The organism is Microvirga flavescens, from assembly GCF_003290125.1.
In the GTDB taxonomy this organism is placed as follows: Bacteria; Pseudomonadota; Alphaproteobacteria; order Rhizobiales; family Beijerinckiaceae; genus Microvirga; species Microvirga flavescens.
Genome location: NZ_QMKH01000007.1, coordinates 56,410 through 112,545 on the forward strand (window position 1 = coordinate 56,410; position 56,136 = coordinate 112,545).

The window sequence follows — 56,136 nt, forward strand, 5'->3', positions numbered from 1 at the left end:
GAGCGCGGGACCGGAGAACGCGAAGCGCAGGGTCACATCCCCGCCCTCGCCTTTCGCGATCACTTCCGCATCGAGGTGCGTTAGCTCGCAAACCGTCCCCTCCGCATGCTCGCCGAAGCGGATGCGGTCACCGACATTGAGCTTCTTGGCGGGCCGCGCGAAGGCACGCCAGAGATCCGCCCCTTCACGCTTGTGAAGCATGATCTCGACGCGCGCCGCCGTCTCCTCACGCACGCGCAGGCCGTAGAGGCGCGAGGGGATGACCTTGGTATCGTTGAGCACAAGCACGTCACCGGGCTGCAGCAAATCCGGCAGCTCGCGCACGATGCGATCCTCGAAGGGGGCCGCATCGGGCCGCACCACGAGCATCCGAGCGGCATCGCGCGGCTCCACGGGACGAAGCGCGATCCGGTCTTCGGGAAGCTCGAAATCGAAGAGATCGACGTGCATGCTCTTGACTACTTGGCGTGGGACAATTGCGCCGCGCCCACATCGGCCTCTTGGGCAAAGGCCTCTTGGGCAAACGCCGTTATCGCAGCGCGCAGTTGCGCCGAGAATTCGGGATGGGCAACGATATCGTCAGCGACAAAGGTTCTGCTTGGAATGGAAAGGGTTATGCACGCCGAGGGCACGATCCGGGCCGACATCGTCGTGAGTATCTCCCGGAGCGAGGCTTGCGCGTGCACTGAACGCGCCGAAAGATTGATGAGCGCGACAGGTTTTTCGGGGAACTCGACGCTCCCCACAAGCCAATCCAGAGCATTCTTGAAAGCGCCGGGCACACCATGTGCATATTCTGGACATGCAATCAGAAGACCGTCGCATTGTCCGACACGCGCCCGCAAGTCCATTACGGCAGCAGGATTGGCCTCGCCCTCCAGGTCGGGGCTGAAATGCGGTAAATCGCCTACTCCGCCGTAAATCGAGATCGTGATGCCGGGCGGCGCAAGACGACGCGCCGCCTCAAGCACAGCGGAGTTGAGGGAGGCAGCCCGAAGGCTGCCTGAGACCGCAAGAATGCGCATGCAGATCAGATATCCGCCTGCACCTTCATCGAGACGATCCGGTCCGGATCGCGCACGGGCTCGCCGCGCTTGATCTTGTCGACGTTATCCATGCCTTCCACGACCTTGCCCCACACGGTGTATTGCTTGTCGAGGAAGCGGGCGTCGTCGAAGCAGATGAAGAACTGCGAATTCGCCGAATGCGGATAGTTGGTGCGAGCCATCGAGCAAACGCCGCGCACATGCGGCTCTGCATTGAACTCGGCCTGCAGGTCGGGAAGGTCCGAACCGCCGGTGCCGGTCCCCTCCGGGCAGCCGGTCTGCGCCATGAAGCCGTCGATCACGCGGTGGAAGACGATGCCGTCATAAAAGCCCTTGCGGGCGAGGGTCTTGATCCGCTCCACATGCTTGGGCGCAAGATCGGGGCGCAGTTCGATGACCACGCGGCCCTTGGTCGTTTCCAGGATGAGGGTGTTTTCCGGATCGGCCATGAGGTCCTCCTGTTTGATGAATCCGTTTGAAGAATGGAATGCTTCGCCGCTCACATAGGACGAGTGTCGGCAAAACGAAAGGTGAAGGGGCGGCCCGCGATGGCGCTCCCGAGCTTTTCCGTGACGGGAAGCGGCGTGCACCGCGCAAAAGCCTCGAGCACCGACCGCTGGAAAGCGTCCCGCTGGTCGGCATCGCCACCGGATTTGTAGAAGGTAATGCGCGGCTTGCCCAAAAGCTCGCCGTTGCGCTTGAAGCTCAACAGGACGGTGATTTCCTGCCCTGAAAACCCGCTGTTGCGCGGCGGGCGCCAGCATGACTGAATGACCCTGAACACATCGTTCAGGGTGTCGATCCGCCCGTCCTTCAGGCCCTCGCCGGGGCGGATCACGCCGTTGATGCTCTCGGGAAGTTTGGGCGAAAGGTCATAAGGCGTCTTCCCCTCCTCCTCGTCCCCGAAAGGCGAGACGCCTTGCGCCAATCCCGGTGCAAGCGGCGCCACCACCATAACTGTGAGAAGCGCCGCGAGCCGGAGAAGCGATCGGGAGGGGAAACGCATCACTTCGCGTCGGTGGCGAGCTGCATCTTCACGATCTTGTCGGGAGACGAGACCATGCCATTGTTGGCCTGGTCGCCCTTCTTGATCTTGTCCACCACGTCCATGCCGGCAACGACTTCGCCGAAGAGCGTGTACTGGCCGGTGAGCGGACCGCAGCCCTCGTAGCAGATGAAGAACTGGCTGTTGGCCGAATCCGGGCTCGCCGAGCGCGCCATGCCGACGGAGCCGCGCTTGTACTGCGTCTTGGTGAATTCAGCCGGGATGTTCGGCAGGTCGGACTTGCCCGTGCCGGTGCCCGTCGGATCGCCGGTCTGCGCCATGAAGCCGCCGATCACCCGGTGGAACACCACGCCGTTGTAGAAGCCGCGCTTCGTCAGGGCCTTGATTTGCTCCACATGCTTGGGCGCGAGATCGGGGCGAAGCAGGATCGTGACGCGACCGTCCTTGGTGTCGAGATAGATCGTGTTCTGCGGGTCAGTGGCCTGTTGGGCCACTGCTGGCACAAGGCTCGCGAACATCAGGGCTCCGGCAACGAGCAGGCGCTTCATCGGGCAGTCTCCTTGGTTTGAATGCGGCCTTCAGGACCGCTTGAATTTGTCTCTCAGCCGCTCGGCGACAAGAGGCGGCACGAAGGCCGAAACGTCGCCGTGCATTGCAGCGATCTGGCGCACGAGCGTGGCGGTGATGGGGCGAACAAGGGGCGAGGCAGGAAAAAAGACCGTCTGGATATCCGGCGCCATCGCCGCGTTCATGGCGGCCATCTGCATCTCGTAGTCGAGGTCGGTCCCGTCCCGCAGGCCGCGCACGATGACCTTCGCGTCATGGCGGCGGGCTGCGTCCACCGCGAGACCGTCGAACGTCACGATATCGAGGGAAACGCCGAGACTGTCGGCCAGGGGGCCGCAGACGGCGCGCAGAAGCTCCGCCCTCTCCTCTGGCGAAAAGACCGGCTTCTTCCCGGCATGGATGCCGATGGCGATCACGAGCCTGTCGGCAATGCCGCACGCCTGACGCACCACATCGAGGTGGCCGTTGGTGACGGGGTCGAAGCTGCCGGTATAGAGCGCGGTGCGTGTCATGGGAGCTATGGCGTAGCTTGAGAACGCTCCCGGAGCAAGCCGTGCGTCCGCGCACAGCCGCCCAGGACTTTTCGGGAGAGGATGCCTTCGACCTCATAAAGGAGGGTCACATGACAGTCCGTCTCCTCGTTGTTTTCGTGATGGCTTCCCTGGTTCTGGCTCCCGCCGCCTGGGCCTGAAAACCGCCTTACCGTCTCTCAATAGCCGGCGGCCCGGAAACCCCATCAATGGTGATTTAGGGGTAGTTCCGGAAATTCTGGATCAATCGACGCCCCCGCCCCGCGAAGCTATGCTTTAAGACCGGAAAAGCGTTCATCCTCAAGCATTTTCAATGACATGAGGAAGGCGCTTCAGTCCTTGAGTCACGAGTAAGCCATGGCGTTCAAGTTCGGCGATCGAAACGGAAATCTCAGCGGCAGCCAGAAAGGCGGCTCCCAGAAAATCGTCGTCGGGGGAGACTTCGCGAGCACGCTCTTCGGCGATGCCACCGAGGCGATGTTCGGCAAGGCCTGGGGCGGCAACGACACGCTGACAGGGGAAAGCCGCTCCAACCTGGCTTATGGCGATTCCCTCAATATCTTCGGCCATGCCGTCGGCGGGAACGACAAGATCTTCGGCTACGGCCGCTTCAATTCGCTCTTCGGCGACGCTTCGACCCTCTCCGGCTACGCGCGCGGCGGCAACGACCGCCTGACCGGCCATGGGACGGCCAGCGGGCTTTACGGCGACGCAAAGACGATGTCCGGCTGGTCGGTCGGCGGCAACGACATCCTGACGGGCAAGGCGCTCGTGAACCGCCTCTATGGCGACGCGGAAACCATGTCGGGCCGGGCGCGCGGCGGCAACGACACGTTGATCAGCAGCTCCGGCACGGACCATATGTGGGGGGACGCCGTCGAGATGCTGAAAGGCGCGAAGGGTGGCCGCGACACCTTCGTTTTCAAGCGCGGCGGCGGCAACGACTACATCTACGACTTTCACAAGCGGGAAGATCACATCGACCTCCGCGCCTTCGGGTTCAAGAGCTTCAAGAAGCTCCAGATCGAAAAGATCGACACGGACGGCGATGGCGCTCTCGACAGCAGCATCGTCTATTTCGATGCCGCTCATACGAGTTCGGTGACGGTCTATAACAACCTGCACCTGTCGAAGAGCGATTTCTACCTCTGAACCCGTTTAGCAAGTCGCCTCCCATCTTCGTTCGGGGCAAGGCTGAAGCATGCACCGGAACGACGGAGCCGCTCGACGCACCCCCATAGCCTCACCCTGAGGAGCGAAGCGTCTCGAAGGGCGAGGCGTCTCCAGCGCGCACTGGAACCTCCTTCGAGACACAGCCTTCGGCTGCTCCTCAGGATGAGGGCGGTGTTGAAGGGGACGAGCTTTCCCATCAAGCGCGCGCCCACGGAGTGACGAGAGAGCTAAATACAGAACGATCCCCAAGAGAGATCCTTCAAGCGCGCGAAGCCGATTTCGCGTCCGCCAAAATCATCTCCGCCCCCTTCTCGGCAATCATCATCGTGGGCGAATTCGTATTGCCCGATGTGATGCTCGGCATGGCGGAGGCGTCCACCACGCGCAGTCCTTCGACCCCTCTGACCCGGAGCCTCGCATCGAGAACCGCTGTCGGATCGTCGTCGCTCCCCATCTTGGCCGTGCCGACCGGGTGGAAGATGGTGGTGCCGATATCACCTGCCGCCGCGACGAGTTCGCCGTCTGTCGTCAGGTGAGCGCCGGGGCGGAATTCCTCGGGATGAAAGCGGGCGAGCGGCGCAGCGTTGGCGATCTTTCTCGCCAGACGAATGGAATCGACGGCCACCCGCCTGTCCTCCTCCGTCGAGAGGTAGTTGGGGTGGATCATGGGTGCGCTGCGCGGGTCGCCCGAGCGGGCGTGGATCGAGCCCCGGCTCGTCGGCCTCAAGTTACAGACGCTCGCCGTAAAGGCCGGGAACGGGTGCGGCATGTCGCCGAATTTGTCGAGAGACAGGGGCTGAATGTGGAACTGCACGTTTGCCGTCGCCTGTTCCGGCGAGGAGCGCGTGAAGAGGCCGAGCTGCGACGGGGCCATCGTGAGCGGGCCTTTGCGGAACAGCGCGTATTCCAGCGCCATGAGCCCACGCATCCAGAGCTTGCGGTAATCGTCATTGAGGGTGCGCACGCCCGACACCTTGAAGATGGGGCGAAGCTGGAGATGATCCTGCAAGTTCTCGCCGACGCCGGGTAGCGCATGCACGAGAGGAATGCCGAGATCGCGCAGGCGCTCCGGCTGACCGATGCCCGAGAGTTCGAGCAACTGCGGCGAGCACACCGCGCCTGCCGAGAGAACGACTTCTCCATCGGCCCGAGCGAAGAACTGCTCGCTTCCTTTCGTGTAGAGAACGCCGACGGCCCTGCGGCCTTCCATCACTACGCGCTCGACCCGCACGCCCGTTTCGAGGTGCAGATTGGGGCGGTTGAGAACAGGCTTCAGGAACCCGCGCGCCGCGCTCCAGCGTCTCCCGTTCTTCTGGTTCACCTGAAAATAGGACGAGCCTTCATTATCGCCGGTGTTGAAGTCATCGACCTTCGGAATACCGACGCGTTCCGCCGCATCCTGAACCGCATCAAGCAGATCCCAGCGCATGCGCGGAAAGTCGACCCGCCACTCGCCGCCCGAACGGTGCGAGGCATTCATCGGGCGCGCGTGATCCTCCATCTTGAGGAAGTAAGGCAGCACGCCGTCCCAGCCCCAGCCGGGAAGTCCCGCCTGCCGCCAGCGGTCGTAGTCGGCAGCCTGCCCGCGCATATAGATCATCGCGTTGATGGCGGATGACCCGCCGATCACCTTGCCACGCGGATAGGCGAGCGAGCGCCCGTTGAGGCCCGCTTGCTCCTCGGTCCTGAACATCCAGTCCGCGCGCGGGTTGCCGATGGCGAAGAGATAGCCGACGGGAATGTGAAACCAGATCCAGTTGTCACGCCCGCCCGCCTCCAGAACGAGAACGCGCTTTGACGGATCGGCGGAGAGCCTGTTCGCCAGCACGCAGCCAGCGGAGCCCGCACCGACGATGATGTAGTCGAAGCGGCCTGTTTCGTTCTGCGTCACATCTGTCTCCTCCCGGGCCGCACCATAGAGCGCCGTGAAGCTCCTCTGCCACAGGAGAAAAGTCGAAGCGGGCTGCTGTCATTGAAGGAGTGGACAAACTCCGGAGGGATGGAATGATATAGCCCGCGTCCACGAGGGAAGCCCCATGAGACCCTTCAGCCTGCCGTTCCTGGCCTGCGCCATCGGCCTCGTCATCGGCACGCTCGTGCCGGCATCGCAGGCTGCCGCGCAGTTCACCGTCGATCGGGAGAGATCGCAAAGCAGCGTCCGGGAGCTTTTCATCGACGGATTCGGATTTCCCATGCAGATCGCGGGCCTCGCGCGCGGACAGGTCCTGCAGTACCAGACGCCGAGCGGCGGCTTCAGCGTTCAGTACGGCACCCCGAAAGCGGGCGCGTGGGCGACTGTCTACATCTACAACGAACTGCGAGAGCCCGGTGCGCCTCCCGTCTCCGTCGAGGACGAGAAACGTGTTTCCCTCGCGGCCCTGCAGGCCATCGTCAAACTCCGCAAGCTGAAACGGGTCGACGTCGCCGAGCAACTCGACGACAGCGGCTTTTCCGGCGCACGGCTCGTCATCGACGACGGGCGGATGGAATTCGATTCATTCCTCTTCCTGACGCGGGAGAAGGGACGCATCGTCAAGATCAGGCTCACCCTCGCGCCGGGACGCGACCGAGACGTGGCCTCACGCTTCGTGAAAGCCTACAGCCGCACGTTGGGGATCTAGCAGGCCTCAAGCCCGGCGACCTCCAAAGGGTCGCGTATTCAGCGCCCTCGTGCCCATCGTCCCTTGCTCGCGACGGAAGCATCGTTGGGCAATAGACTCCAGAACGAGAACACGATTACAGTTCCAGTTCGAAGGAAGTTCTCATGCAAAGTCTGGCTCATAAAACCATTCTCTGGGTGCTGTGCCTCATCACTTTGGGCATTATCGCACCTGCTTCACATTCCTTTGCACAAAGCTCAGTGGACAGCGCACTCTCGGCGAGTCGCGCGCGCGACCTCGTTATCGAGGGCTATAGTTTTCCTCGTGAGATCGTTGGAATGGCCCGAAGCATCGTCCAGCGCTACGGGGGCGATGCAGGCTTCAGCGTGCGATATTCGTCTCCCGACAAGAGCACCTGGGCCGACGTCTACGTCTACGACGAAAGCCGAGACCGTTCCCAAAGATCGGAAACGAAGAATGCTGCAAAAGAAGTTTCCGCTGCGCTCGGCGAGATCGACAGGATGGTAAGCGCCGGCATTTATAAGCAGGCACAAGTGCTCAAGCGCTGGAACGAGTCGGGCTACGATGCCGCCAGCCTGCGTATCGAAATGAAGGACCAAACCGTACCGTCCTTCCTTTTCGTGACGGTGAACCGCGACAAGTTCGTCAAGATCAGACTATCTAGCCGCAGCGGCTCTAACGCGCATCTCATCGCCTCGTCTTTTGCCAAGGCCTACAGCCGCAAACTCAAATAGCGCGCCTGAAAGAAAAAGGGCGCTTATTCAGCGCCCTCTCCTTCTTCCGTATCCGGCCCGAGGTCGCCCTCGCCGCCTTCGTCTTCGATATAGGATCAGTCCGTCTTCCACTGCCTCATGACAATTTTCGTGAGCCCCTCTATCTCAGCCAGATAGCGATCGCATGCCGCCTTGCCTGCTTTGCAGTGAGCATAGACGCGCCAGGGGGCGGAGTTCCCTGCCCAAGGGCCGACTTTCCAACAACTGAAGCCGGGATAGGCAGGATGATTGGGGCGCGTGAAGGTCCACATCTCCTGAATGTTACCCGGTGCCGCCGTATGGAAGAATTGCAGATCCTTGTTCGCTTTGCCTTGCTTGATTGTCTTGTCTTGCTGGAGAGCGGCCCTCATGACCTCGATAGTGTCTGAGGGGCGGGTGCAGAACGCATAGGCCTCCGCTCCAAGCACAAGACAAAACCCAAGGTTCAGACAGAACATCGCAATCCGGGACGGCATTTCTGAACTTCCAAAAAATTACTGAATAACGTGTAACTTCATTTCGAAACAGAATCTTCGCCCGATTTTGATTTGCTTGCAAAAAAAATGGCCGGGACGAACCCGGCCATCATTCTCAACTGAGAGTCAGAAGGCTCTAACCTTCCGTATCTCCGATCTCCGGTACTTCACCCTCGTCGCCTTCGTCCTCACCGTCCTCGCCCTCGATATGCTCGACGGAGACGACGCGCTCCTTATCCTTGGTCGAGAAGACCGTGACGCCCTGCGTGCTGCGGCCGACGACGCGGATGCCGTTGACGGGAACGCGGATGAGCTGGCCGGCATCGGTGACGAGCATGATCTGGTCGGTCTCTTCCACCGGGAAAGAGGCGACGAGACTGCCGTTTCGGCTGTTGACAGCCATAGCGGTGATGCCTTTGCCGCCGCGTCCGGTAATGCGGTACTCGTAGGACGAGGTGCGCTTGCCGAAGCCCTTCTCGGACAAGGTGAGAATGAACTGCTCCAGCGCGCTCATCTCGGTGTAGCGCTCCATCGAAAGCGCCTCGGCGGAGACATTCTCCTCCTCGGCCTCGGCATGGGCCTCAGCACCGGCTTCAGCGCTCGCCTGCTCGCCAAGAATGGCGCGGCGCATCTTGAGGTAACCGGCGCGTTCCTCGCTGGTGGCTTCCGCATGCCGCAGGATCGCCATCGAGATGATGTCGTCGCCCTTGGCGAGGTTGATGCCGCGCACGCCCATCGAGTCACGCCCCTTGAACACGCGCACTTCCGGCACGGCAAAGCGGATGCACTGGCCCTTGGCGGTGGTCAGCAGAACGTCGTCCCGCTCGGTGCAGATCTGAACGCCGAGGATGCTCTCGCCCTCGTCGAGCTTCATGGCGATCTTGCCCGCGCGATTCACTTGCGCGAAATCCGAGAGCTTGTTGCGGCGAACCGTGCCGCGCGAGGTCGCGAACATCACGTCCAGCGTATCCCAGGTCGTCTCGTCCTCGGGCAACGGCATGATGGTGGAAATACGCTCGCCCTGCTCCAGCGGGAGCATGTTGACCAGCGCCTTACCCTTGGCATTGGGAGCAGCGAGTGGCAGACGCCACACCTTCTCCTTGTAGGCTTTGCCCTTGGAAGAGAAGAACAGAACGGGCGTATGGGTGTTCACGACGAAGAGGCGGGTGACGAAATCCTCGTCGCGGGTCGTCATGCCGGAGCGGCCCTTGCCGCCACGGCGCTGCGCCCGGTAGGTCGAGAGCGGCACACGCTTGATGTAGCCCGCGTGGGACACGGTCACGACCATGTCCTCGCGCTGGATCAGATCCTCGTCGTCCACATCCGCGTCCCAATCGGTGATGATGGTCTTGCGCGGGGTGGCGAAGGCGTTCCTGATCTCGATCAGTTCGTCCTTGATGATCGACATGATGCGCACACGAGAGCGCAGGATGTCGAGATAATCCGAGATTTCCGCCGACAGCTTCGAGAGCTCGTCGCCGATTTCGTCGCGGCCCAGAGCGGTCAGGCGCTGCAGGCGCAGATCGAGGATCGCGCGGGCCTGGGTCTCGGAGAGGCGATAAGTGCCGTCCTCGTTAATGCGATGGCGTGGGTCGTCCACGAGCGCGATGAGCGGCGCGATATCCTGCGCCGGCCAGTCGCGGCCCATGAGGGACTCGCGGGCGGAGTTCGGATCGGGCGCGGTGCGGATGAGGCGGATCACCTCGTCGATATTGGCGACGGCAATGGCGAGGCCGCACAGAACGTGGGCGCGCTCGCGAGCCTTGTTGAGAAGGTACTTGGTGCGGCGGGAGACGACCTCCTCACGGAAGTCGACGAAGGCGCCGATCAGGTCCCTCAAGGTCATCAGTTCGGGACGCCCGCCGTTCAGCGCCACCATGTTCGCGCCGAAGCTCGTCTGCAGCGGAGTGTAGCGGTAGAGCTGGTTCAGTACCACTTCCGCCATCGCGTCGCGCTTGATCTCGATGACGATGCGCATGCCGTCGCGGTCGGATTCGTCGCGCAGGTCCGCGATGCCCTCGACCTTCTTCTCGCGCACGAGTTCCGCGATCTTCTCGATCAGCGAGGCCTTGTTCACCTGATACGGGATCTCGGTGACGATGATCGCCTCGCGCTCCTTGCGGACCTCCTCCACCTCGGACTTGCATCGCATAATGATGGAGCCGCGCCCGGTGGTATAGGCCGAGCGCACGCCCGCGCGTCCGAGGATCATGCCGCCGGTCGGGAAGTCCGGGCCGGGGATGATCTCGATCAGTTGTTCGGTCGAAATGTCGGGATTGTCGATATAGGCGACGCAGCCGTCGATGACCTCGCCCAGATTATGGGGGGGCATGTTGGTGGCCATGCCGACCGCGATGCCGCCCGCGCCGTTGACGAGCAGGTTCGGATAGCGCGCCGGCAGAACCGTCGGCTCGTACTGGGACTCGTCGTAGTTGGGCTGGAAGTCGACCGTGTCCTTGTCGATATCCTCGAGCAACGGCATGGCCGCGCGAGTCAGGCGGGACTCAGTGTAACGCATCGCCGCCGGAGGATCGCCGTCCACCGAGCCGAAGTTGCCCTGGCCGTCCACGAGCAGCACACGCAGCGCAAAATCCTGCGCCATGCGGACCAAGGCGTCGTAGATCGATTGGTCGCCGTGCGGGTGATATTGACCCATCACGTCACCGACGATGCGCGACGACTTTACGTATTTCTTGTCCGGCGTGTAGCCGCTCTCATTCATGGCGTAGAGAATGCGCCGATGCACGGGCTTGAGGCCGTCGCGGGCGTCGGGCAGAGCGCGGCTCACGATCACGCTCATGGCGTAATCGAGATAGGAGCGCTTCATTTCCTCTACGATGGAAACCGGCTTGATGTCGCTGGCCGGCTGATCCCCCGTCGGGCCACCGGAGCTGATATCGTTCGGATCGGTCAAGGTCGGTCTTTCTTAAAACGCGCCACCCCGGAAAAGGCAGCTTTTCACGCTCTGTCCGCGCGCCGGGCGGCGCATGCGAATCTCAGTTGAAAATCAAATCCTTAACTGGGCGAAAAATGCGATGTTTTCAAGGCTTTTGACACGTTTTCCAAAGGTAGAAAGCACCCCGATGGAATGGCCTTTGGGAGCAATGCCGAGGTCTCCTCGGAGGACATCCGTGTCAGGACCCCGAAAAGCGCCCTTGAGCAGAACGGCCAAGCCGTGCCATGTCTTGCCGGAATCGTTGGAGGGCTGGGTTTTGGGTTGGATTATCGCCGGTATCGTCGTCGTCATCGTCCTCTATGGCATCGCGGTCTACAACGGCCTGGTGTCGTTACGGCAGCGTGTCACGCAGGCCTTTGCCGATATCGACGTGCAGCTGAAGCAGCGCCATGACCTCATTCCCAATCTGGTCGAGACGGTGAAGGGCTATGCTGGCCACGAGCGCGGAACGCTGGAGGCCGTCGTCCAGACCCGCAACGCGGCCTTGCAGGCCCACAGCCCGGCGGAACAGGCCGCTGCGGAAGGCGCCCTTTCCGGGGCCCTTGGCCGGCTTCTGGCCCTGAGCGAAGCCTATCCCGACCTTAAGGCCAGCGCCAATTTCCAGCAATTGCAGCTCGATCTGTCGGATATCGAGAACAAGCTCGCGGCGGCGCGGCGGTTCTTCAACAACGGGGTCGCGGAATACAATGCGGCGATCCAGTCCTTCCCGGCGGTGCTTTTCGCCGGGGCGATGGGCTTTGGCCCGAAGGAGTTCTTCGACCTCGGCGAGGCCCAGCGCCAGACGCTGGAAGCGCCACCGAAAGTGACGTTCTGAGGCGCTTTGCTGACAAATGCGGCCCTCAGGAATGCTTTAGCCCGTGCTCCCCGCTTTCGGCCTCTACACGCAGATTGCAGCCAATCGTCGCCGCTCGGCCATCCTCATCGCCGGCCTCTTCGTGCTGTTCTATCTCCTGACCTTCGCCCTCGCCCTTCTGGCGCGGGCGCTGGAGGGAGCCCCCGGCACGTTCGACGATCTGGTCCGGGCCGCCCTTTATGACCTTCTGTGGCTGTCGCCCCTCACGACCGCCGCCGTGGCCCTATGGGTGTGGATTGGCTTTCGGATCAACGAGTTCACCCTCGGCCTTGTCATGGGCTCGTCACTGGTCGAGCGGACGGAGAACGCGAAGCTCTACAACCTTCTCGAAAACCTGTGCCTGTCGCGTGGCATCACCACGCCCCGACTGCGGATCGCCGAGACCCCTGCCCTCAACGCCTTTGCCGCAGGCGTGAAGCCCGAGCAGTTCACGATCACCATCACCCGCGGCCTTCTCGATACCCTCGATGAGAGTGAGATCGAGGCGGTGCTAGCCCACGAACTGACCCATATCCGCAACGGCGACGTGCGAATGATGATCGTCGCGGTTTTTGTGGTCGGCGTGATTTCCTTCGTGGGCGAGCTAATTTTTCGCGGGATGCGAGGCGGCGTGCGGCTCTTTCGCAACTCCGGCAAAGGCAAGAATTCCGGTCAGGCCGCCGCCATCCTCGTGGCGCTGGCCTGCATCGTGATCGCCTGGTTTCTCTCCGTCGTGATCCGCTTCACCCTCTCCCGCCAGCGGGAATATCTGGCGGATGCAGGCGCGGTGGAACTGACCCGCAATCCCGATGCCATGATCGCGGCGCTCCTCAAGATCGAGGACCGCAGCGAAATCGATGACGCCCCTTCCGGCATCATGGAAATGTGCATCGACAACCCTCGCCGGGGCTTCGCGGATCTCTTCGCGACACATCCCTCCATCGAGAAGCGCGTCGAAGCGCTGGTGAGAGCCGGAGGACGGCGTCCCGCGATTCAGGAAGAGCCTGCAACGCCCTGAGAGAAGTGGCATTTTCATCTCTTCTTCAGAAAACGATTCAGATGCTTGAGAAACTGATTCAAGTCCGCAAAAGCAGGGCTCGATTATCGCAGCGGATCAATTGAGGCCCCAATCCCTAACGAGGCGCGATCCGCCAAGTCACATTGGCTCGCTTACCCAACCAGCTTCGAATGAACGGCAACATCGACCCAGCAACAGAATAAGCTTCCTATTTTCTAAAGAAATATTATTACGTATCAAATCAGAGGCCGTCAGGCCTTCTCTGCAGACTGCTCAACTTGAGGAATATCGATGGCTGATCTGATTATCCGCGAAGGAATTGAAACACGCTTGGATACGCCCACCGGGCAACAATCGCTCAACCCCCAAGTGATCGGCCTGAAACTTGGTGGCTGGATCTCCGCGTGGACTCAGCCGGGCGTAGGTGGACACGATCTGTACTACCAGCGCTACGACGACAGTGGAAACCCTGTCGGAGACAAGATCCGTGTCAATATTCCCTCGGGAGAAACACACCTTCTGGTGAAGCCGACGATTACAGCCACGGATGACGGAGGCTGGATATTCGTGTGGGGTGATGTGATCCCTGACGCCACTCCCGGAGTGGGCGACGAGAGTGTGATCTATCAGCGCCGCTATACAAAAGATGGGGATCCCACGGGCGAGCCTTCGCATATCAGCACCCCCACAACGGGTCCTCAAGAAACCTTGAGCATCACGACCCTTTCTGACGGCAGCTATGTCGTAACCTGGAGCGCGGGAGCCTCGTTTGGTCCTACTTACGATATTCGTCAGCGCCATTTCAGTGCCGACGGCAATCCCCTTGGAGATGAAATTACCGTCAACACGACAATGGCGGAGCAGCAGTGGCGCCCGCAAGTCTCCAGCCTCAAGGATGGCGGCTGGGTCGTCGTGTGGCAGTCGGCGGGCCAGGACGGCGATGGCGCTGGCGTTTACATGCAGCGCTACAACAGCAATGGCGAACCCGAGCACAAGGATGCATCGGGGAACCCCGCCGATCAGCTCGTGAACATCACGACCGCGAAGGGGCAAGGTATTCCTGATGTCGAGGTGCTGGCCGACGGCAGCTATGTCGTTATCTGGCAATCGGAAGGCCAGGATGGAGATGGGCAAGGCGTCTATATGCGCCGGTTCACCAGTGACGGCGTCCCTACGACGGGCGAGATCCGCGTCAACACCACGACAAAAGGTTATCAAGGCGATGCCAGAATCGTCGCGCTGTCCGACGGCAGCTGGGTTGTAACCTGGACGGGGCAGTATCAGAAGGATTCGGAGACGCTCTACGGCGTTTTCCAGCAGACCTATGCCAGCAATGGGCGCGCGCTTGGCTCAGAGACGATGGTCAACACTCTGACAAGCGGTCATGCTCAGAGATCGAGCGTTACGCTGCTGGACGACGGCAGCTGGGTTGTGTCGTACACAATCGTAGAGAGTGCGACATCGTTAGGCGTCTATCAACAGCGTTTCCGGCTGGGTGAAATCCCCGATGACATATTCAATGAAGCTCCGTCCGATGTGAGAATTCAGGGCGAAAGCGTTGTCGAAGGTGCGGCAACCGGCACTGTCGTCGGTCTTCTGCAAGGCAGTGACCCGAACCTTGCTGAGGGCGATGTGCTCACTTATGAGCTTCGTGACAATGCAGGCGGACGCTTCGTGCTGGATGGCGCAACTCTGAAGGTCGCCAACGGGGCGCTTCTGGACTATGAGAGCGCAACCTCTCATACAATCGTGGTTCGAGTCACGGACAAGCATGGCGAGAGCCTCGACAGGACGCTGACCGTGCATGTGAGCGACGCTCTCGACATCTTCCGTGGCGGCAAGGGCAAGGACGTACTGACCGGTACGGCGGGCGCAGACCGGTTCTACGGCGCTTTGGGCAATGACATCATGACCGGCAAAACCGGCCAGGATGTGTTCGTGTTCAACACCAAGCCGCACAAGAAGACCAACCGCGATACCATCACCGACTTCTCGGTGGCGGATGACACCATCTGGCTCGACAATGCGGTGTTCAAGAAACTCGGCAAGAAGGGCTCGGAAGACGCTCCGGCTGCGCTGAACAAGAAGTTCTTCAAAATCGCCGACAAGGCCAAGAGCAAGACCGATTATCTCATCTACGACAAGAAGAAGGGCATCCTGTACTACGACGAGGATGGTTCTGGCTCGAAGGCGGCTGTGGAGATCGCAAAACTCCCTAAGAAACTGAAACTCACTGCTGCCGACTTCTTTGTCGTCTAAGCCCAGCCATGGGCACCCTATGGCTGCCCGTGGCAAGCTTCACCACATTCTGAGGCAGACAAAGCCTATATCTCAAAAGATGATCCAGCACATGCTGGATCATCCTTCACGACTCAGGGCTGAACAAAGCGTCAATGGTTGGATCAGGCCCGCCCGTGACATCAAGAGAATGCCAAACCGCTTCAGGGCTGCCCTCTAAGCCCGCAAAAGCAGAGCCGTCGTGTCGTCGCTCACCTTGAAACGCGGGTAGCGTTTTCCATCCGGGTCCACTTGCGTCTCGATTTCCCGGGCGCGCGCCGCCAGCGGTTCGAGGCCGGTGGTGAGGGCGGCCTGGATCAGTTCGGCGGGGCTGAAATCTTCATAGAGATCGATGAGGGCGGCGAAGCCATCGCTGCCGAGGAGGATCACCGTGCCGTCCTCGCAAGAGGCCGTCTCGTGCCGCAGGCGATCAGCGGCGCTGGGGTCGAGCCCGAGGAGGGACAGGCCCGCGCTCTTCTTCTGGCGCTGCCGGCGCTCCGCAAGCCAGTTCTGGAAGAGCGGCATCTGGGTGATGGTGGCGGGTGTCGCGCCGGTCGCCTCCAGAAACTCCCGCGCCTTTGCGACCTCGAACTTACGCAGGTCGGGCGTGTCTCCGAGCGCCTCCACCCGCCCATCGGGATGGCGCAGATACGCGACGGTGTCGCCGAAGGTCCAGACGTCGAGGCGCTTGCCCTGGCGATGCACCAACGTCATCGCCCCGACCGGCCAGGTGAGGAAGTCCTCGCGCCGTTCCTCGGGCGCTTGCGCGAAGAAGACCGTGCGCGCTTCCTCCATGACATGACGCAGGAGATCGACGCCGTTCTCGGCATTGGGCGCCAGATCCGACAGGCGCTCGCTGACAAAGGTCGCGAGCCAGGTGGCGTCGCTCTCCTTGTTCATGACTGGCGGCGTGCCGGGAAAGATCGAGGTGTCGATCACCCAGGCCCAATCGGCTGAGGCCCCGCAGGAGTCTTCGTTGGACTTCGTCGGCGAACCGGGCCAGCTTAATTCGTCCAAAACCGTGAACATCGTTGCATCCCCCCTCGCCAAACGCGCCTAGCGACGGCATAACGCAAAGCTCCTCCGAAGGTCCAGCCGATGCTTTTCGATTATATTTCCGCCGCCCTCGTCACCCTTTTTGTGACCCTCGACCCCCCGGCGCTCGCGCCGATTTTCATTTCGCTGACACAGGGCATGAACGCCGAGGAGCGGAAGCGGGTTTCGATCCGCGCGGCGCTCATCGCCTTCTGTATCCTGGCGTTCTTCGGATTGGGCGGAGAGGTTCTCCTGCGCCTCCTAGGCGTCGGCATTCCGGCCTTCCGTATTTCGGGCGGCCTGCTTCTGTTCTGGATCGCCTTCGAGATGGTGTTCGAGCGCCGCAACGAGCGCAAGCAGCACACGGCGAATGTTGCCATCACGGAGGATCACATCCGCAACGTCGCCGCCTTCCCGCTCGCCATTCCGCTCATGGCGGGCCCCGGCGCCATTACGGCCGTGATCCTGCTCGCCGGGCGCGCGAATGGGGACCCGGTCTATTTGTCCTCGCTTCTGATCCTCATCGCGCTCGGCGTGTTGAGCTGTTTCGTGGTGTTTCAGGCCGCGGAGCGCGTATCGCGCATGCTCGGCGTTACCGGCAACATCGTGCTGAGCCGCCTCCTCGGCGTGATCCTCGCAGGGCTCGCCGTGCAGTTCATCATCAACGGCGTCGAGGCGTTGTTTAAAGGTTCGGCGCTTTAGCGTTCAGGCGTCTTTCACAAGAATGAACATGCCTTCATGCGGCACGTTCTCCTCGTGGACCGCCCAGCCGAGACCCTCGTAAAAAGCGCGACGATGGGCGCGCGCGAGAAGATAGACCCGCCGTGCCCCCGATGCGAAGGCAACTTCCGCCGTTCGCGCAACGAGCGCCGCGCCAATGCCTTTGCGGCGATGCTCTTCCTCCACCCATACGGCGGCCACCCAGGGGGCGTATTGGGGACGGCTGTCCTCGTCACAGGCGATGAGAGATGAAGTCCCGAGGAAGACATCGCCCTCGTGAGCGACGAAAGCGGACGGGACCGGCCCCTTCCCTTCGAGGTTTTGCGCGACAAGGCCGGTGAGGTGCTCCAGCGGATAGCCGTCCTTCTTCCAGAAGGCTCGCCAGACGCGATCCGCAACGGTTCCTGCGAAATCGGGACGCTCGCGCAGATCGCTGATCATGATCGTCGTCATCGCAGCGTCTCGAGCAGCCGCTTCATCAGTTCCCGACGCGGAGCGATGGAGGAGATGATGCCATATTCCTGCAGCGTGTGTGCGCCGTCGCCATCGATGCCGAGGCCATCGAGGGTGGGCGTGCCCACTGCCGCCGTGAAATTGCCGTCCGAGCCACCGCCGACGCGGGGAGCGGAGATGAGGTCAAAGCCGATCTCTGCGGCGAGCCCACGGGCATGTTGGAACAGCCTCTCGACGCCTTCCGTGCGCTCATAGGGCGGACGGTTCATGCCACCACTCACGCTGACTTTGAAATCGGGATGACTCGGCTTCAATCCGAGGATCGCGGCGCTCAAGGCCTCCCCATCCGCCACCGTCTCGACGCGCAGATCGACCTGGAAGCGGCAATGCTGGGGCACCACGTTCTCCGCCGTGCCGCCGGCAATCGTGCCCACCGTGGTGGTGATGCCGCGCGCGTAATCCGTCATGCCTTCGACGGCGAGGATATGCCGCGCGGCCTCGTAGATGGCATTGCGGCCATCCTTGTGGCGCGAGCCCGCATGGGCGGGACGCCCCTCCACATGCACAGCGAAACGCCCGACGCCTTTGCGGGAGGTGACGATCTGGCCGTTATCGCGGGCGGGTTCGGTGACGAGGGCATAGGCCGAGCGGCGCGCGAAATCCTCGATGATCGGACGCGTCATGGGGCTGCCGATTTCTTCGTCAGGCGTCACGAGGAAGACGATGGGCCGCGCTGCATTGCCCTTACGGGCGACCTCCACGAAGGCCTCGATGGCGAAATGTGCACCGCCCTTCATGTCATAAACGCCCGGCCCGTAGAGACGGTCGCCCTCGATCCGCAGCGGCAGGTCGCGCTTGATCGTACCGACGGGGTGCACCGTATCGAGATGCGACATCACGAGAATGGGCCGCTCGCCGTTTTCCGGCCCTGCGCGCAAAACGAGGGCGTCGCCGAGCCCCGGCTGGCCGGGAATACGCTCCACCGCCACCGGCGCATCGGCCACCTCGGCAACGACGAGATCCATCATAAGGTTGACGCCGGTCGGGTCGTCCGTCGGGCTTTCGGTCTTGATCCAGGTGAGAAGCGTATCGAGAGACTGGGAAGACATGATGGAACTGTTGATCCAGAGCTGACAGCGAGAATTTAGGCCGTCGCCGTCTTAGACCCGTCGCGTCACGGTGTCATCCGGCCTTGGGGCATCTCTGCCCTGCCCGACGTTGATACGCTCGCGTCCGGGCGCGACGGGCTGCCGATTGCTACGCATCGACCGTCGACCCATTGAACCTTCTAATTGCAAAGACGCCTTATGGTACACGAAAACTTGCAAGTCCAGTTAAGGTACGTAATATCGTTATACATCTTTCAAGGAGGGCTACTATGGCTATTTTCCGGGGCACTAACACCGGCAACAAGTTAAAAGGGACCAATTTCGACGACTGGATGTACGGCTTCTTCGGCAACGATCGGCTCGAAGGGCGCGCCGGCGGCGATTACCTCTCGGGTCATGACGGCAACGACACCCTCTACGGCGGCGATGGCAATGACGATCTTGTTGGCGGCCTGGGCAAGGACAAGCTGTTCGGAGACGCCGATGATGACTATCTCAGCGGGCTTGATGGTAACGACATTCTCCATGGCGGCGCCGGAAACGACCATATCGAAGGCGGCCTGGACAAAGACAAACTGTACGGCGACGCAGGGAACGACGTTCTCTACGGAGAAGACGGGAACGACACGCTTTACGGGGGTGTTGGTGACGATTACCTCTCCGGCGGTCGCGATAATGACCGTCTTCTCGGAGACGCTGGCAACGATTCTCTCTCCGGCGGCGATGGCAACGACTACCTTTCCGGCGGCGCCGGGAGCGACCAACTGAACGGCGGCATAGGGAACGACAAGCTGTACGGCGGAAAGGACAGCGATACCCTTAACGGTGATGATGGCGATGATCGCCTTAAGGGTGAGGACGGCAACGACAGGCTCGATGGCGGCTACGGCGCGGATCATCTCTCCGGCGGCAGCGGAAATGACTTCCTCTCCGGCGGATACGATGTCCTCAAGGACGTGCTGCTTGGCGATGCCGGGAACGACAGGATTGTCGTGCGCGCACAGGATTACGCGCTGGGTGGAAAAGGCGTGGATACGCTGTACCTCGACTTTTTTAACAGAGCCGTGCCGGGCGCCATCGATAACCTGAATTTGTCGAAGGTCACGGGCAGGTCCGCCGTAGATATCGGATATGAGGGCATCAAAGCCGGTCAGTTCGAAAAGGTGGTTCTGACTATCGATGAAACACAGGCAGGCAGTTCGTTCATCGGAACGAAAGGCGACGATGTGTTCTATATCTACGATGCTGAGGCCATCACCGTTAGCGGTGGCGCCGGGAACGACAGATTTTTCGCTTCGAGCGGCAATACGCTGATCGGCGGAGCAGGCTCGGACGTGTTCATTCTGAACACCTACGACACGGACTATACGATCGCCGACCTCACTGCGAAAGACTTCCTGCTCATTGAAAAAGACCGCGGGTTCAACAATCTGGATCTGAAGAACCCCCTCGTTGTCGGCAGCGTTCCGATGGCTACCTCCGCCAAAGGGCAGTTTCTCTACGACACCGACGATGGGCGTCTTTACTACGACGCCGATGGGGTGAACGCCGGAACCGCGGAGCTGATCCTGACATTGGCTAACAAGATGGCGCTGAAGGCGACCAACTTCATTCTCGATCTCTGAGCGGCATCCGCACAAAAACACAAAAGCCCGCCTTCAAAAGGCGGGCTTTTTTATTTCGTTCTCAATCCCCCGGGAACCGGATGATCTGTCCGCCGGATCGGCTCCGGGGGAAGCCCAAAGGGCCGATCAAATCCTAGAACGGGATATCGTCGTCGAGGTCGTTGTAGCGGGAGCCGCCGCCACCGCCACCGCCGCCGCTGCTGGCGGGAGCCGGGCGGCGTTCCATCGGCGAGGAGCGGCCGAAATCGCCGCCACGGCTGATCTGGCCGCCGCCACCCTCGTCATCCGCGTAATCACCACCTCCGCCGCCACGGCTGTCGAGAATGGTGAGTTCGCCGCGGAAGCGCTGAAGCACGACCTCGGTGGAGTACTTCTCGACGCCGCTCTGGTCGGTCCACTTACGGGTCTGGAGCTGGCCTTCGATGTAAACCTTCGAGCCCTTGCGCAGGTACTGCTCGGCCACGCGGGCGAGGTTCTCGTTGAAGATGACGACCGAGTGCCACTCGGTCTTTTCCTTGCGCTCTCCGGTCGCCTTGTCCTTCCAGGTTTCCGAGGTCGCGATGCGCAAGTTGACGACCGGCTCGCCGTTGTTCAGGCGGCGCACCTCCGGGTCACGGCCCAGATTGCCCACCAGGATCACCTTATTGACGCTGCCCGCCATCGCTCTCTTCTCCAAATTCAGCAAGGCCGTGTTCTGAAGCCTGATCGGCCACGGAACAAGCCGGGGATCAATCCAGCACAAAGCTGTCCCCAATAAAAGGGCACACGCGCGTTCTATATTTGTTCCGGATCATTCGCAAGCCTTGTCCCTAGCCTGCGGCCGGAAAGAAAAAGCTCCCAGACGATGCGGTCTCTTTGGAGGTAAGGGGCCGCCCTTCGCTGGAAGGGCTCCTGAGCGGCGCTAGATCCGAGGGCGAACGGTTTTGCTTCCTACAGCTGCAGTGCCTGCGCCAGCCCTACCCCATCGGAGAAAACCAGATGCCTTCGCTTTTACGTCATCTGACCATCGTCGCTCTTTCTGCGACCTTATCGAGCCTGACACCACTCCACGCCGCGGAGAAGGTTTCAGAAACGGAAGCCCGGGCCATCGGCGTCGAGGCCTATCTCTACTTCTACCCCATCGTCACGATGGACGTGACGCGCAAGCAACTCACCAATGTCGAACCGAAGCCCGGCGCCATCGGCGGCCCCATGAACGGCTTCGCGAACGTCGCGACCTTCCCGCCCGCCGATCTGCGCGTCGTCGTGAGGCCCAACTTCGACACGCTTTATTCCAGCGCCTGGCTCGACCTGACAAAGGAACCGGTGGTCGTTTCCGTGCCTGATACGGGCGGGCGCTATTACCTCCTGCCTATGCTCGACATGTGGACGGATGTCTTCGCCTCTCCCGGCTGGCGCACCACCGGAACGCAGGCGGGCCATTTCCTCATCGCCCCGCCGGACTGGCGGCCCGACCTGCGCGAGCGGCTTGCCGAGGAACTCAAGCTGCCGAAGGAAACCCAGCGCATCGACGCGCCGACCCCTTACGTGTGGATCATCGGCCGCACGAAGACCGACGGCCCGCCCGACTACGACGCCGTTCACAAGGTCCAGGCGGGCTTCAAGATCGCGCCGCTCTCGGAGTGGGGCAAGGAGCCGAAGCCATTAGAGGTGAAGATAGACCCGAACATCGACATGAAGACGCCGCCGAAGATCCAGGTGGATACGATGAATGCCGCAAAGTTCTTCGCCTATGGTGCTGAACTTTTGAAGTTTCACCCGCCCCACATCACCGATCAGCCCATCGTCGCGCGGATGAAACGCATCGGCATCGAGCCAGGCCAGAGCTTCGACCTGTCCAAGCTCGATTCCTCCGTCGCCAAGGCTCTCGAAGGCACACCGCAAATCGCCCAGAAACTCATGGCCTGGAAGGTCCCCACCCTCGCCCGCATGGTCAACGGTTGGTCCATGAACACAGATACGATGGGCGTTTACGGCAATTACTATCTCAAGCGCGCCATCGTCGCGCAGCTCGGCCTTGGCGCGAACCTTCCGGAGGACGCGATCTATCCCATGAGCATGACCGACGATGCCGGCCGCCCCTTCGACGGCGCGAACAAGTATACGCTGCACTTCGACAAGAAGGATCTTCCCCCGGTCGAAGCTTTCTGGTCGGTGACCCTTTACGACAAGGAAGGGTTTCAGGTGGCGAACCCGCTCAACCGCTTCGCGGTGAGCAGTTGGATGCCCTTCAAGACGGATCCCGACGGCAGCCTCACGCTTTACGTCCAGAACGAAAACCCCGGCTCGGACAAAGAAGCGAACTGGCTGCCATCGCCGAAAGGCGTCTTCAACCTGACCATGCGCCTCTACGCGCCGCACGCCGAAGCGCTGACCGGCAAGTGGAGCCCGCCGCCGGTGATACGGGCGGACGAAACACCCTTGCTGACGGCGCAATAGGCTTACGGAAGCCGGGCCGTCACTGCGCAAGCGCGCGCAGCTGCTCGAGAGCCTTTTCGCAGCCTGCCATGTCGCCGGCCTCATCGGCCTTGCGGGCCTGCGCCAGCAGCACAAGAGCAGGCTCGGCCTTGAACCCCTCCCCGAGCTTCTGCTCGGCGCGGGCGATTGATTCCGGCGTCGGCTGCTGATGTCGAAGCGCGCCCGTGCTTTCCGGCGCTGAACGGCCTTTTCCGGCAAGGGCATCGATGCGGGCATCGACCTGCGTCTGGGCGCGGTCGATCATCGGCGCGCAGGGACCGGCAAAGGCAGAAGAGCCGCAGGCGAGCGCGCAGGCAAAAACGGCAAAACGCACGAACATGACCGTTCTCCCTCAAGCTAACGGGTGCGACGGCATCCGTCGGCACCACGCAAGGAAGAAGAGATAGCGCACGTCAGGCGCAGACAATCCTTTGACCGCACCGGATCGCCCCCTCTCACGGGCTTGCGGGGTTTTGGACAGGATCCTCTGTCTCCCATTCTTTTCGAGGGTTCGCTCGCCGGCAACACTGCATAGTTTCGTAAACTGGCGACTCATTCTGATCGGCAGAGACCAATGGCGACCTCATCCAAGAAAAATCCCTTCAAGGCCACGCAAGCGGCAGACTGGCTCTACGGCCTTATCAAGAGCGACACCCTCCATGGTCTGGGTGGCAACGACGAAATCTACGGCGCTCAAGGCAACGACAAGCTGTTCGGCGATGCCGGCGACGACTCCATTTACGGTGGCGATGGCAAAGACAAGCTGGTCGGAGGCGATGGCGATGACCGGCTCGACGGCGGTCTTGGCGCGGACAAGATGGAAGGCGGCAAAGGCAACGACTATCTCACCGGCAACAGTGATGGCACATACGACGACACCGCCGATACTCTTTCGGGCGGCGATGGCAATGACGTGCTCTATGGTGGCGGCGGCAACGACAAGCTGTCGGGCGATGACGGCAACGACTATCTCAGCGGCGATGAAGGCAATGACAAGCTGACCGGCGGCAAGGGCGAAGATAGTCTCCTGGGCGGCAGCGGTAACGACAACCTGTCGGGCGGCGATGGTCGCGACACCCTTTACGGCGGTGATGGCAACGATGTCATGGCAGGCGGGAATGACACCGACATCCTCTGGGGTGGCGATGGCAATGACAAGTTGTCAGGCGATGCGGGTGACGACCGTCTCTACGGTGAAGATGGCAACGACAAGCTGATCGGCGGCAAGGGTGACGACAACCTCGACGGAGGATGGGGTAGCGACAGCCTGTCGGGCGGGGACGGCAACGACATACTCGATGGTGACTTCGATGACGTTGCGGATGTCCTGGACGGCGGGGCAGGAAACGACAGGGTCTATCTCCACGCGAACGACAAAGCGCTCGGCGGCGCCGGCAACGACACGCTCTTCGTCAACGTCGGCGCTGTCGCTACCCTCAACCTGTCCAATATTTCCAACAAGAAGGCCGCAGACCTTGGGGCTCTCGGCATGAAGGCGGGCCAGTTCGAGAGGGCTGTCGTCAACATCAGCAATCTGCTCGACGGGGCGTCCGTGATCGGCTCGAAGGGCGACGACAAGATTGACGTCGGAGGCTCTTCGGGAACTGTCAAGGGCGGCAAGGGCAACGACACTATCATAGTCACCAGCGGCCTTCGAGGCTTTAGCGTCGACGGCGGGGCTGGGAACGACAAGCTCAAAGCCTATGGCAGGGACCACAAGTTGTTCGGCGGGGCTGGGAACGACATTTTCGTCGCCACCGACTACACGTCCGGTGTCACTGTTCTGGACTTCGCCACAAAGAACGACCGGATCCTTATTTCGCGCTCTGAATTGTCGGACGTAGGCAACATCGACCGGGCGAACTTCCTCGTCAGCGGCACGGATCCGATCGCGAACTCCACCAAGGGCCAGTTCCTCTATGACACGGATGACGGTCGTCTCACGTACGATCCGGACGGAACAGGCTCCCAAGCGGCCTACGAGATCTTCACGCTCGCCAACAGGGCAGCCCTGAAGGCCTCCCATTTCGTCTTCGATTTCTGATCTTCAGTCATATCGAACGATAAAGCCCGCCTCATGAGGCGGGCTTTTTTCATACGTCGAACAGTCAGTGTTCAACGGTTGCTCCCTCGGAATGTCCTCACCGGTTGAGCCTGGCGCGCTTCTCGCTCAGATGATGAAGAAGTCCTTCTCGGTCATCACGAGTTTCTTGGAGAGGGTGGCGATTTCGACCGCCTTGCCCTTTCCAGAGCCATCGGCATCGTAATAAAGAACGCCCTTCTTGTCGTTGTAGATAAGATAGTCGTTCTTGTCCTGAGCCTTCGAGCCGATGACGAAGAAGTCCTTCAAGAGCTTGCCGGTCTTTGCCTCAGTGCCTTTGCCGAGCTTCTTGAAAACCGCATTGTCCAGATAGATCGAGTCATCCTTGACGGAGAAGTCCAGGATCTTGTCGCGATTGGCGGCAACGGGCTTCGCGCCGAAAATGAAGACGTCTTTGCCCTTACCGCCTCGGAGCTGATCCGTACCGGCACCGCCGTCGATCCTGTTTGCTCCGTCATTGCCCTCGATCACGTTGTTCTGATCGTTCCCGGTCAGGTTGATTTTCGTCGTCCCCGTCACTGCCTTGAGGATCTCGACACCGTCATCGAGCCTGACGCTGGCGCTTGTGATCACAGTATCGACACCGCCAGTATCCAGCACCCAATCAGCGGCGCTGTCGATGATGTACGTATCGTTGCCAAGTCCTCCCTGGAGCCAGTCTGCACCGGCACCGCCATCGAGCGTGTTGTCGCCGTCATTACCGGTGATTACATTGTTGAAGGCGTTGCCCGTGAGCACGAGCGGCGCGAAGCCCGCAGCCGCGTGCAATGCTTCCACATTCGCACTCAACGTATAGCTGACCGAGGTGGTGACGTTGTCGTTTTCTCCGCCGCCGGCAAGTTCGATGATGACATCACCCACATTATCGACGACGTAGAAATCGGTGTCCGCACCACCCTGCAGGGTGTCGGCTCCAGCTCCGCCGTCGAGGTGATTGGAGCCGAGATCGGCGACGATGAGATTGTTGAGCTCGTTTCCGGTGAGCGACAGAGAGGCGGTGGCCGCCGTCAGATTCTCGATATTCGCCGCCAGAACGTAATTTGACGTGGTGATGACGGTATCGATGCCCTGCCCCGCAAGCTCGACGATCTGCTTGGCATAATCGAAGAAATAAACATCGTCTCCGGCGCCGCCTTCCAGCGTATCCTCGCCAGAGCCGCCCCGCAGCGTATCGTTGCCGGCGCCGCCTTGCAGGGTGTCATTCCCCGCACCGCCGTCGAGAACGTTGTCCGCGCTGTTGCCGATGAGCTTGTTGTCGAGTTCGTTGCCCGTGCCGTCAATCTTCTCACTGCCGGTGAGGACAAGGTTTTCGACATAGGCTCCAAGCGCAAAGGAAACCGAGCTTCGAACCTCGTCGAGGCCGCCGCGCCCCAGGTTATCAACCTCGATGATGATGTCATTGGTGTCGGACACGATGTAGACATCGTCTCCGTTTCCGCCCTGTAGCGTGTCTGTTCCTGCGCCGCCCTCGAACGTGTCGTTTCCGTCACCCCCATCGAGCGTGTTGTTGCCGCTGTTCCCGGTCAACGCGTTGCCGAGCTCGTTGCCGACGCCAGAAAGATTGGCACTTCCCGTCAGAACGAGATTTTCAACATTCGCCCCAAGCGTAAAGGAAATCGAAGACCTGACCGTGTCACGGCCTCCATTGAAGTACTCCACCACGATGTCGCCGATACTCTCGACAATATAGGTATCGTCACCGCCGCCGCCGGCCATCAGATCGGCGCCGAGGCCGCCATCGATATGATTGTTGCCATTATTGCCGTAAATTTTGTTGGCGGCATCATTGCCGATGGCATCGATATTCGCAGCACCGGACAGCGACAGGTTTTCGATATTGGCGACGGTCCTGAGATCGAAGCCGGCGGAGACGACAAAAGTGTCACTGCCCCCGCCCGCGTCCTCGATGATGAGCGACGTGCCGTCATACCAATAGGTATCGTCGCCTGCTCCACCCCTCAACGTATCGACACCGCCACCGCCGATGAGCGTGTCGTCGCCCAGCCCGCCATCCAGGCTGTTGTTGCCTTCGTTGCCGTTCAGAATGTTGTTGAGATCGTTACCAGTGCCGTTCAGGTCGCCGGCACTGGCGACAAGTGTGAGGTTCTCGACACCGACGGTCAGGCGATACGAAATCGAAGCATGGACAGTATCAACGCCCGACAAGCTCGGGTCTTCAACAACCAGATCGCCTTCGTGATCGACGTAATAGCTGTCCCGTCCCTCGCCGCCAACAAGCGTATCGGCACCAACACCGCCGTCCAGAATGTCGTTGCCGTCCGCGCCGATCAGCGTATCCGCACCGTCCGCGCCAATAATGACGTCGTCGCCGCCACCGGCCTCGATATGGTTGTTTCCACCATTGCCGGTGATGACGTTGGCAAGGTCATTGCCGATGACGCTCGCGTTGCCGGCTGTCGTCGGCATGACAAATGCCACCACCTCGCCGATATCGAGAGTGTAAGTATTGCTCGTGGAATTGTAAGTCGGCATAGGAGTCCCGGCCCAGGAATTGTGCTAATGTTTCGTTCCTATGGCCATTTCGTTTCATAAGTATAAATTCCGTACCGGCAACCAGTCAGCCTCACATGGAACGCTGCCCTTAAAAGCCCCTGACACATCGCGCCGGCCGGTTGCTTCTCGTACCCTCTTTGTTCTATAGACTCCTGTGAGACACCCGGTTGTGTCGGCGGCAGCCGCATCACATATCGGACCTTTCGCCCATGCGGGCGGCTTCATTCACAGGCTTGGCAATGGCTAAACTCGACGATCTGTTCAACCGCGCGAAGGCGGGCGATCCGAATGCGCGTGTGATTTCCGTGCGCGGGGCGCGGGAGCACAACCTCAAGAACGTCGATCTGATGGTGCCGCGAGACCACTTCGTGGTGTTCACAGGGCTTTCCGGGTCCGGCAAATCGTCGCTCGCCTTCGACACGATCTACGCCGAGGGCCAGCGCCGCTATGTGGAGTCGCTCTCCGCTTACGCCCGCCAGTTCCTGGAAATGATGCAGAAGCCGGACGTCGACCAGATCGACGGCCTCTCCCCCGCCATCTCCATCGAGCAGAAGACCACCTCGCGCAATCCGCGCTCGACGGTGGGCACCGTCACCGAGATCTACGACTACATGCGCCTGCTCTGGGCGCGCGTGGGTGTGCCCTATTCCCCCGCCACCGGCCTTCCCATCGAAAGCCAGACGGTGAGCCAGATGGTGGACCGGGTGCTGGAACTGCCGGAGAAGACGCGGCTCTTTCTGCTCGCGCCGGTCGTTCGCGGCCGCAAGGGCGAATACCGCAAAGAAATCGCCGAGTTCCAGAAAAAGGGCTTCCAGCGCCTTAAGATCGACGGCGAATACTACGCCATCGATGAGGCGCCTGCCCTCGACAAGAAATTCAAGCACGACATCGACGTGGTGGTGGACCGCATCGTCGTGCGCTCCGATATCGGCGCACGGCTGGCGGAATCCTTCGAGACGGCGCTCGACCTCGCGGACGGCATCGCCATCGTCGAATATGCGGACGAGAAGGATGAGAAGGGAGCGCCGAAGCGCATTACCTTCTCCTCCAAGTTCGCCTGCCCCGTTTCGGGCTTCACGATCCCCGAGATCGAGCCGCGCCTGTTCTCGTTCAACAACCCGTTCGGCGCATGTCCCACCTGCGGCGGCATCGGGCATGAGATGACCATCGACCCGGCCCTCGTGGTGCCGGACGCGGATCTGACCCTGAAGCGCGGCGCCATCGCGCCGTGGGCGAAGTCATCCTCGCCCTATTATGGTCAGACGCTGGAGGCCATCGCACGGCACTTCAAGGTTTCGACCACGAAGCCCTGGAGCGAACTGCCGAAGAAGGTGCAGGACGTCATTCTCTACGGCTCGGATGACGAGGCGATCCGCTTTTCCTATGACGACGGCCTGCGCTCCTACGAGGTGAAGAAGCCGTTCGAAGGCGTCATCACCAACCTCGAGCGCCGCTACAAGGAAACCGAGAGCGACTGGTCACGTGAGGAGATCGGCCGCTTCATGAGCGAGACGCCGTGCGCCTCCTGCGGCGGTAAGCGGTTGAAGCCGGAAGCGCTCGCGGTGAAGATCGCGAAGTCCGATATCGGCGACGCCACGGGGCTATCCGTGCGCGACGCGCATAAGTGGTTCGTCGATCTGCCGAAATCCCTCAACAAGAAGCAGAACGAAATCGCGGGCCGCATTCTGAAAGAGATCCGCGATCGACTGACCTTCCTTGTCGATGTGGGCCTTGAATATCTCACCCTCGCCCGCTCCTCCGGCACGCTTTCCGGCGGCGAGAGCCAGCGCATCCGCCTCGCCTCGCAGATCGGCTCCGGGCTGACTGGCGTTCTCTACGTGCTCGATGAGCCCTCCATCGGCCTGCACCAGCGCGACAACGAACGCCTGCTCGGCACGTTGAAGCGCCTGCGCGATCTCGGCAACACGGTGATCGTGGTGGAGCACGACGAGGACGCGATTTTGCAGGCGGACTACGTGTTCGACATCGGCCCCGGTGCCGGCATCCACGGCGGCAAGGTGATCGCCGAGGGCACGCCGAAGGAAATCATGGCCAACCCGAAATCGCTCACCGGCCAGTATCTCACCGGCGCGAAGAGCGTTCCGGTTCCTGCCCAGCGCCGCAAGCCCCAGAAGAGCCGCATGCTCAAACTCGCAGGCGCGCGCGGCAACAACCTGAAGAACGTGACGGCGGAAATTCCGCTCGGCACCTTCACCTGCATTACCGGCGTCTCCGGCGGCGGCAAGTCGACGCTCGTCATCGACACGCTCTACAAGGCGGTGGCGAAGCGCCTCAACGGCGCGATGGAGCATCCCGCGCCCTTCGACAAGCTTGAAGGGCTGGAACATCTCGACAAGGTCATCGACATCGACCAATCCCCCATCGGCCGCACGCCGCGCTCGAACCCCGCCACCTATATCGGTGCGTTCACGCCGATCCGCGAATGGTTCGCGGGCCTGCCCGAGGCGAAGGCGCGTGGCTACCAGCCGGGGCGTTTCTCCTTCAACGTGAAGGGCGGCCGCTGCGAGGCCTGCCAGGGCGACGGCGTCATCAAGATCGAAATGCACTTCCTGCCCGACGTCTACGTGACCTGCGACGTGTGCAAGGGCAAGCGCTACGACCGCGAGACGCTGGAGGTGAAGTATCGCGACAAGTCCATCGCCGACGTGCTCGACATGACGGTCGAGGAGGCAAAGGACCTGTTCAAGGCCGTGCCGACCATCCGCGAAAAAATGGAAACGCTCGCCCGCGTCGGCCTCAACTACATCCATGTGGGCCAGCAGGCGACGACGCTCTCCGGCGGCGAGGCGCAGCGCGTGAAGCTCTCCAAGGAGCTCTCCAAGCGCGCCACCGGCCGTACGCTCTACATTCTCGACGAGCCGACCACCGGCCTGCATTTCCACGACGTCGCCAAGCTCATGGAAGTGCTCCACGAACTCGCCGACCAGGGCAACACCGTCGTCGTGATCGAGCACAATCTCGAAGTCATCAAGACCGCCGACTGGATCATCGACATGGGCCCGGAAGGCGGCGACGGCGGCGGCCAGATCGTGGCTCAGGGCACGCCGGAGGACATCTGCAAAGTGGAAGCCAGCCACACGGGCCGCTTCCTCAAGGAGGTGCTGGCGCGTAGACCGCTGAAGAAGGGGAAAGCGCCGAAGCAGGCGGCGGAGTAAGGGCGTCCCGGCACATCCGGGGCCTCTTCAACTCAGATCGAAAATGATCTGCACGACCTTCCAGGTCGAGTAATGATTTGCGAACGCGGCGGGGATCTTGAATGGCGCGCAACGTTCCACCGCCCGCACGGCGGCCCTCGCGGCAGCGGAATCCGCAGGCGTGCTCAGCACCTTCGGCGGACCTGCGAGCGATCCGTCAGGATTCAAGCGCATCTCGATCTTGGCGCTTTCCGCCCCTCTCGCTTGCACAAGGGGCACGTAGCATCGACTGACCTGTTCCCGCAGGATCCTTATCAACGCAAGGCGGCCCCCTTCGGTCGGGGTCGCACAGGCGGCCAAGCTCAAGGGGCCGAGGGCGAGCGCCGCTATCAGGCCGACAAGACGGCGATTCATTTCAGCAACTCCGACGCTTCAGATACGCGACGTTTTCGTCACGCATCTGAAGCCAGAAAGCAACCGGGGTACAGGGGGCATGCCATCCCGACGGCTTTTTCGTCGACTTGCCCTAACCTTCACCGACCGGGTGTTTCAACGATAGCGGCGACGATCTTTCTCACCACGGGCATCACGGCAAGCGCACTGGGAAATGCGATGGCGTAGGAGACGCCCCACGCCTGAAGGATCTTCCACACGATGCCGGGTTCGAACCCAACGGCCTTGAGGGTCGCAATCGTCGAGACGACGCCGGACATGAGCAGCGACAGGATCATGGGGAACACCACGATCTGCGCACGGGCCGGCAGCTTCCTGAAACGGAAGGCCGTCTCCGAACGATGCGTGGGCGATGCCTTCCCGGTCATGCCATCCATCCCTTGTCGATCGGCTTGATCCCCGCCACGAGATCGCGCGCGAAGAAGGCCTGGGTGTGCGGAAGCTTCATGTGCTGGTCGAGCGCCTCGTGGTTGGCAAAATCCTCGATCAGCAGGAAGGAGTTCTCGTCACCGAGAGCCTGGAAGAACAGAAACTCGCGGCATCCGGCTTCCGTCTGGGTCGCCTTTTGCAGGTCGAGAAGAGCCGTGCGCGTTGAAGCGGCCAATCCAGGCTTTGCCTGAATCCGGACAATTTTGCGAACATTCGTCATTGCTTGGTCTCCGTTGAGGAGACAGCACCTTGCAATGGACCGAGACTGTGCGAAATTCCCGAACTCTTCCCATTGGGTGTGAAAGAATCGGGAATGTTCGATTGGGACGATCTTCGCCACTTCACCGCGCTCGCCGATGAAGGGTCCCTGTCCGGGGCGGCCCGGCGGCTGAAGGTGGAGCATGCAACCGTCGCCCGACGGGTCGCGGCGCTCGAAGAGGCCGTCGGGGTCAAGCTCGTTGACCGGAGAGCCGGACGCTATGTCCTCACGTCCGACGGCGAGCGCGTGGCGGAGTATGCGCGGCGCATCGAGATCGAGGCTTTCGCCATCGAGCGGATGGCTCTCGCCCGGCAGGAGGATGCAGCCGCCGAAGTTTCGGTGAGCGCGCCGCCGGTCATCGCATCCTTGCTGATTGCACCGCGTCTCAATCTCCTGAAGGAAGCCTATCCGCGCCTTCGGCTACGCCTGCTCGGCGAGAGCAGAATGGTTTCCCTGCCCCGACGGGAGGCGGACATCGCCCTGCGCCTTGCCCGCCCCAGCGATATGACCCTCGTCGCGCGCAAGGTGGGGATGATGACATACGAGCCCTATGCCTCGCGGGAATATCTGGCCTCAAGGCGGGAGGAAGAGTTCGAGTTCATCGCCTTCGACGAGAGCCTCGACACGGCTCCGCATCAGGTCTGGCTCAAGGAGCTCGCCGGCGAGCGGCCCATCGTGTTCCGCACGAACGAACTCGCCATTCAGGGCGCGGCGGCTCAGGCGCATGTCGGGGTTGCCGTCCTCCCCCGCTTCGCGGGCAAAGCATACGGTCTGCAAAAGGCCGACCCTGCCGGTCGCTTGATTTCAAGGGACGTCTGGCTCACGTACCACCGGGATCTGCAAGGCAACTCCGCCGTCGCAGCCGTCACGACCTTCCTTGCCGAGTGCCTTCGGCGGGAAAAGACGGGAGAATAAAGCGAGCCTCGGGCCCGCGTTTCACGCGTTGTCACAACGCCGACATACGTTCGTGTTTTCCTTATCGCTTCCGGAATGCGCGCTCCCGCGCGATTCACGCCCCGCCCCGGAACAGCCTCGACAGGCGACGGCACGGAAAAATTCTTTCCTTTTAAAGACCTTAGCCTTTTCCGTACCCGCATGGTTAAGACCCATGCCGCCATTGCGGGCCTCATTAACGTGGCCTTAAGGCGATATGCTACTAAAGCATAACTGACCTACATTATTACCGCTCCTCTTTAGGAATGATCGCCCTTATATGCTGCATTGCACACAGCAAGAACAAAGCCGCCGGTCACTGGGGCCGGCTAACTAAGGAGTTTCCCAATGTTCGTTTCCTACGTCCTCGCCAAAGTCCGCTCTTACCTGCGTTACCGCGAAACCGTCCGTGAGCTGTCGGTCCTCAGCGACCGCGAGCTGGACGATCTCGGCATCTCGCGCTTCCAGATCGAGAGCATCGCTCGCGAACACGCGACTGCGTAAATTTAGCTGCACTGCAGCAAAGGCCCTCGCCCGCCTTCCGGCGGGCGTTTGCTTTTTCAGGGGTCTTTTATCGCCCGCCCGAGACGGGAATGTTGGCGCCCGTGATGTAGGACGCCGCGTCCGACATCAGGAACAGCACCGCCTCGGCCACCTCCTCCGGTTCGCCGATCCGGTTCAGCGGTATTCTCGAGCGCAGCCGCTCCACGCGCGCCGCGTCGCCCGTGCTCTTCTCGTGGATATCGGTGCGCGTGATGCCGGGCGAAACCGCGTTGACCCGCACACCATCCCCAGCCAGCTCCTGCGACAGCCCCACGGTCAAAGAATCGATGGCGCCCTTCGAGGCCGCGTACCAGACATATTCACCCGCGCTGCCAAGCCGCGCCGCGACGGAGGATATGTTGACGATGGTGCCACCCGGACCGCCATGGCGGGTCGAAAGGCGGCGCGCGGCTTCCCGCGCCACGAAGATCGCACCGAGCACGTTGATGTCGATGCAGGCGCGTATCGTCTCCGCAGCCGTCGCGTCGAGACGGCCCGAGCGGCCCGTGATCCCCGCATTGTTGACGATGTGGGAAACCGGGCCGAGCGCCGCGACGGCTTCATCGAACAGCCGCGCCACATCCTCCTCACGCGCCATGTCCCCCTGACAGGCGACAACGTTCGCACCGGCGATGCGGCAGGCCGCCAGCACCTCTTCGGCAGCGGCGCGGTCGGACTTGAAATTGATGGCGACATCGTAGCCGCGCGCGGCGGCAAGCTGCGCCACCGCAGCGCCTATGCCGCGGCTGCCTCCTGTAATAAGGACAACCGGCCGCTTCTGGGACATGATGATGAACCTGTTCGGAAAATGGAGCGGCGCAGCTTGACCCGCACCATTTCCACGGTCAACAAGGCCCCCTTTCGGGATTAGCGAGATGAGCAGCATGGAACCCATCCACGTCATCGGCGGCGGCCTCGCCGGATCGGAAGCCACCTGGCAGATCGCGCAGGCCGGCGTGCCCGTGGTGCTGCATGAAATGCGCCCCGTGCGCGGCACCGACGCCCACAAGACGGAAGGGCTCGCCGAACTCGTCTGCTCCAACTCCTTCCGCTCGGACGATGCGCAGGCCAACGCCGTCGGCCTGCTACATCAGGAGATGCGCACCCTCGGCTCGCTCATCATGGCGAAGGGCGACGCGAACCAGGTGCCGGCGGGCGGCGCTTTGGCGGTGGATCGCGATGGCTTTTCCGCCGCCGTCACCGCTGCGCTCGAAGCGCACCCGCTCGTGACCATCGAACGCGGCGAGATCGCCGGGCTGCCGCCGGAGAACTGGTCCTCCGTCATCATCGCAACGGGCCCCCTCACCTCGCCCGCGCTTGCGGAAGCGATCCTCACGCTCACGGGCGAGAAGGAACTCGCCTTCTTCGACGCCATCGCGCCTATCGTCTATCGCGAGAGCATCGACATGGACGTGGCGTGGTTCCAGTCTCGCTACGACAAGGTCGGCCCCGGCGGCACGGGCAAGGACTACATCAACTGCCCGATGACGAAGGAGCAGTACGAGGCTTTCGTCGACGCGCTGATTTCCGGCGACAAGACCGACTTCAAGGAGTGGGAAGCCAACACGCCGTATTTTGACGGCTGCCTGCCCATCGAGGTCATGGCCGAGCGCGGGCGCGAGACGCTGCGCCACGGCCCGATGAAGCCCGTCGGCCTCACCAATCCGCACCAGCCGGACGTGAAGCCCTACGCCATCGTGCAATTGCGGCAGGACAACGCCCTCGGCACGCTCTTCAACATGGTCGGCTTCCAGACCAAGCTGAAATATGGCGTGCAGAGCGATGTGTTCCGCATGATCCCCGGCCTCGAGAAGGCAGAGTTCGCGCGCCTCGGCGGCCTGCACCGCAATACTTATCTCAACTCGCCGACGCTGCTCGACAGCACCCTGCGCCTCAAGGCGATGCCGCGCCTGCGTTTCGCAGGCCAGATCACCGGCTGCGAAGGCTATGTGGAGAGCGCGGCGGTCGGCCTCATGACAGGCCGCTTCGCCGCCGCCGAGCGCCTTGGCCGCCCGATTGAGCCCCTGCCCTCCACGACCGCGATGGGCGCGCTCATCAACCACATCACCGGCGGGCATATCGAAACCATCGACGAGGGCCCGCGCTCCTTCCAGCCGATGAACGTCAACTTCGGCCTCTTCCCGCCCATCGAACACGCGGCGAAGGACGAAAACGGCAAGCGCCTGCGCGGCCCGGCAAAGGCTGTAGCGAAGAAACACGCGCTCACGGACCGCGCGCGCGCGGACCTTGCGACGTGGCTGCGGGAATCCGCGGTCCCAGTTGCCGCTGAATAGAGAAGAGCGCTTACCGAGGCCATGCGTGAAAGGAAAACAGGTTGCCGCCCCCAATCAAAGTCGAGCTGGTGCCCCACGATCCTCGGTGGCCGGAAATAAGCGCAGTCGAAAGTGAAAGGCTTGCCGTAGCCCTTGGGCCGGTTTTGACAATCGTCCACCATGTCGGCTCGACAGCTATTCCCGGCATATCCGCCAAACCGATTTTGGATCTCATCCCTGTTGTCACGAGCTTATCGGAGCTGGACGACCGTAAGAATGACGTCGAAGCGCTCGGTTACGAATGGTGGGGCGAGTTAGGGTTGCCGGGGCGGCGCTACTGCACGAAAAGCGAACCCGAAACGGGGCGCAGGCTGATCCATCTTCATTGTTTTGAGGATGGCTCCTCGGAAATCGAACGCCATCTTGCCTTCCGCGACTATCTTCGCGAGCGACCGGAGATCGCGCGTGCCTACGATCAAGAGAAGGCGCGCTGCAAAAGCCTTCACCCTGACGACTCACATGCTTATAGCGACTGCAAGGACGCATGGATCAAGAAGATCGAGGAGAAAGCTCTTACACGTTATCGCTCATGATGCGTGTTTAGGATCCGCCCCCTCCCTGCAAGAGGAGGGAAAACGCGGGATGTCTTTCAAAACCCTCCGCGCCACAGCGACCAGATGCGTCGCCAGGCGGCAAGCTCGATCACTGTCGCGAACGGGTCGTAGTCGCGGCTTTCCATGAGCCGCAGGTACGGTTCAACCAGCGCCAGTGGGCGGAAGGCGGGCAAGGCGGCGCTGGAAATCGCAGGGCTTAAAACGCGCACTTGCGTGAGATGACGGCGCGCGACGGCGCGCAGATCGGCGAGGGAATCCATCAGGCCGGGGCCGCCGCGCCCCATCACGATATCGTCCCGCACCACGCCATGGCGATTGAGAATATCGCTGGGGACATAGACCTGCTGTCGCCGTGAGTGCCAGGGAAAGGCGCGCAGCAGGCCGGTAATGGCGTAAGCCACACCCGCGTGGCCGGCGGCATCGGCCTGTCCGGGATCCGTTCCGCCCGCGAGGATGATGCTCGCGAGCCGGAACAGGCTCGACGAGGTTTCCCCACAATAGCCCTCGAGATCGTTGAGGCTTGGCATGGGGTCTTCGTAGAGATCGAAAACGCGCGCCTCGATGAGATCGACCAGCGGCTGACGCGGTAGACGGAAGGTGACGATGGTATCGTCGAGCGCCGCCGCCACGGGGTTCGCGCGCACCTCGCCACGCGCCTCGCCCTGCAACGCATCGCGCCACCATTGCAGGCGCATTTCGCCGACCAGCGCCTCGGTGATGGAATCGCGCACGCGGGCAATCTCGAAGCTGAAGGCATAAAGCGCGAAGAGATGGCGGCGCTTGTCGGCGGGCGAAAAGAGCGTTGCCCAATAACGGTCGGGATCGCCCTCTTTCACGAGCGCTTCGCAATGGGCATAGGCGAAGGTGAGATTGTCCTCAGCCATGAGCTACACCGCGATCAAGGCCGCGCCGACCTTGCGGTTTTCGCCGAGCAGGATGTTGTAGGTTCTGGCTGCCGCACCCGTCTGCATCACATCGAGGCCGATGCGGTTTTCACGGAAACGCCAGCGCAAAGCCTCCGGAATGGCGACGACGTCAAGGCCCGTGCCGAGGAGGAGCAACTCCAGCTGATCGGCCTCCGCGAAGACTGGCGCGAGGGATTCCTCTGTCAGCTCCGCTACCGAAGTAACAGGCCACGCCTTGATGCCCGAGGGCAGGACGAGGATCGAGCCGCGATGCGACATGTCCGCGAAGCGGAAGCCGCCATTGCCGTAGGCGTCGATTTCGTAGCGACCGGGAACGAAACCGTCGAGGATCGGGCGGCTGCTCATGGCGTCCCCTTCCACGATCACTCGGCTGGAGCGACCTCGCCCTCCGCAGCCTTCGCGCTTTCCGAGCTGCGCAGGCCGAGATAGATCAGCATGGGCGAGGAAATGAAGATCGCCGAATAGGTACAGATCACCACGCCCGTCAGCATCACCTGCGCGAAGCCTTCGATGGCGCGGCCGCCGAAGGTCACCAGCGCGATGAGCGAGAGGGCCGTCGTCGTCGCCGTCATCACGGTGCGCGACATGGTGGTGTTGATCGAGAGGTTCAGCAACTCGCGGGTCGGCATGGTCTTGTAGCGGCGCAGCAATTCGCGCGTACGGTCGAACACCACCACGGTCTCGTTCAGCGAATAGCCGACGATGGTGAGGATCGCCGCGATCGACGTCATGTTGAATTCATGCCGCGTGATGACGAAGAAGCCGATGGTGAGCACGATGTCGTGCAGCGTGCCGATGATGGCGCCCACCGCCAGCTCCCGCTCGAACCGGAACCAGAGATAGAACAGCACCGCGATGACGGCGAGGATGATGCCGATGGTGCCCGATTGCACAAGCTCGCCCGAAACGCGTGGACCGACGGTCTCGACACGCTGGAACTCGTATTCTGGGCTGAACGTGTCGCGCGCCTTCTGCACCACAGCGCTCTGCGCGGCCTCACCGCCGGACTGGATGGGGAAGCGAAGGGACAAGCCGCCGGCGGTGCCGAATTCCTGCACCTCGACTTCGCCGAAGCCGAAGCCCTCGGCGGTCTGGCGCACCTTAGCCACATCCGCCGTTCCGGACTTCGCCTGCAACTCCATGAGCGTGCCGCCCTTGAAGTCGATGCCGAAGTTCAGCCCGACGCTTAGGAACAGCGCGATGGTCGCAAGCGACAGGAACGCCGACAGCGGGAACGACCAGCGCCGGAAGCGCATGAAATCGAAATGAGCACTCTCAGGCCAAAGGCGAAGAAGGCGCACAGCAGCTCTCCTCAAGGCATTTCCGGGCGAGCCGGAACGGGCTCGCCACGCGAAAATGCAATAGCAACAATCTCAAAAAGTCCCGACATGGTCATAACGCCGGGCATCCTTAGAACGGCAGGGTCTTCGGACGCGCCCACTGATACCAGAGCGCGATCATCATGCGCGTCAGCGTGACCGCCGTGATGACTGTCGTCAGAATGCCGAGAATGAACACCACCGCGAAGCCGCGCACCGGTCCCGATCCCAGGAAGAACAGGATCAAGGCGGCAATCGCCATCGTGCTGTTGGAATCGATGATGGTCGCGAAGGCGCGGTCGAAACCAGCCTGGATGGCCGAGACCAGCGAACGCCCACCATGCACTTCCTCGCGGATACGCTCGTAGATCAGCACGTTGGAATCCACCGCCGTGCCGATGGTGAGCACGATGCCCGCGATACCCGGAAGCGTCAGCGTCGCTTCCAGGATCGACATCAGGCCGAAGATCAGGCCCACATGGACGAGAAGCGCGATGTTGGCGATGAAGCCGAACACGCCGTAAGTCGCGAACATGAAGATCACGACGAGAACGCCGGCGACATAGGTCGCCATCTTGCCCGCCTGGATCGAGTCCTGACCGAGGCCCGGGCCGACGGTGCGCTCTTCCACGACGGTGAGCTTCGCCGGCAGCGCGCCCGCGCGCAGCAGCACCGCGAGGTCCGTCGCCGATTGCACCGTGTAGCGGCCCGAGATCTGGCCCTGCCCGCCCGTGATCGGCGTCTGAATGACCGGAGCCGAGATCACCTCGTTATCGAGAACGATAGCCAAGGCCCGGCCGACATTTTCCGTCGTCGCCTGCGCGAAGCGCTGCGCGCCGCGAATGTTGAAGCGGAAATTGACGATGGGCTCGTTGGTGCGGGAATCGAAGGCAGGCTGCGCATCGACGAGATCGCCGCCCTCCACGATCACCCGGCGCTCGACGGGCACTCTCTGGCCGCCGGCATCGCGCGAGGGAAGCATATCCGCATCGGCAGCGCCCTGCTGGCCGAGCAGGCGGAATTCGAGCTTTGCAGTCTTGCCGAGAATGTCCTTGAGGCGCTGAGGGTCCTGCAGGCCCGGCACCTGAACCAGAATGCGGTCGGCGCCCTGGCGTTGAATGTTCGGCTCCGTGGTGCCGAGCGCGTCGACGCGGCGGCGCAGCACTTCGATGGCCTGATCGACGGCGCGGCGCACCTTCTCGTTCATACCGGCGTCGGTGTAGGTCAGGTTGATGAGCCCGTCGGGCGCGTCCGTGACGATGAGGTCGCGCGTGCCCGACTGGCCGAGGATGGCGCTGCCCATCGGTTGCGAAAGCTCGCGCAGCTTGGGCAGAAGCTTCTCCCGGTCAGCGGCGTCCGTCACGCGGATCTGCACGCCGCGCTGCGTCATCTGAATGCCGCCCTGCGGCGTCACGCGCGTTTCGCGCAGCACGCGGCGCACGTCGTCGCGCAGTTGCGTGGTCTGCGTGCGCAGGAGATCCTGCGTGTCCACCTCAAGCAGGACGTGCGAGCCGCCCTGCAGGTCGAGGCCGAGCACGATGGCGCGCGAGGGCACCACCCACGAGGGAACCCAGCTCGGCAGCGAGGCGTGGAGCGCCTTGCGCTGATCCGGAGACAAGGCGCTCGGTACGGCGAGAAGCAGACCGATCACGATGATCGCCATCGTGGCGACAACTTTCGACGTCGAGAAACGCAGCATCGTCAGCTCAAACCTTTAAATCGTGAAGGGCAAGCGGCGGCCGCTTGCCCCAATCGTGCCTGAGGGCCAAAGCCCAGGCTCATCAAGCCTTGACCGGCTCGCCCTTGGAGCGGACTTCCGCGATCATGGAGCGGGCGATCTTCACGCGTACGCCCTCGGCGATCTCGACCTCGGCGTCGGGAGAATCGTCGGTCACCTTGATCACCTTGCCGATGATGCCGCCGGAGGTGACGACGGTGTCGCCACGGCGGACGTTCTTGATCATCTCCTGGTGCTCACGAACCTTGCGCTGCTGCGGGCGGATGATGAGGAACCACATGATCACGAAGATCAGGATGAACGGCACGAGCTGTAGGATGATATCCGTACTGCCCCCGGCCGGGGCCCCCTGGGCAAAAGCGGGAGTGATGAACAAGAGGCTCTCCATGAATAACCGCGCGTGGCGGGCTTAAGTTTTTAAGGCCCACCCGCACCAAGAAAGGATTCCGAGTGGCGCGGACTATACCCATCGACTTCACGAAATCAATGAAGCCGACCGGTTTTCCTCCGCTCGGAGGGAATGGACGCTGTGGAGCTTAGCAGATAAGCAACCCCGTACCCGTTTGCGAGAGCCGTCATGACAAAGATCCCAACCGATTTTGCGTCCTCCTCCGTCTCTCCGGAGGCTCTCGACCTCCTGCGCCGGATCGCCGACGCCCTGGAGCGCGCGGCCCCGCCTGCCCTCGGCAACCCCGATTTCACCGCCGCCGACGCCTTCGTCTGGCAGGCCTCCGGCCGCCGTCTTTCGCCGGTCCTCAAGGTCAACCGGGTCGAGATGGGCCTTTTGCGCGGCATCGACAGGGTGCGGGACACCTTGTCGGACAACACCCGCCGCTTCGCGAACGGCTTGCCCGCCAACAACGCGCTTCTCTGGGGCGCGCGGGGCATGGGCAAGTCCTCCCTCGTCAAGGCGGTCCATGCCGAGATCAACGCCACCCGTGCCGCCGGCCATTTGCCCCTGAAGCTGATCGAGATCCACCGGGAGGACATCGAGACACTGCCGGAGCTCATGGGCCTCCTGCGGGCGGACGCGCACCGCTTCGTGGTGTTCTGCGACGACCTCTCCTTCGACGCGGACGATACGTCCTACAAGTCCCTCAAGGCCGTGCTGGAAGGCGGCATTGAGGGCCGCCCGGACAATGTGATCTTCTACGCCACCTCGAACCGCCGTCACCTCCTGCCGCGCGACATGGTGGACAACGAGCGCTCCACCGCCATCAACCCCGGCGAGGCCATCGAGGAAAAGGTCTCCCTCTCCGACCGCTTCGGCCTCTGGCTCGGCTTCCACAAGTGCAGCCAGGACGAGTATCTCGACATGGTCTACGCCTACGTCAATCACCTCGGCCTCAAGGCCGACCGGGACGCCATCCGCGCCGAGGCGCTGGAATGGGCCACCACCCGCGGCGCACGCTCGGGGCGTACGGCGTGGCAGTTCATTCAGGAGCTCGCGGGACGGTTGGGACAGGCGATTTAAAAGCGCCGCCAGCAAGCGATTCTGCCTCCCTCCCTCATCCTGAGAAGCGGCGAAGCCGCGTCTCGAAGGAGGATCCAGCGCGCACTGGAGACGCCTCGCCCTTCGAGACGGCGCTAACGCGCCTCCTTAGGGTGAGGTAGAGCAAATAAAAAAGGGACGGTGGCTGAGCTCCACCGTCCCCTCTTTGGATCAGTTTTCGGGTCTCGAAGCCTGATCTATCCGAATTCTCTTTATCGCATAACCTTTTCGGAAAACCGGTTCCCACTTTTCCGGGTCATGCAGCTTAGCCGCCGAGATGCGGGATCGGGTCCACGGGGCTTGCGCCCTTGCGCAGTTCGAAGTGGAGCTGCGGCGAGGTCACGTTGCCGGTCTGGCCGGAGGTGGCGATGACCTGTCCGCGCTTGACCGCCTCGCCACGCTTCACACTCAGCGCACCGTTATGGGCGTAGGCCGACACGTAACCGTTCTCGTGACGGATGAGGACGAGGTTGCCGTAGCCCTTCACTTCGCTGCCTGCGTAGGTGACGACGCCGGACTCGGCGGCCTTCACCGGGGTGCCTTCCGGCACGGCGATGTTGATGCCTTCATTGCCGCCATTGGCGCCAAAGCCTGCGATAACGCGGCCACGGGCGGGCCAGCGGAAATCGCCGGCACCTGTGCTCGCCGTTTGTTCCGGCTCGGCTGCGGGAGCCTTAGCCTCGGGCTGCGGCGCGACCACCTGCGGAGCAACAGGCTGGGTCTGGACCACCGGCTTCTGCGGAGCCGGTTCGACACGGGCCGCGACCTGCTGCGGCGCGGCCTTGGGAGCCATGTCGACAGTCTCGGCGGGCTGAACGGGCGCTGCGACAACCGGAGCAGCCATGCCGGGACGCGTGCCAGGCTTGGCAGCAGCGATCGGCTGCGGGCCTGCCGCCACCTTGGCGGCATTGGCGGGCTTCGATTGATCGACGAACTGGACCTTGGTCTGCGGCGCGGCCTGCGGAGCCTGAATAGCGACAGGACCGGCGGACGCCACACGGGTCGGAGTAGGAGCAGGAGCGGCGCCCGCAGCGTGATAGACCGGGATCACAAGCTGCTGGCCGGGGCGCACCTGCGCCGGGCTCGTCAAACCGCTCGCAGCGAGGATGGCGTTGGAGGGGACGCCATAGCGCTGGGAAATCATGTTGAGGCTGTCGTTGTTGCCGACCGTGATGCGAGTGCCGCCGGCAGCGGACCAGCCGCCTGCGCCACCGGCGGCAACCGGTGCGGGGGCGACGGCTGCGACAGGAGCGGGAGAAAGGCTCATCGGCTGCGCACCACCCTGGATCGGGGGCAGCGCCTGCGACTGGATGGGCGCTGTCGGCACGGACGCGACGGGAGCGTTGTAGCCCTGCGTGGACGCCGTCGACTGCGGCTCGGCGAGCCGTTCGCTGGAAGAAAACGGATTGGAGAAAGGATTATCGGCCAGACGGATCGTATCCGAACTGCACGCGGCGGCAGCACTACCGATCAACCCGACAAGAGCGGCACGCGACACGACCACCCAAAGCCCAGACAACACAGGCTTACGCATTACAAACCCCAACGCAACGCAACTCGACGGGGCCGATTAAAAAACGATTCAGGTTAAGCAAGCGTTGATGCGACGAATTTTTTCGTAACCCTGTCTGAAATTTTTCAGAGAGTCGCGGCGACCCCGGTCACGAGCGGCGAGAGGCGCAAGCCCGCGCCAAGCTCCTGCCGCAACTGGCCATCCTCGAGCCGGTCGATCCGCACCAGACGTGGGAAGCCCTCAATTGTCACCGCGCCGACAAGGCGTCCGCCCGGCCCGAGCAGGGATGTGACGGTGGACGGAATCGAAAGAACCGCGCCGTTGAGGAGAATGCGGTCGAACCGCTCGCGCACCCGCTGAGCAAGACCGTCACCGATTTCGAGCCGCGCGCAATTGGCAAGCTCCACGATCTTCAGATGCTGGATCGCGCTTTCGGCCAGCGTGTTGAACCGCTCGACCGAATGCACCTCGGCTCCCATCCGCGCGAGAAGAGCCGTCACGTAGCCGGTGCCCGTGCCGATTTCGAGAACGCGTTGCCCTTCCTGAACGCCGAGCGCGGTGACCATGCTCGCCACCGCGCCGGGAGACGTCATGGTCTGGCCGCAGGGCAAAGGCAGGGCGACATCGCTGCGCGAGAGATCGGCAAAGCGGCGCGGTGCGAAGACATCGCGCGGGATAAGCTCCATTGCACGCAGCAAGGCCGTGTCGCGGATGCCGCGCGCGCGCAAGGACAGGATGAAGGAGCCAACCTCGACCGCCTCTTCAACGACAGGATCGGGCTCCTCCGAGAAGAAGGGCAGATCCATCTGGCCGGGAAGAGAGCGCTCACCTGACATGCAGGCCTCAGGTCAGGGCCTGCGCGTAGCGCGTCAAGGTCGGCTCGTCCGTCATGTCGAGACGCAGGGGCGTTACCGCGATCTTGCGGTTAGCGATGGCCCACAGATCGGTGCCGGTGCCCGGCGTGAAGGGGCCGCGCTCGAAGGCGATCCAGTAGTAAGGGTTGCCGCGCCCGTCCTCACGCGCATCGAGGCGCAGGAGTTCCTGGCTGCGCTGGCCCTGATTGACCACCGCCAGCCCTTCGACTTCGCCCGGTTCGCAATTGGGGAAATTGACGTTGACGAGGATGCCTGGATCGATGCCCGCCGCGAGGATTTTGCGCACGACATCGGGGCCGTGATGTTCCGCGCATTGCCACTTGATCGTCTTGTGTCCACCGGGGCCGGACGCCTGCGAGAGTGCGATGGAAGGAACGCCGAGGATGGTGCCCTCGATGGCCCCCGCGACCGTGCCGGAATAGGTCACGTCCTCAGCGACGTTCTGGCCGCGATTGACGCCGGAGAGAACGAGATCGGGCTTGTTGTCCCGCAGGATGTTGCGGATGCCCATGATGACGCAATCCGTCGGCGTGCCCTTCACCGCGAAATGGCGGGAGGAGATTTCACGAAGACGCAGCGGATCGTTGAGCGAGAGTGAATGCGCGACACCGCTCTGGTCCGTCTCCGGCGCGACGACCCAGACATCGTCCGAGAGCGCCCGTGCAATCGTCTCCAGGACTTTCAGCCCTGGAGCGTTGATGCCGTCGTCGTTCGTGCAGAGGATGCGCATGTCCTGTCCCCGTTTCGGCCTTATCCCTGCTTCTCGATGCGGGTCAGACCGCCGAGGTAAGGCTGGAGCGCCGCCGGAACCGTGACGCTGCCGTCCTCGTTCTGGTAGTTCTCCAGAACTGCGACGAGGGTGCGCCCGACCGCGAGGCCCGAGCCGTTGAGGGTGTGGACGAAACGCGGCGCCTTGCCGTCACCAGTGCGGTAGCGCGCATTCATGCGCCGGGCCTGGAAATCGGTGCAGACCGAGCAACTCGAGATTTCGCGATACATGCCCTGCCCCGGCAGCCACACCTCGATGTCGTAGGTCTTGGCGGAGGCAAAGCCCATGTCGCCGGTGCAGAGCGTCATGGTGCGGAACGGCAGGTCGAGCTTCTTCAGCACGTTCTCGGCGCTGTTCAGCATCCGCTCATGCTCGTCGGCGGAGGTTTCCGGCGTCGTGATCGAGACAAGCTCGCATTTCACGAACTGGTGCTGGCGGATCATGCCGCGCGTATCGCGACCGGCGGACCCCGCCTCTGCGCGGAACGAGGGTGTCAGCGCCGTGAAGCGCAGCGGAAGCTCCTCCTCTGAGAGGATCGCCTCGCGCACGAGATTGGTCAGTGTCACCTCGGCGGTGGGGATGAGGCCGTAGCGGGCGTCGCTCAGCGCTTTCTGCAGCGTCTCGCGGGTCGCTTCCCCATTCAACATCGCGGTCAGCGCGTCCTGCAGGGTCGAGCCCGGGAACGCCCAGAACTGGTCGTCCTCGAACTTCGGCAATTGCGCCGTGCCGAACATCGCCTCGTCGCGCACCAGAAGCGGCGGGTTCACTTCCAGATAGCCATGCTCGCTCGTGTGAAGGTCGATCATGAACTGACCGAGGGCGCGCTCAAGCCGGGCGAGCTGGCCTTTCAGCACCACGAAACGCGAGCCCGAGAGCTTCGCGGCGGTTTCGAAATCCATGAGGCCGAGGCCTTCACCGATCTCGAAATGCTGCTTGGCGGCGGGGAGGTTCTTGGGGTTGCCGAAGCGGTGGCGCTCAACGTTGCCGGTCTCGTCCGGCCCGACGGGCACATCGCCCTTCGGCGTGTTCGGGATCGCGGCCAGAACCTCTTCGAGTTCCCGGCCAGCCTCGCGCTCCTCATGCTCGAGCTGCGGCACGTTTTCCTTCAGGCGCGCCACCTCGGCCATGAGTTCTTGCGCTCGCGCCTCATCCTTCTGGGCTTTCGCCTGGCCGATCTCTTTCGAGAGCGCATTGCGGCGCTCCTGCGCGGCCTGAAGCGCCGAGATCGCGTTCTTGCGGCGGTCGTCGAGGGCGATCAGGCGCGCGGACAAAGGCTCCATGCCCCGGCTCTTGAGGCCCTGATCGAAGCCTGCGGGATTCTCGCGGATGGAACGGATGTCGTGCATGGGAGCTGACCGTTAAAGCATTGAAGATGCCAAGGATAACGGTCGGCGGGTTTTAAGGCGTGAGCCCTCAGCCTGCCGCCGCGCGCGCAGCCTCGGCTTCCGCGCGCTTCTTCTCGACCATGCGGACGGAGAAGATAGACGCCTCGTAAAGAAGCAAGGTGGGGATCGCAAGGGCGAACTGGCTGATGACGTCCGGCGGCGTCAGAACCGCAGCCACGACGAACACGATCACGACGGCATAACGACGCCGCTGTTTGAGGAAATCGGAATCGATCAGCCCCGCCCGCGCCAGAAGGGTGAGGACGACGGGTAACTGGAAGCAGATGCCGAAGGCGAAGATCAGCGTCATGATCAGCGACAGGTACTCACTGACCTTGGGCATGAAGGCGATTCCCGGCGTGCTGGCGCTCGCAAGCTGCTGCATGCCCACCGAAAACCGCATCAGAAGCGGCATCGCCATGAAATAGACGACCGCCGCGCCGAGGGCGAAAAGCACCGGCGTCGCAATCAGATAAGGCAGGAACGCCCGGCGCTCGTTCTTGTAAAGCCCCGGCGCAACGAACTTGTAGATTTCGGTGGCGATGACCGGAAAGGCGAGGAAGCCCGCGCCGAAGGCAGCCACCTGGATCTGGGTGAAGAGATATTCGAGGCCGTGGGTGTAGATCAGGTGCGCGTTCTCGGCCGAGCCGACCGCCAGCACATAGGGCCACACGAGGGCGTTGTAGATGTACTTCGCGCCCGCAAAGCAGATGAAGAACATCGCCACGAACGCGATGACCGCCCGGATCAGGCGGGCGCGCAGCTCGATCAGGTGCTCGATCAGCGGCGCGCGCGACGCCTCGACCTCATCCTCCTCAACCTCGGTCGTCATCAGGCTTTCGCATCCGGTTTGGGCTCGGGGGCCGTTTGGACTTCCTGCGCCGCCTTGGCCTCGGCCTCCTGCCGCAGGGAGGCGGCGATGGTTTCAGCGGGGTCTGGCATGGCGGGCGCGGGCGGGATTTCGAGGGCGAGCAGCGGATCGGCAGGCGGCGGCTCGGCGGTTGCGCCGCTCGGGGGAACCTCGGCAACGGCTTCGCCCGTGACGGTCGGCGACGGAGTGACCGGCGCCTCGACAGCGCCCTTCAGCTCGTCCCGGATCGTCTGGATCGGGTTGAAGCCCTTGCCCGCGGTTTCGTTCATGCCCTGGAGCTGACGCTTCACGTCGTCCAGCTCGGCCTCGCGCATCGCCTCTTGGAACTGGCCTTGGAACTCGGCCGCCATGCGGCGCACCTTGCCGGTGATGTTGCCGAGCGTCCGCAGGGCCTTCGGCAGGTCTTTAGGGCCGATGACGATCAACGCCACAGCGCCGATCACCATGACTTCACCCCAGCTCATGTCCAACATGACGCGGTCCCGGACCTACTCTCACACAATGACGGAGGCCGCTTTCGCGGCCACGCACGGCTCAGCCGATCTTCTGATCGGTCGTCGTCGCGGTGCTGTTCGCAGCCGACTGATGGTCGATAGTGCGGGCCGGCTCGGCGGCAGCCGGCTGCGCGGGCTTCGCGCTGTCGTCCTCGGCCATGCCCTTCTTGAAGGCTTTGATGCCCTTGGCGACATCGCCCATCATGTCGGAGATCTTGCCCCGCCCGAACAGCAGGACGACGATCAAGCCGACGACGATCCAATGCCAAATGCTAGTGCCACCCATGACAATCCTCCTCAACCTGACCGAACGGGTTTCAGGTGTAATGTGCGGCCAACCTAAGGATCGGTCGCGGCGAAAACAAGGACATCCTTCGGATCAATCTCGATCCCGACATCTTGTCCCACACCGATCGAGACAGGATCGTGAATGCGGGCCTGCAAGGGCCTGTCCACGCCCTGCACATTGATCTGCAAAAGCTCGACTTCGCCCAGGAAGCGGCGGGAGACGACCCGCCCCGGCAGGCAAAGGCCCGCCGGCTTGAGGCGGATACCCTGTGGACGGATGCAGACGACGGCATTCGTCCCATCCGCGAGGTGCGGAGCCGGGAAAATCCCGACCGGGCTCGAAACCTGGCCGCTCCGGACCTCGCCGCGAACCTCGTTGAAATCGCAGAAAAACCGCGCCGCAAAAAGGTTTTCCGGCCGCCGGTAGAGATCCTCCGCCGAACCCTGCTGGATGATCGCCCCGGCGCGCATCAGCACGATGCGGTCGGCGATGCGCATGGCCTCTTCCGGATCGTGCGTCACCACGATGGTGGTGGCGCGGGTCTCCCGCAGGATCGCCACCGTCTCGTCGCGGATGGCGTCGCGCATCCGCCGGTCGAGGTTGGAGAACGGCTCGTCCATCAAAAGAACGCCGGGACGCGGCGCGATGGAGCGCGCCAGCGCCACGCGCTGCTGCTCGCCGCCTGACAGCGTATGGGGATATTCGTTCGCGTAATGCTCGAGCCCGACGCGGGACAGGGCGCGGCGCGCGGAGGCCTCCGCATCCTTGGCCGCAAGGCCTTTGAGGCCGAACAGCACGTTCTCCAGCACAGTCAGGTGCGGGAACAGGGCGTAGTCCTGAAACATCAGTCCGATGCCGCGATGCTCGGGCTGGAGGAAGGCCTGCGGTCCGCTGACCTCCCGCTCATCCATGAGCACGCGGCCCGAGGTCGGCGCTTCGACGCCGGCGGCGATGCGCAGCAGGGTCGTCTTGCCGCAGCCGGAATGGCCGAGAAGGCAGACGAGCTCACCCGGCTCGATGGTCAGCGACAGGCCGTTCAGGGCGTTCAGGCTGCCATAGGTCTGGACGATATTCTCAAAGGTCAGCCGCGCCGGGATCGATGCTCCGGCTGTGCCGCGCTGCCCCCAGCGCGGCAGGCGAAAGCGATCCCTTCCCGGGGATGGGGCCGACGTCATTCCTCGGCTGCCTCCGCTTCGGACCCGGTTTCAGCCCCCGGCTCGGGCTCACCCTCGGGCTCGATCTCGATGGGCATGAACAGGTCATCCTGATCAAGCGGGTCCTCATCCTCACGCAGGGTCTCGGCATCGGACGGCACGGGCACCGACATGCCCGGCGGCACACGGCCTTCCAGGAAGCCCGCGCCCTTCAGCTCTTCGAGGCCCGGTAGGTCGTCGATGGCATCGAGCCCGAAATGGCTGAGGAAGGCGGGCGCCGTGCCATACGTCACGGGCCGTCCCGGTACGCGACGGCGGCCGCGCAGGCGGATCCAGCTCGTTTCAAGCAGCAGGTCCAGCGTGCCCTTGGAGGTCGCGACGCCGCGGATTTCTTCAATCTCCGCACGGGTCACCGGCTGGTGATAGGCAATGATGGCGAGCGTTTCCATCGCGGCGCGGGAGAGCTTCTTCTGCTCGATCACATCGCGGGACAGAACGAAGGAAAGATCGCTCGCCGTGCGGAAGGTCCAGGCCCCGGCCACGCGGATGAGGTTGACACCCCGGCCTGCATAGAACCCGGACAGGTCCTCGAGGATCTGCGGCACGTTCGCGCCTTCCGGCAGACGGCCTGCGAGATCCTCGACACTCATGGGTAGGGCGGAGGCGAACAGAAGGGCCTCGGCAAGGCGCATGGCCTCACCGTGGTCGGGCGCGTTGTTCTGTTCCCGAGCGTCTTCCAGCTCCGCGATTTCGTCGTGCTCACTCATATCAATCCTGCGCTTCCGCCCCTTCCAGGCCCTTGACCCAAAGGGGAGCGAACGCTCCATCCTGGCGAACCGTCATCTTGCCCTCCCTCACCATTTCGAGCGTGGCCGAAAAGGCGGAGGCGAGCACCGTGGACCGCATGGACGGCTCCACCATGTAATGAACCAGATAGCTGTCGAGAGTGGCCCAATCGCTGAGATGGCCGACGAGACGCTCCAATGCCTCGCGCGCATCCACGAGCGACCACACCCGGCGCTGGTAGAGCGTCACCTTCGAACTCAAGACGATCTGACGCTGGCGCGCATAGGCCGAGAGGAGATCGTAAAGGCTCGCCTCGTATTGCGCTTCCTTGCGGATCTGGACGTGCTCCGGCGCGCCGCGCGCGAAAACGTCGCGGCCCAGCCAGTCCCGCTCGCCCAGTTTCTTGGCGACCTCGCGGATCGCCTCCAGCCGACGCAGGCGCAAGGCGAGTGCAGAGGCCAGATCCGTTGCGCTCGGCTCCTCGCCCTTCGGCGGCTCCGGCAGCAGCAGGCGCGACTTGAGGTAAGCCAGCCACGCCGCCATGACGAGGTAATCGGCGGCCAGCTCCAGGCGCATGCGCCGGGCTTCCTCGATGAAGGAGATGTACTGCTCGGCCAGCGCGAGGATGGAAATCTTGTGGAGATCGACCTTCTGGCGGCGGGCGAGTTCGAGCAGGAGGTCGAGAGGCCCTTCGAAGCCGTCCACGTCGACGCGGAGCGCGGGTTCGCTGTCACCGCGCTCGGCCAATTCGACGTCCTCGAAAGGTAGGGCCTCTGCCATCAACCAACTCTGTTAAAAACCCGAGCCGCAGCTTCGGACGCTTAAACGGCCACCGCAAGCGCCGCATCGAGCCTGGCGCGGGCATCCACAGGATCGAAAGGCTCCGGATCGTGGCGGATGAGCCGCAGGGCCGCCTCGGCCCGGCGCAGCGCGTCCCCCGCCAGGATCGGCGAGGCTTCCGCCACGGGGATCATTTCCTCGAGCTTGCCGTTGCAATGCAGCGTCACATCGCAGCCTGCCCGGAAAACCCCTTCGGCCCGCTCCCGGAACGACCCGCTCAGGGCCTGCATCGACAGGTCGTCGCTCATCAGGAGCCCGTCATAGCCGATCCGGCCCCGGACGATCTCGCCGATCACCGTCTTCGATGTCGTCGCCGGATTGTCCGGATCGATAGCCGTATAGACCACATGGGCGGTCATGGCGAGCGGCATATCCGCCAGGATACGGAACGGCTTGAAATCATGGTTTTCAAGGGTTTCCAGCGAGGCATCGACCACCGGCAAGGAGAGGTGGCTGTCCACCCCCGCCCGTCCATGCCCCGGCATGTGCTTGACAACCGGCAGCACCCCGCCCGCCAGAAGCCCCTCGGCACTGGCGCGGCCGAGAACCGCAACCTTCTCGGGCGCGTGGGCATAGGCGCGATCCCCGATCACGTCATGCGCGCCGGGGACCGGCACGTCGAGCACGGGCATGCAATCGACCGTGATCCCTACGGAGAGAAGGTCATGGGCGATCAGCCGGGCCCCGAGCCGGGTGATCTCGCGCTGGATCAGCGGATCGTTGGCGTGAAGCAGGCCGTAAGCGCGCGCCGCCGGATACTTTGGCCAATGCGGCGGCCCCATGCGCTGGACGCGCCCGCCCTCCTGGTCGATCAGGATGGGCGCATCCGCGCGGCCGACCGCGGTACGCAGGGCGTCACAGAGGGCGCGGACCTGCTCCGGCGTGTCGATATTGCGCTTGAAAAGGATGAAACCCCATGGCTGCGCCTCCCGGAAGAAGGCTTCTTCGTCAGGGGAAAGGGTATGGCCGGCGCAGCCAGCAATAAAGGCGCGGGTGTTCATCCCCGCGCCTTAAGTCCACCGCCGATTGCGGTCAAGCCGCGTTCAGGCGATCCGTTCGCGATCAGTTCTTGGCAACGAAGCACTGGCCGCCCTGCCCCTGGACCCTGGCGCAAAGCGCGGAGGCCTCTTCACGGGACATGCCGGTCGTGCGGACGCGGTAGATGACGTTGCCGTTGGACTCGGCCTTGCGGATCATCGGCGCAACACCGTCGAGATCCTCAAATTTCTTCTGGAACTGACGGAAAGCGGCCTGCGCATCTGCTTCCGACGAGCGGACGCCGAGCTGGACCGAGAAGGGACCAGTAGCACTCGCAGCCTCATCGCCCTCTGCGCTCGCTGGAGCGGCGGCAGCGGGAGGAGCCACTGCGGCAACCTTTTGCGGCTGCGGCGTGGTGGCCGGAGGAGCAACAGGCGCGGCAGGAGCAGGAGCAGCGGGCTTCGGAGCTGTCGCGGCGGGAGCTGCGCCCGCCTGAGCGAGAGAACCGATGGTCGGCGCGGGCTTGGCCGCAGGCGCGGCGGGAGCCGCGGCGTTTGCCGCCGGAGCGGGAGCGACGGGCGTCGAAGCCGCAGGCTTCGGCTGGGCCGCTGGCTGGGTGGCGGGCGGCATGGAAACGACCTGCGGGGCCGCCGGACGGGCAGCCGGAGCCGCGTCACCGACGGTTCCATCGGGACGGATGGAGACGGTGCGGACCTTGCGGGGCTCGCCAAGATTGAGGGAACCGTTCGCGCTGGAGGCGGCAGGGGCCGGAGCGCCCGTTCCGTCGGCGGAGGCGACGCGCGTCGCCTGCTTGACGTCGACGGGCTGCTCCTCGCGGTTGACGACCTTGGTTTCGGCCGGCTGCGCCGCGCGCTCGTAAATCTGCTTGTTCTGGTTCGGAATCTCGACGCCGCCCGGATTTTCGGGCTGAACCTTCGTCGGTTCCTTGGAGGCCCGGATCAGCGGGGGCTTGCCGCCGGAAAGCGCGGGCGTGCTGCCTGAGAAATACCAGGCCGCGCCGCCCCCGACGACCGCGGCGCAGAGAACCGCGCCGACAGTCATCATCCCCTTCCGGGAGCCATGACGCTTCAGAGGACGAACCGGCTCTTCGTCGACCTCCTCCTCGGCATAGACGGGACCGGAGGCAGGGGCCGCATAATAGTTCTGGTCGTAGGCGTCCTGCCCGTAGGCCTGATCCTGCGCATTGTCGCGCTGAGGCTGGGACGGTTCGGCATAGGTGCGGCTTGTCGCCGCGGCGGGCTGATATTGGTCGAGATCGAAGGCCGCGGGCGTATCCAGGCCGACGCGAAGTTCAGGCTCGGGAAAGGCCCGGGAAGCAGCGGCTGTCCGTTCCTGCGAGGGGAACAGAGCATCGAGATCGACGGCTCCACCCGCCTGCGGACGGGGAGCCGGGCTGCCGGAAAGCAGGGACTGGAACGGGTCCTCCTGTCCGACGATACGGGCCAGCTCCGCCAGAGGATCGTTTCTGGTCGAGGCGGCAGGCTGCGCAGACGCCGGCTGCGTATAGGCCAGCTGCTTCTCGATATCGTCGAGATCAACCGCGAAACGTGGCTTGGCTGATTCGCTCATGGTGCCGGACCTCCGGTGGCTCGGCACAGGCGAAAGCCGCCCGTGCCTTTATGATGTCACACCACCAGCATGCGATCTGGGCAAAGCTAAGGCTGCCTTGCAATCGCTAGCGCATCTCGTCCGGTGCCGTGACGCCCAAAATGGAGAGGCCCGATGCCAGAACCCCCTTCAGGGCATGGACAAGGGCGAGCCTCGTTTGAGTTGAATCTTTATCAGTCTGATTAACAAATCGTAATTGCGGCAAGTCTTTGCCCTTGTTCCACAGGCTATGGAACGAACTCGCAAGGTCATACAGGTAGAAAGCGACCCGGTGAGGCTCATGAGCCTCGGCGGCTGCTTCGACCATGCGCGGATATTGCGCAATACGATGGATCAGATCCAATTCAGCGTCGTCTTGAAGCACTGAAAAGTCAGCACTTGCAAGCTTGGCCGCAGAAAAATCTTCACCCGGGAAAGCTTCCGCCGCCTGACGGAACACGGAAGCACAGCGGGCGTGAGCGTATTGGACGTAGAAAACCGGATTGTCCTTCGACTGCTCGACCACCTTGGCGAGATCGAAATCCAGCGGCGCATCGTTCTTGCGGTAGAGCATCATGAAGCGGACGGCATCGCGCCCCACCTCGTCCACCACGTCGCGCAGCGTCACGAAATCGCCGGAGCGCTTGGACATCTTCACCGGCTCGCCGTCGCGCAGAAGCTTCACGAGCTGGCAGAGCTTCACATCGAGGTCGCCCTTGTTCTCCGTGACAGCCTTCACCGCCGCCTGCATGCGCTTGACATAGCCGCCGTGGTCAGCGCCCCACACGTCGATCATGGAGGCAAAGCCGCGCTCGAACTTGGAGCGGTGATAGGCGATGTCGGAGGCAAAATAGGTGTAGGAGCCATCCGACTTCAGGAGAGGCCGATCGACCTCGTCGCCGAAAGAGGTGGCACGGAACAGAAGCTGCTCGCGGTCTTCCCAGTCGTCATCCTTCTGCCCTTTGGGCGGCGGCAGGCGGCCCATGTACATGAGATCGCGCGAGCGGAGTTCGGCGATCATCTTGGCGACCTGATCCTCAGCCCCCTGCTGCAGCGAGCGCTCGGAGAAGAAGATGTCGTGATGGATGTTCAGCGCGGCGAGATCGTCGCGGATCATGTCCATCATGGAAGCGATGGCGGTATCGCGAACGGTGGCGAGCCATTCGGCTTCGGGCTTGTCTAGAAGCGCCTTGCCGTGCTCGCGCGCCAGCCGTTCGCCCACGACCTTGAGATAATCGCCCGGATAAAGGCCTTCCGGAATGGCGCCTATATCCTCGCCGAGCGCCTCCTTGTAACGCAGGTAGGCCGAGCGGGCGAGAACATCGACCTGGGCACCAGCGTCGTTGATGTAGTATTCGCGCGCCACCTTGTAGCCGGCGAAGGCGAGCAGCGATGAAAGAGCATCGCCGAACACGGCTCCGCGCCCGTGCCCCACATGGAGCGGGCCAGTCGGGTTCGCGGAGACGTATTCCACGTTGATCGGGTGGTTCGCGCCACGGGTGGAGCGTCCGAAGCCTTCCGCATCGCGAGTCGCGGCCTGCAGCACCTCATGGAAGATCTTGGGCGCGAGGGTGATGTTGATGAAGCCGGGGCCCGCGACCTCGACCTTCGTGACGCGCGGATCGGTCTTGAGATCGGCCACGAGAAGATCGGCGAGCACGCGCGGGTTCATCCGCGCTTCCTTGGAGAGAACCATCGCGGCGTTGGTGGCGAGATCGCCATGGGACGGATCGCGCGGGGGCTCGACCACAACGCGGCTGGCATCGAGGCCCGCCGGAATCTGACCGGCTCCGGACAGGCGTTCCAGAGCTTCCGCGACACGTTTCTCAAACAATCCGAAGATATTCATCGTACTTTCTCGAGGCCATTTTCGGCCATAAGCTTGGGCGCGCCTAACGCAAGTCGGGAGTTACGTCAAACAGGCGTTCATGCTCCTGAACGGCGTAGCGGTCCGTCATGCCAGCGATGTAGTCGGCGACGCGGCGGGCAAGGCGCGTCTCGTCGGCACCCTCCAGCCCCGCCCTCCACTCCTCCGGCATGGCCGAAGGATCGGCTTTGAAGCGGGAGAACAGGTCACGCAGAATATCGTCCGCCTTGCGGCGCACGGCCATCACGTCCGGGTGGCGGTACATGTGCGCGTAGAGGAAGCGCTTCACGGCGGCCTCCGCCTCTCGCATGGGAGTCGAGAAGCAGACGAGGGTATCCGCCGCGCCGCGAATGTCATCGGCGCTCTGAGGCTCAAGAGCCGCCAGGCGGCGATCCGTCTCGGCCACCACGTCCTCGACGAAGCGGGTGATGAGCCTGCGGGTCAACTCGTGGATGCGGCGGGATTCCTCAAGGCCCGGATAGCGGGCGTCGATTTCCTCCAACAACCCGGCAAGGAAGGGGACCTCGCGCAGGTCCTCGATGCGAAAGAGCCCTGCCCTCAAGCCGTCATCGATGTCGTGGGCGTCGTAGGCGATGTCGTCGGCAATGGCCGCAATCTGCGCTTCGCCGCTCGCATAGGTCGCAAGGCCAAGGTCCTGCTGGGTGTTGTATTCAAGGATCGCCAGCGGCACGCCGCGTGCGACATAGCGCAGGGTCGGCTCGCCCTTCGCGTCGAGCAGCGGCCCGTTGTGCTTCACCAGCCCTTCCAGCGTCTCCCAGGTGAGGTTGAGGCCGTCATAGGCCGCATAGCGCCGTTCCAGCCGCGTCACGATCCGCAGGGCCTGCGCGTTGTGGTCGAACCCGCCGAAGGGCCGCATGCACTCGTCGAGGATGTCCTCCCCCGTATGGCCGAAGGGCGTGTGGCCGAGATCGTGGGAGAGCGCCAGCGCCTCGGCGAGATCTTCGTCGAACCCCAGCGAGCGGGCGAGCGCACGGGCGATCTGGCTCACCTCGATGGTATGCGTCAGGCGCGTCCGGAAATGGTCGCCCTCGTGGTAGACGAAAACCTGCGTCTTGTGCTTCAGCCGCCGGAAGGCGGAGGAATGGATGATCCGGTCCCTATCGCGTTGGAATTCGCTGCGGGTCGGAGACGCCGCCTCCGGATAAAGCCGCCCCCGGCTATGGGCCGGATCGCAGGCATAAGGGGCTCGCCATCTTTCGCCAAAGGGCCGCATGGCATAGTCCTTGGGTTGAAGCCTTGACGTTCGGCACTTACCTTGAACGCGAATGGTTGTCCAAGACTTGT

General features: G+C 62.8%; 55 protein-coding genes (1 of these 55 only partly in view). 17 read left to right on the forward strand and 38 right to left on the reverse strand.

Annotated elements, in window-relative coordinates; genetic code table 11:
* The 6 genes in view from queA to coaD are tightly spaced (at most 50 nt apart) and all read right to left on the reverse strand, a layout consistent with a single transcriptional unit that may run on beyond the window.
* Positions 1-450 carry the beginning of a tRNA preQ1(34) S-adenosylmethionine ribosyltransferase-isomerase QueA gene (gene queA / locus DQW91_RS13625; protein WP_112664194.1) on the reverse strand. It extends 630 nt beyond the left edge of the window, so only the first 450 of its 1,080 coding nucleotides appear in the window; it begins with the start codon at positions 448-450; its stop codon lies off the left edge, out of view.
* Between the two features lie 8 nt (positions 451-458).
* Positions 459-1,025 carry an NADPH-dependent FMN reductase gene (locus tag DQW91_RS13630; RefSeq protein WP_112664195.1) on the reverse strand — a complete coding sequence of 189 codons (567 nt, stop codon included), beginning with the start codon at positions 1,023-1,025 and terminating at the stop codon, positions 459-461.
* Between the two features lie 5 nt (positions 1,026-1,030).
* Complete coding sequence (locus DQW91_RS13635; RefSeq protein ID WP_112664196.1) at positions 1,031-1,495, reverse strand: peptidylprolyl isomerase; 465 nt, start codon at positions 1,493-1,495, stop codon at positions 1,031-1,033.
* Between the two features lie 50 nt (positions 1,496-1,545).
* Entirely contained in the window at positions 1,546-2,052 is a 507-nt protein-coding gene (locus DQW91_RS13640) for an energy transducer TonB (RefSeq protein ID WP_112664197.1), read from the reverse strand.
* Positions 2,052-2,600: a peptidylprolyl isomerase gene (locus DQW91_RS13645; RefSeq protein ID WP_112664198.1), complete on the reverse strand. Its 549-nt coding sequence runs from the start codon at positions 2,598-2,600 to the stop codon at positions 2,052-2,054. Before DQW91_RS13645 ends, DQW91_RS13640 begins: the two co-directional genes overlap by 1 nt.
* 30 nt (positions 2,601-2,630) lie before the next feature.
* On the reverse strand, positions 2,631-3,131 hold the full coding sequence (gene coaD, locus DQW91_RS13650; protein ID WP_112664199.1) for a pantetheine-phosphate adenylyltransferase: 501 nt from the start codon (positions 3,129-3,131) through the stop codon (positions 2,631-2,633).
* Between the two features lie 41 nt (positions 3,132-3,172).
* Here coaD and DQW91_RS16670 point away from each other — a divergent pair, with 41 nt between their 5' ends.
* Positions 3,173-3,310, forward strand: a complete 138-nt coding sequence (locus DQW91_RS16670; protein WP_157961451.1) for a hypothetical protein — start codon at positions 3,173-3,175, stop codon at positions 3,308-3,310.
* 196 nt (positions 3,311-3,506) lie between these two features.
* Positions 3,507-4,301 carry a calcium-binding protein gene (locus DQW91_RS13655; RefSeq protein ID WP_112664200.1) on the forward strand — a complete coding sequence of 265 codons (795 nt, stop codon included), beginning with the start codon at positions 3,507-3,509 and terminating at the stop codon, positions 4,299-4,301.
* A gap of 280 nt (positions 4,302-4,581) precedes the next feature.
* Here DQW91_RS13655 and DQW91_RS13660 read toward each other — a convergent pair whose 3' ends face one another.
* Positions 4,582-6,213 carry a GMC family oxidoreductase gene (locus tag DQW91_RS13660; protein WP_112664201.1) on the reverse strand — a complete coding sequence of 544 codons (1,632 nt, stop codon included), beginning with the start codon at positions 6,211-6,213 and terminating at the stop codon, positions 4,582-4,584.
* A 145-nt stretch (positions 6,214-6,358) separates the two neighbouring features.
* Here DQW91_RS13660 and DQW91_RS13665 point away from each other — a divergent pair, with 145 nt between their 5' ends.
* Together DQW91_RS13665 and DQW91_RS13670 are read left to right on the forward strand one after the other, a co-directional pair.
* On the forward strand, positions 6,359-6,943 hold the full coding sequence (locus DQW91_RS13665) for a hypothetical protein (RefSeq protein ID WP_112664202.1): 585 nt from the start codon (positions 6,359-6,361) through the stop codon (positions 6,941-6,943).
* A 143-nt stretch (positions 6,944-7,086) separates the two neighbouring features.
* Entirely contained in the window at positions 7,087-7,677 is a 591-nt protein-coding gene (locus tag DQW91_RS13670; protein WP_112664203.1) for a hypothetical protein, read from the forward strand.
* Positions 7,678-7,772: 95 nt separating this feature from the next.
* Here DQW91_RS13670 and DQW91_RS13675 read toward each other — a convergent pair whose 3' ends face one another.
* The gene (locus DQW91_RS13675) at positions 7,773-8,171 is read right to left on the reverse strand and encodes a hypothetical protein (protein WP_157961452.1); all 399 of its coding nucleotides are present in this window, start codon (positions 8,169-8,171) and stop codon (positions 7,773-7,775) included.
* Between the two features lie 136 nt (positions 8,172-8,307).
* Positions 8,308-10,998, reverse strand: a complete 2,691-nt coding sequence (gene gyrA / locus DQW91_RS13680; RefSeq protein WP_245411046.1) for a DNA gyrase subunit A — start codon at positions 10,996-10,998, stop codon at positions 8,308-8,310.
* Between the two features lie 385 nt (positions 10,999-11,383).
* Here gyrA and DQW91_RS13685 point away from each other — a divergent pair, with 385 nt between their 5' ends.
* The 3 genes from DQW91_RS13685 (at position 11,384) to DQW91_RS13695 (ending at position 15,236) form a co-directional block, all read left to right on the forward strand.
* Entirely contained in the window at positions 11,384-11,941 is a 558-nt protein-coding gene (locus DQW91_RS13685) for a LemA family protein (RefSeq protein ID WP_245411035.1), read from the forward strand.
* Positions 11,942-11,984: 43 nt separating this feature from the next.
* Positions 11,985-12,977 (forward strand): M48 family metallopeptidase, encoded by a 993-nt coding sequence (locus tag DQW91_RS13690; protein ID WP_112664207.1) that lies wholly within the window; start codon positions 11,985-11,987, stop codon positions 12,975-12,977.
* A gap of 291 nt (positions 12,978-13,268) precedes the next feature.
* Positions 13,269-15,236 (forward strand): cadherin domain-containing protein, encoded by a 1,968-nt coding sequence (locus tag DQW91_RS13695; RefSeq protein WP_112664208.1) that lies wholly within the window; start codon positions 13,269-13,271, stop codon positions 15,234-15,236.
* A gap of 195 nt (positions 15,237-15,431) precedes the next feature.
* Here DQW91_RS13695 and DQW91_RS13705 read toward each other — a convergent pair whose 3' ends face one another.
* Positions 15,432-16,283, reverse strand: coding sequence for a protein phosphatase 2C domain-containing protein (locus tag DQW91_RS13705; protein WP_112664210.1), 852 nt, complete (start codon positions 16,281-16,283; stop codon positions 15,432-15,434).
* Positions 16,284-16,352: 69 nt separating this feature from the next.
* Here DQW91_RS13705 and DQW91_RS13710 point away from each other — a divergent pair, with 69 nt between their 5' ends.
* Positions 16,353-16,991, forward strand: a complete 639-nt coding sequence (locus tag DQW91_RS13710) for a MarC family protein (protein WP_112664211.1) — start codon at positions 16,353-16,355, stop codon at positions 16,989-16,991.
* A gap of 3 nt (positions 16,992-16,994) precedes the next feature.
* Here DQW91_RS13710 and DQW91_RS13715 read toward each other — a convergent pair whose 3' ends face one another.
* The gene (locus tag DQW91_RS13715; protein WP_112664212.1) at positions 16,995-17,462 is read right to left on the reverse strand and encodes a GNAT family N-acetyltransferase; all 468 of its coding nucleotides are present in this window, start codon (positions 17,460-17,462) and stop codon (positions 16,995-16,997) included.
* On the reverse strand, positions 17,459-18,571 hold the full coding sequence (locus tag DQW91_RS13720; RefSeq protein ID WP_112664213.1) for a M20 family metallopeptidase: 1,113 nt from the start codon (positions 18,569-18,571) through the stop codon (positions 17,459-17,461). Before DQW91_RS13720 ends, DQW91_RS13715 begins: the two co-directional genes overlap by 4 nt.
* 269 nt (positions 18,572-18,840) lie before the next feature.
* Here DQW91_RS13720 and DQW91_RS13725 point away from each other — a divergent pair, with 269 nt between their 5' ends.
* Positions 18,841-20,196 carry a calcium-binding protein gene (locus DQW91_RS13725; RefSeq protein WP_112664214.1) on the forward strand — a complete coding sequence of 452 codons (1,356 nt, stop codon included), beginning with the start codon at positions 18,841-18,843 and terminating at the stop codon, positions 20,194-20,196.
* Between the two features lie 133 nt (positions 20,197-20,329).
* Here the strand turns inward: DQW91_RS13725 and DQW91_RS13730 are convergent, their stop codons facing one another.
* The gene (locus DQW91_RS13730; RefSeq protein WP_112664215.1) at positions 20,330-20,857 is read right to left on the reverse strand and encodes a single-stranded DNA-binding protein; all 528 of its coding nucleotides are present in this window, start codon (positions 20,855-20,857) and stop codon (positions 20,330-20,332) included.
* A gap of 317 nt (positions 20,858-21,174) precedes the next feature.
* On the opposite strand from DQW91_RS13730, the gene DQW91_RS13735 reads away from it, so the two are divergent.
* On the forward strand, positions 21,175-22,635 hold the full coding sequence (locus DQW91_RS13735) for a DUF1254 domain-containing protein (protein ID WP_112664216.1): 1,461 nt from the start codon (positions 21,175-21,177) through the stop codon (positions 22,633-22,635).
* A gap of 19 nt (positions 22,636-22,654) precedes the next feature.
* Here the strand turns inward: DQW91_RS13735 and DQW91_RS13740 are convergent, their stop codons facing one another.
* Positions 22,655-22,993: a hypothetical protein gene (locus DQW91_RS13740; RefSeq protein WP_245411036.1), complete on the reverse strand. Its 339-nt coding sequence runs from the start codon at positions 22,991-22,993 to the stop codon at positions 22,655-22,657.
* 234 nt (positions 22,994-23,227) lie between these two features.
* Here DQW91_RS13740 and DQW91_RS13745 point away from each other — a divergent pair, with 234 nt between their 5' ends.
* A complete protein-coding gene (locus tag DQW91_RS13745) occupies positions 23,228-24,697 on the forward strand; it encodes a calcium-binding protein (protein WP_112664217.1) in 1,470 nt (489 codons plus the stop codon).
* 126 nt (positions 24,698-24,823) lie between these two features.
* Here DQW91_RS13745 and DQW91_RS13750 read toward each other — a convergent pair whose 3' ends face one another.
* A complete protein-coding gene (locus DQW91_RS13750) occupies positions 24,824-27,247 on the reverse strand; it encodes a beta strand repeat-containing protein (protein ID WP_112664218.1) in 2,424 nt (807 codons plus the stop codon).
* Between the two features lie 260 nt (positions 27,248-27,507).
* Between DQW91_RS13750 and uvrA the strand changes: the two genes are divergently transcribed.
* Entirely contained in the window at positions 27,508-30,444 is a 2,937-nt protein-coding gene (gene uvrA / locus DQW91_RS13755) for an excinuclease ABC subunit UvrA (protein WP_112664219.1), read from the forward strand.
* Between the two features lie 27 nt (positions 30,445-30,471).
* On the opposite strand, the gene DQW91_RS13760 is transcribed toward uvrA, so the two are convergent.
* The 3 genes from DQW91_RS13760 to DQW91_RS13770 all read right to left on the reverse strand — a co-directional run bounded on the left by DQW91_RS13760 (position 30,472) and on the right by DQW91_RS13770 (position 31,525).
* Positions 30,472-30,837, reverse strand: a complete 366-nt coding sequence (locus tag DQW91_RS13760; RefSeq protein ID WP_112664220.1) for a hypothetical protein — start codon at positions 30,835-30,837, stop codon at positions 30,472-30,474.
* 119 nt (positions 30,838-30,956) lie between these two features.
* Entirely contained in the window at positions 30,957-31,244 is a 288-nt protein-coding gene (locus DQW91_RS13765; RefSeq protein ID WP_112664335.1) for a DUF2798 domain-containing protein, read from the reverse strand.
* Positions 31,241-31,525: a putative quinol monooxygenase gene (locus DQW91_RS13770; RefSeq protein WP_112664221.1), complete on the reverse strand. Its 285-nt coding sequence runs from the start codon at positions 31,523-31,525 to the stop codon at positions 31,241-31,243. Before DQW91_RS13770 ends, DQW91_RS13765 begins: the two co-directional genes overlap by 4 nt.
* 93 nt (positions 31,526-31,618) lie before the next feature.
* Between DQW91_RS13770 and DQW91_RS13775 the strand changes: the two genes are divergently transcribed.
* Positions 31,619-32,479 (forward strand): LysR family transcriptional regulator, encoded by an 861-nt coding sequence (locus tag DQW91_RS13775; protein WP_112664222.1) that lies wholly within the window; start codon positions 31,619-31,621, stop codon positions 32,477-32,479.
* Between the two features lie 366 nt (positions 32,480-32,845).
* Positions 32,846-33,001, forward strand: a complete 156-nt coding sequence (locus tag DQW91_RS13780; RefSeq protein WP_112664223.1) for a DUF1127 domain-containing protein — start codon at positions 32,846-32,848, stop codon at positions 32,999-33,001.
* Between the two features lie 67 nt (positions 33,002-33,068).
* Here DQW91_RS13780 and DQW91_RS13785 read toward each other — a convergent pair whose 3' ends face one another.
* The gene (locus DQW91_RS13785; RefSeq protein WP_112664336.1) at positions 33,069-33,827 is read right to left on the reverse strand and encodes a glucose 1-dehydrogenase; all 759 of its coding nucleotides are present in this window, start codon (positions 33,825-33,827) and stop codon (positions 33,069-33,071) included.
* A gap of 88 nt (positions 33,828-33,915) precedes the next feature.
* Between DQW91_RS13785 and trmFO the strand changes: the two genes are divergently transcribed.
* Complete coding sequence (gene trmFO, locus DQW91_RS13790; protein ID WP_112664224.1) at positions 33,916-35,334, forward strand: methylenetetrahydrofolate--tRNA-(uracil(54)-C(5))-methyltransferase (FADH(2)-oxidizing) TrmFO; 1,419 nt, start codon at positions 33,916-33,918, stop codon at positions 35,332-35,334.
* Positions 35,335-35,375: 41 nt separating this feature from the next.
* Positions 35,376-35,906 (forward strand): GrpB family protein, encoded by a 531-nt coding sequence (locus tag DQW91_RS13795; RefSeq protein WP_112664225.1) that lies wholly within the window; start codon positions 35,376-35,378, stop codon positions 35,904-35,906.
* Between the two features lie 56 nt (positions 35,907-35,962).
* On the opposite strand, the gene DQW91_RS13800 is transcribed toward DQW91_RS13795, so the two are convergent.
* The 5 genes from DQW91_RS13800 to yajC form a co-directional block, all read right to left on the reverse strand.
* A complete protein-coding gene (locus tag DQW91_RS13800; protein ID WP_112664226.1) occupies positions 35,963-36,811 on the reverse strand; it encodes a phytoene/squalene synthase family protein in 849 nt (282 codons plus the stop codon).
* 3 nt (positions 36,812-36,814) lie between these two features.
* Positions 36,815-37,198, reverse strand: a complete 384-nt coding sequence (locus tag DQW91_RS13805; protein ID WP_112664337.1) for an Mth938-like domain-containing protein — start codon at positions 37,196-37,198, stop codon at positions 36,815-36,817.
* A gap of 17 nt (positions 37,199-37,215) precedes the next feature.
* A complete protein-coding gene (secF, locus tag DQW91_RS13810; protein ID WP_112664227.1) occupies positions 37,216-38,154 on the reverse strand; it encodes a protein translocase subunit SecF in 939 nt (312 codons plus the stop codon).
* Positions 38,155-38,263: 109 nt separating this feature from the next.
* Complete coding sequence (secD, locus tag DQW91_RS13815; protein ID WP_112664228.1) at positions 38,264-39,871, reverse strand: protein translocase subunit SecD; 1,608 nt, start codon at positions 39,869-39,871, stop codon at positions 38,264-38,266.
* An 82-nt stretch (positions 39,872-39,953) separates the two neighbouring features.
* Positions 39,954-40,286, reverse strand: a complete 333-nt coding sequence (gene yajC, locus DQW91_RS13820) for a preprotein translocase subunit YajC (RefSeq protein WP_245411037.1) — start codon at positions 40,284-40,286, stop codon at positions 39,954-39,956.
* A gap of 201 nt (positions 40,287-40,487) precedes the next feature.
* On the opposite strand from yajC, the gene DQW91_RS13825 reads away from it, so the two are divergent.
* The gene (locus DQW91_RS13825; RefSeq protein WP_112664230.1) at positions 40,488-41,384 is read left to right on the forward strand and encodes an ATP-binding protein; all 897 of its coding nucleotides are present in this window, start codon (positions 40,488-40,490) and stop codon (positions 41,382-41,384) included.
* A gap of 283 nt (positions 41,385-41,667) precedes the next feature.
* Here DQW91_RS13825 and DQW91_RS13830 read toward each other — a convergent pair whose 3' ends face one another.
* The 14 genes from DQW91_RS13830 to DQW91_RS13895 form a co-directional block, all read right to left on the reverse strand.
* On the reverse strand, positions 41,668-42,936 hold the full coding sequence (locus DQW91_RS13830; protein ID WP_112664231.1) for a M23 family metallopeptidase: 1,269 nt from the start codon (positions 42,934-42,936) through the stop codon (positions 41,668-41,670).
* 104 nt (positions 42,937-43,040) lie between these two features.
* Positions 43,041-43,751, reverse strand: coding sequence for a protein-L-isoaspartate O-methyltransferase family protein (locus tag DQW91_RS13835; RefSeq protein ID WP_245411038.1), 711 nt, complete (start codon positions 43,749-43,751; stop codon positions 43,041-43,043).
* Between the two features lie 7 nt (positions 43,752-43,758).
* Complete coding sequence (gene surE, locus DQW91_RS13840) at positions 43,759-44,520, reverse strand: 5'/3'-nucleotidase SurE (RefSeq protein ID WP_112664233.1); 762 nt, start codon at positions 44,518-44,520, stop codon at positions 43,759-43,761.
* 20 nt (positions 44,521-44,540) lie between these two features.
* Positions 44,541-45,905, reverse strand: a complete 1,365-nt coding sequence (gene serS / locus DQW91_RS13845) for a serine--tRNA ligase (RefSeq protein WP_112664234.1) — start codon at positions 45,903-45,905, stop codon at positions 44,541-44,543.
* Positions 45,906-45,972: 67 nt separating this feature from the next.
* Positions 45,973-46,776, reverse strand: coding sequence for a twin-arginine translocase subunit TatC (gene tatC, locus DQW91_RS13850; protein ID WP_112664235.1), 804 nt, complete (start codon positions 46,774-46,776; stop codon positions 45,973-45,975).
* The gene (gene tatB / locus DQW91_RS13855; RefSeq protein WP_112664236.1) at positions 46,776-47,288 is read right to left on the reverse strand and encodes a Sec-independent protein translocase protein TatB; all 513 of its coding nucleotides are present in this window, start codon (positions 47,286-47,288) and stop codon (positions 46,776-46,778) included. The genes tatC and tatB overlap by 1 nt, the downstream gene beginning before the upstream one ends.
* A 61-nt stretch (positions 47,289-47,349) precedes the next feature.
* Positions 47,350-47,595 carry a twin-arginine translocase TatA/TatE family subunit gene (locus tag DQW91_RS13860; protein WP_112664237.1) on the reverse strand — a complete coding sequence of 82 codons (246 nt, stop codon included), beginning with the start codon at positions 47,593-47,595 and terminating at the stop codon, positions 47,350-47,352.
* A gap of 53 nt (positions 47,596-47,648) precedes the next feature.
* Entirely contained in the window at positions 47,649-48,773 is a 1,125-nt protein-coding gene (locus DQW91_RS13865; RefSeq protein WP_112664238.1) for an ABC transporter ATP-binding protein, read from the reverse strand.
* Entirely contained in the window at positions 48,770-49,519 is a 750-nt protein-coding gene (scpB, locus tag DQW91_RS13870; protein WP_112664239.1) for an SMC-Scp complex subunit ScpB, read from the reverse strand. The genes DQW91_RS13865 and scpB overlap by 4 nt, the downstream gene beginning before the upstream one ends.
* A 1-nt stretch (position 49,520) precedes the next feature.
* Positions 49,521-50,318: a segregation and condensation protein A gene (locus tag DQW91_RS13875; protein ID WP_112664240.1), complete on the reverse strand. Its 798-nt coding sequence runs from the start codon at positions 50,316-50,318 to the stop codon at positions 49,521-49,523.
* 41 nt (positions 50,319-50,359) lie between these two features.
* Positions 50,360-51,379: a beta-N-acetylhexosaminidase gene (nagZ, locus tag DQW91_RS13880; protein WP_112664241.1), complete on the reverse strand. Its 1,020-nt coding sequence runs from the start codon at positions 51,377-51,379 to the stop codon at positions 50,360-50,362.
* A gap of 61 nt (positions 51,380-51,440) precedes the next feature.
* A complete protein-coding gene (locus tag DQW91_RS13885; protein WP_112664242.1) occupies positions 51,441-52,946 on the reverse strand; it encodes an SPOR domain-containing protein in 1,506 nt (501 codons plus the stop codon).
* Between the two features lie 106 nt (positions 52,947-53,052).
* Positions 53,053-54,813 carry an arginine--tRNA ligase gene (gene argS / locus DQW91_RS13890; protein WP_112664243.1) on the reverse strand — a complete coding sequence of 587 codons (1,761 nt, stop codon included), beginning with the start codon at positions 54,811-54,813 and terminating at the stop codon, positions 53,053-53,055.
* Positions 54,814-54,856: 43 nt separating this feature from the next.
* On the reverse strand, positions 54,857-56,065 hold the full coding sequence (locus DQW91_RS13895; RefSeq protein ID WP_112664244.1) for a deoxyguanosinetriphosphate triphosphohydrolase: 1,209 nt from the start codon (positions 56,063-56,065) through the stop codon (positions 54,857-54,859).
* Positions 56,066-56,136: the final 71 nt, after the last annotated feature.

Excerpts from the sequence above, each read along its gene's own strand:
- trmFO (WP_112664224.1), top strand. The coding sequence starts at position 33,916 with ATGAGCAGCATGGAACCCATCCACGTCATCGGCGGCGGCCTCGCCGGA.
- DQW91_RS13805 (WP_112664337.1), bottom strand. The coding sequence starts at position 37,198 with ATGAGCAGCCGCCCGATCCTCGACGGTTTCGTTCCCGGTCGCTACGAA.
- DQW91_RS13665 (WP_112664202.1), top strand. The coding sequence starts at position 6,359 with ATGAGACCCTTCAGCCTGCCGTTCCTGGCCTGCGCCATCGGCCTCGTC.
- DQW91_RS13830 (WP_112664231.1), bottom strand. The coding sequence starts at position 42,936 with ATGCGTAAGCCTGTGTTGTCTGGGCTTTGGGTGGTCGTGTCGCGTGCC.
- DQW91_RS13885 (WP_112664242.1), bottom strand. The coding sequence starts at position 52,946 with ATGAGCGAATCAGCCAAGCCACGTTTCGCGGTTGATCTCGACGATATC.
- DQW91_RS13695 (WP_112664208.1), top strand. The coding sequence starts at position 13,269 with ATGGCTGATCTGATTATCCGCGAAGGAATTGAAACACGCTTGGATACG.
- DQW91_RS13655 (WP_112664200.1), top strand. The coding sequence starts at position 3,507 with ATGGCGTTCAAGTTCGGCGATCGAAACGGAAATCTCAGCGGCAGCCAG.
- DQW91_RS13835 (WP_245411038.1), bottom strand. The coding sequence starts at position 43,751 with ATGTCAGGTGAGCGCTCTCTTCCCGGCCAGATGGATCTGCCCTTCTTC.
- DQW91_RS13780 (WP_112664223.1), top strand. The coding sequence starts at position 32,846 with ATGTTCGTTTCCTACGTCCTCGCCAAAGTCCGCTCTTACCTGCGTTAC.
- DQW91_RS13745 (WP_112664217.1), top strand. The coding sequence starts at position 23,228 with ATGGCGACCTCATCCAAGAAAAATCCCTTCAAGGCCACGCAAGCGGCA.
- DQW91_RS13735 (WP_112664216.1), top strand. The coding sequence starts at position 21,175 with ATGCCTTCGCTTTTACGTCATCTGACCATCGTCGCTCTTTCTGCGACC.
- DQW91_RS13725 (WP_112664214.1), top strand. The coding sequence starts at position 18,841 with ATGGCTATTTTCCGGGGCACTAACACCGGCAACAAGTTAAAAGGGACC.
- coaD (WP_112664199.1), bottom strand. The coding sequence starts at position 3,131 with ATGACACGCACCGCGCTCTATACCGGCAGCTTCGACCCCGTCACCAAC.
- DQW91_RS13800 (WP_112664226.1), bottom strand. The coding sequence starts at position 36,811 with ATGGCTGAGGACAATCTCACCTTCGCCTATGCCCATTGCGAAGCGCTC.
- uvrA (WP_112664219.1), top strand. The coding sequence starts at position 27,508 with ATGGCTAAACTCGACGATCTGTTCAACCGCGCGAAGGCGGGCGATCCG.
- DQW91_RS13770 (WP_112664221.1), bottom strand. The coding sequence starts at position 31,525 with ATGACGAATGTTCGCAAAATTGTCCGGATTCAGGCAAAGCCTGGATTG.
- serS (WP_112664234.1), bottom strand. The coding sequence starts at position 45,905 with ATGCACGACATCCGTTCCATCCGCGAGAATCCCGCAGGCTTCGATCAG.
- DQW91_RS13675 (WP_157961452.1), bottom strand. The coding sequence starts at position 8,171 with ATGCCGTCCCGGATTGCGATGTTCTGTCTGAACCTTGGGTTTTGTCTT.
- DQW91_RS13630 (WP_112664195.1), bottom strand. The coding sequence starts at position 1,025 with ATGCGCATTCTTGCGGTCTCAGGCAGCCTTCGGGCTGCCTCCCTCAAC.
- DQW91_RS13705 (WP_112664210.1), bottom strand. The coding sequence starts at position 16,283 with ATGTTCACGGTTTTGGACGAATTAAGCTGGCCCGGTTCGCCGACGAAG.
- DQW91_RS13825 (WP_112664230.1), top strand. The coding sequence starts at position 40,488 with ATGACAAAGATCCCAACCGATTTTGCGTCCTCCTCCGTCTCTCCGGAG.
- scpB (WP_112664239.1), bottom strand. The coding sequence starts at position 49,519 with ATGAGTGAGCACGACGAAATCGCGGAGCTGGAAGACGCTCGGGAACAG.
- DQW91_RS13865 (WP_112664238.1), bottom strand. The coding sequence starts at position 48,773 with ATGACGTCGGCCCCATCCCCGGGAAGGGATCGCTTTCGCCTGCCGCGC.
- DQW91_RS13765 (WP_112664335.1), bottom strand. The coding sequence starts at position 31,244 with ATGACCGGGAAGGCATCGCCCACGCATCGTTCGGAGACGGCCTTCCGT.
- argS (WP_112664243.1), bottom strand. The coding sequence starts at position 54,813 with ATGAATATCTTCGGATTGTTTGAGAAACGTGTCGCGGAAGCTCTGGAA.
- DQW91_RS13785 (WP_112664336.1), bottom strand. The coding sequence starts at position 33,827 with ATGTCCCAGAAGCGGCCGGTTGTCCTTATTACAGGAGGCAGCCGCGGC.
- surE (WP_112664233.1), bottom strand. The coding sequence starts at position 44,520 with ATGCGCATCCTCTGCACGAACGACGACGGCATCAACGCTCCAGGGCTG.
- DQW91_RS13645 (WP_112664198.1), bottom strand. The coding sequence starts at position 2,600 with ATGAAGCGCCTGCTCGTTGCCGGAGCCCTGATGTTCGCGAGCCTTGTG.
- gyrA (WP_245411046.1), bottom strand. The coding sequence starts at position 10,998 with ATGAAGCGCTCCTATCTCGATTACGCCATGAGCGTGATCGTGAGCCGC.
- DQW91_RS13750 (WP_112664218.1), bottom strand. The coding sequence starts at position 27,247 with ATGCCGACTTACAATTCCACGAGCAATACTTACACTCTCGATATCGGC.
- DQW91_RS13635 (WP_112664196.1), bottom strand. The coding sequence starts at position 1,495 with ATGGCCGATCCGGAAAACACCCTCATCCTGGAAACGACCAAGGGCCGC.
- DQW91_RS13670 (WP_112664203.1), top strand. The coding sequence starts at position 7,087 with ATGCAAAGTCTGGCTCATAAAACCATTCTCTGGGTGCTGTGCCTCATC.
- DQW91_RS13730 (WP_112664215.1), bottom strand. The coding sequence starts at position 20,857 with ATGGCGGGCAGCGTCAATAAGGTGATCCTGGTGGGCAATCTGGGCCGT.
- DQW91_RS13720 (WP_112664213.1), bottom strand. The coding sequence starts at position 18,571 with ATGTCTTCCCAGTCTCTCGATACGCTTCTCACCTGGATCAAGACCGAA.
- DQW91_RS13710 (WP_112664211.1), top strand. The coding sequence starts at position 16,353 with ATGCTTTTCGATTATATTTCCGCCGCCCTCGTCACCCTTTTTGTGACC.
- nagZ (WP_112664241.1), bottom strand. The coding sequence starts at position 51,379 with ATGAACACCCGCGCCTTTATTGCTGGCTGCGCCGGCCATACCCTTTCC.
- tatC (WP_112664235.1), bottom strand. The coding sequence starts at position 46,776 with ATGACGACCGAGGTTGAGGAGGATGAGGTCGAGGCGTCGCGCGCGCCG.
- secD (WP_112664228.1), bottom strand. The coding sequence starts at position 39,871 with ATGCTGCGTTTCTCGACGTCGAAAGTTGTCGCCACGATGGCGATCATC.
- DQW91_RS13715 (WP_112664212.1), bottom strand. The coding sequence starts at position 17,462 with ATGACGACGATCATGATCAGCGATCTGCGCGAGCGTCCCGATTTCGCA.
- DQW91_RS13760 (WP_112664220.1), bottom strand. The coding sequence starts at position 30,837 with ATGAATCGCCGTCTTGTCGGCCTGATAGCGGCGCTCGCCCTCGGCCCC.
- DQW91_RS13895 (WP_112664244.1), bottom strand. The coding sequence starts at position 56,065 with ATGCGGCCCTTTGGCGAAAGATGGCGAGCCCCTTATGCCTGCGATCCG.
- DQW91_RS13640 (WP_112664197.1), bottom strand. The coding sequence starts at position 2,052 with ATGCGTTTCCCCTCCCGATCGCTTCTCCGGCTCGCGGCGCTTCTCACA.
- DQW91_RS13740 (WP_245411036.1), bottom strand. The coding sequence starts at position 22,993 with ATGTTCGTGCGTTTTGCCGTTTTTGCCTGCGCGCTCGCCTGCGGCTCT.
- DQW91_RS13875 (WP_112664240.1), bottom strand. The coding sequence starts at position 50,318 with ATGGCAGAGGCCCTACCTTTCGAGGACGTCGAATTGGCCGAGCGCGGT.
- tatB (WP_112664236.1), bottom strand. The coding sequence starts at position 47,288 with ATGTTGGACATGAGCTGGGGTGAAGTCATGGTGATCGGCGCTGTGGCG.
- DQW91_RS13775 (WP_112664222.1), top strand. The coding sequence starts at position 31,619 with ATGTTCGATTGGGACGATCTTCGCCACTTCACCGCGCTCGCCGATGAA.
- DQW91_RS13860 (WP_112664237.1), bottom strand. The coding sequence starts at position 47,595 with ATGGGTGGCACTAGCATTTGGCATTGGATCGTCGTCGGCTTGATCGTC.